We start from the raw sequence: 57,671 nt of genomic DNA on the forward strand, positions 1-57,671 counted from the left end.
GGATCGAGGCGCGTCGCCTGCGCGATGTCCACGCAGTATTGTTCGACCGCGGCAGCGACGTGGATCGACCGGGCCCAGCGGATCATCTGCTGGACCTGCTCGATGTCGATGACTGCCTCGATGAGGTCGATCGGATTATCCGCATCGCGGCCCTGGATCATTGCCAGTTCAGCGACGGCATCGGGATAGCCCATCGAAATCCGCGTCATGAAACGGTCACGCTGCGCCTCCGGCAGGGCATACGTGCCCTCCATCTCGAGCGGATTCTGCGTCGCAACGACAGTGAACGGCGTGCCCAACTGATGGGTTGTCCCATCGACGGTGACCTGGCGCTCTTCCATTGCCTCGAGCAGCGCCGATTGGGTCTTGGGTGAGGCTCGGTTGATCTCATCCCCGATTACAATATTGGCGAACACCGCGCCCGGCTTGAACTCGAAGTCGCCATCGACCTGGTTATAGGCCGCGACGCCGGTGATGTCCGAGGGCAGCAAATCCGGCGTGAATTGAATGCGACGCACTGAACAGTCAACCGATCGGGCCAGCGCTTTGGCCAGCATTGTCTTGCCGACCCCGGGGACGTCTTCAATGAGCAGATGCCCCTCGGCGAGCAACGTCACCAACGCGATCTGGACCGCTTCAGGCTTGCCGTCGATCACCGTTTCGATATTGCGGATGATCGCGCCAGCAGCGTCATGGAACTTTGATGAGTTCTGCGCGGTGGCCATGCAACCCCTCCTGTGCCGATCCTAACCGCTGAACTCGGGCTTGAGAACGGCTAACCTGTGCAAATGACGAGGCTGCTGGTTGTCCATCACTCCCCCACTCCGAATGTTGAGTCGATCACCGCGGCGGTGCTTGCTGGCTGCCGTGACGAAGCCATCGAAGGGGTCGAGGTCGTGGTTCGCCCGGCGCTCGAGGCCAATATTGCCGATGTGCTTGCGGCGGACGGTTATCTGCTTGGTACGACCGCCAATTTTGGCTACATCTCTGGTGCCCTGAAGCACTTCTTCGATACGACCTATAACGCGGTCCGCGAGCCGACCGCGAAGCGACCGTTCTCGTATTGGATCCACGGCGGCTATGACACGACCGGTGCCGAGCGGGCAATGGAGGCCATCACGACCGGCCTCGGCTGGACGCTCAGCGCTGATCCGCTGGTATTCACCGGCGAAGTGACCGATGCCCACCTTGAGCAAGCCACCGAGCTCGGCGGAACGCTTGCGGCAATGTTGATGCCCGTCTGACTGCCGCCTTCAAGGCCCATCGGTGACGCAGCGCCCAGATGGCCTCGAGTGATGTCAGGCCCGTCGCATTCGACGCGCTCGACGCACCAGACGACGACCAGACCGTTTGGCGCTACTGAAGACGGTGCTTGACGAGGCACCCTTGCGTGCAATGACTCGGTACAGAGCAGGGTCCTCATCCTTATAAACTGAGAGGCCAGTGCCTTCCTGCTCTTCGAGCACGGAGAAACCAAACCGTTCACTCAGCGATCGACCGAATGCGGGGCCATTCTGGAAGCGCCGGTAATGCTTGGTGTAGGTCTTGCCCTTCGACTCGTCCTTGTCTGTCCGGAACTCCGCAGCAAGGTAATCGCCGCGCCGAGCACCCTCAGCCAGCGCCAGCATCAAGTTTTCCTGCACGTCTTCGGGGATTGAGTGCAGGAAGAAGCGGAGATAAAACATGATCGCCTTGCCACCGGCTTGTTCTCTCGCGTTGTCGATCGTCTTACGAACACTCGCCACATCCGACACATCGCATGTGGTGAACCAGAGATGATCGCTCAGGCCGGCTTGTTCAGCCTTCTTGGCAGCATGTTTGACTCCCACAGCCGAACGATCGAGCCCAATGGCTCGTCGACCGGCCTTCGCAAATGCGAAGCTGTCACGTCCGTCCCCTGACCCGATGTCCATCACCAGTTGGGGAATATCAGCGCGCGCGTTGACCTTATCGAAGAAAGTTGATCCCGCGGTGAACTCATTGCGGGCGTAGAAATTCGCCCAGTACACAGCTTCGCGGTCCGCCGCTGGAACCAGTCCTGTTCTATCGCGTTTGATTCGCGCCTCGTTCCACGAGAATCCCGCCTGTGGAATCTTCCAGTTCTCACCGTATAGGTGACTAGCAAGCTTGTCCCCGTTAGCTGGGACCGCGACATCATGGCCGGCCATCTGCGCCCCATCGATTCCTTGCCATTCATCGCGGCCAAACTCGTCGTGCCCAGCCCGCCCAAACGGCAATGCGAGGTGGTTGTCATTGTCAAAGTAGATGTGGAAGAGGTCGATCCGCAAACTCGGATCCGTCGAGTCGTGGATGTGCAGAGCGGAGAACCTGCACTCCACATCTAGGCCAGCGTCGATCAGAGCAAAGGCCACGTCGCGAAGCTCCGCCGCAGCAGTCGGGCCATCGGAGTGCTCCGAGAGGTAAGCCGCATCGAAATCGTTATCGTGCCCGATGAAGCCACCCTCGCGCACCTGACCCAGCAAACTTCCGTAAAATACAAAGATGTCGTAGCCGGTGGCTGCCTTCACGACCTTTGCAACATCGTCATACATTCTGATGACGTGGGCTTGCCATTGAGTATCGAGCTTCTTCGATAGCCGCAACCGTCCCGACCGGTCGAACACGAAGCCGTCATCGAATTTTTTGCGCAGATCTTCGACGGTGAACTCGCCATCGGTCCCGCGGCGTTTGAACATCCCTTTGCCTGCGATCGGTATGTGCGTGCCGTCAATTCGGAAACTGACCTGATCGGTGACGCCGACATAGGACCATAGGTCTCGAATCTCGAACAGGAAGCCCTTGGCGTCGCCGTTAGTGTTGACCTTTGACGGATGATCGGCCCAAGTTGTCATGACCACGAGGTCATTGAGGCACATCTCAACACGAACGGGAAAATCATCAGCATCGCCGGCCACCCAACCGGACGCCCGCCGCAATGTCAGCGTCTCGACCATGGCGTTGAGATCAGAGGCCTCATTTGTTGTGCTTTTCATCGCTCTCCAATTTCAATTTGAAAATCACTCGGTATTTGTTCGCCGACAATTGTCCGGTTCGGTTCTGCCGACGGTGCGAATGCGTCACGGAGAGGCATCCAACTCAAAAGCCGATGGGTGAGGAAAGTATGCCTCAAGAAACGTCCCAACGAGCTCGTCAACGAGCGTCTCTCGCTCTTGCGGCACGCCTGCGTCATTGATACAGAACGTCTTGTACTGGCGCGAGGCCAAAACCTTGGCGAGCTGCTCGTCAATGACGGGTTTCCACAGTGCCAGATAGCGTTGCCTGATGTCACCGGGGGCCGCACGGCTCGTAGCAAATCCGAAGTGCGGCGCCATAAACGCGATCGGTCGGATGTCGTTTGCCGATCGGAACTTCTCGCGTTGACACCCATCGAATGCCTTCTGGAAACGCTCTTCCAGTTCGTAAAGCACTGAACGCCGGACCGGATAAGGCACGTGTTTCATCTGCTTGTGTACGACAAATCCGAAATGTTCTTGAAAGAGTTCGATTGCACTTCGGTCCGCGACAAGATATTCCTCAGCGGCGGCGTCAATCAGTTCAGCCGAAATCGAGTGTTCCGCTGGGAAAAATTTCATCATCCCGTTGGCAAAGAAAAAATCATTCCACGAGCACGGCCTGCCGAGGAACATGTCGTCGTTGAAGTAGATGAAATGCTCAGACAGGCCCTCAATGTGATGGAGTTGGGTCTCGATCGAGCTTGAGTTGAACGTGGGAAGCGAGTCTTGATCGCGATAAATGTCGCGGTGAGAGACAATCTCGATCTGTGGGTGCGAGACATCCAGCCACGAGGGCACCTGATCCATAGTGACAAGAAAGATCTTACGGACGAACGGCGCAAACATCTCAATCGAGCGCATCGAATACTTGAGCTCGTCGCGGTTGCGGAACCGTTCGGGCAAGTCAGCCCGACCCTGATGATCCTTCTCTTCGGGAGGAATCCACCGGTTGGCCGCCTTGTGAGCCAGCCATGTCGGATCCTGATCGTCGACCCATGTGTAGACAACATCGATAGCGAAATCCCGAGCAGCGAGGTCCGGAGCCTCGTCGGCGTCACCAAGGAACCGAGGCTGCTGACCGCTCGGCTCGATGATAGTTTCGAATGTGCTCCATCGCGCGTCGGTCAAGACATCGTTGCTTCGTGGCGCTTCGGCGTAATCGCTCCCCTTTAATGCACTTTCCGACGCCTGCCAAAAATCGAACTCGCCCACGGTGTGAGTAGCAAGATTACGACTACGGGCCGGGGTCTCCTCAACCCATAAATCGAATCGATGCAGGTCGTCACGCTCGGCTGCCTTGACTAGCCGAGATGCTGGACGCATCGGAATAGGCCATTGCTGAAAGAAGGCGGTGCACCCATGTGTATCGATCAACTTCGACACCAGAGCGACAACTACAGCACGATCTCTGCCGTGGAAGTGAAAGCGCGGGCGCAATTCAGCGACTTTGCCGCCGGTCGTGTATGAAATTTCGGAGGCCGCCAGCTTCTTGGCGAGCTCATCCAACAGAAGTGCGCGGCGTCCTCCGCTGACAACCTCGATGAGGGCCGGCGATGGTCGACCGAACAGAAAACGATGATGGATGCTCCGCAGCAGCGAGTAAAGTTGCGCGTAAACACCGTGTAAAACATCGCTAGTGGGTCGCTTCACTGCGCCGGCCTCTCAAAACGACTTCTTGCCGGAAAATATGAATCAAGGAACTCTCGCAACTCCTGAGCGGAAACTTCATTCTTGTCCGGTTTTGTGGAGTTGACACAGAAGGCTTGCCGATCACGCTGCGCCAACAGCAAACCCATCGTTCGACGTGCATCGCTCTTCACAAGATCCACGTAGGAGTATTCGATCGACCCAGGCACCGCTCGGCCGGTAGAGAAGGCGTAGTACTGGTAGAACGACGACAGCAACGAGATGTCACACTGGCCTCGTGTTTTACTACTCATGGTGACCCGGATCTCGTCGGGAAACTTCGCCTCGATCTCCTCGAGAATGGTCCGGCGAAGAGCATAGGGCACGTGCATGATCTTCTGAGTCAGCGATGTTCCGAAGCGCTCTTGAAGGACCTTCCGATTGTTCTTCGCAGCGATCGTCACGGGCACGTCCTTGGATACCGGCTCGCCCTGAGGCTCGTTAACCCAACTGGTGAAGAAGTTAGTCAGTCCATTGGCGTGGAAGAAGGTCTGCGGGATTACTTCGGTGCCGAGCATCATGTCGTCATTGAAATACAAGAAGTGCTCTGCCAAACCATCTATATGATGGAGTTGGGTTTCGATGGCATGCGAATTGTATGTGGGTAGCACCGACAGGTCAGTGAAGATGTCCCGGTGATCGACAATCTCCAATCCCGCAACGCCCGTATCGAGCCAAGACGGCCGCTGATCGTCAGTCACGAGAAAGATTTTTCTGACCCAGGGTGCGTACATCTCGATCGATCGCAATGCGTACCGCAATTCGTCACGGCTACGATAGCGCAGCGCGTTCGCGGCTTCCACGTGATAAGGCACATGCGTCTGGGTTGCCATCTTGCGTTGCCAAGCCGCATCAGAACCGTCAACCCAAGTGAAGACGACGTCGATCGGAAATATCACATCGTCGGGACGAGGATGGGTGAACTCGATCCGGGTGCGCACGTCCGGCAGTGGCTCACGGTCGGCCGGGGCGAGACGGGTGAATAACGAATCGCTCGCCAGAACGGCTTCGGAGCCAGGTGGGATTTCTGGCGTCACGCGGTTGCGACGAGTCGCGGTGAGGCGACCATCACGGTTCTTGTCCCACGGTTGGATCTCGCACCCATATCGTTCCCCAAAGATGGCACGGCCTGTCACATCGGCCCGGAACCAGATCATCCGTAGGGCAGATGCTCCAACTGCTCGCCGGACAATCGACCGACGATACCCCGGCTTGCTATCCACTTCGGTAGGGTCGGCATTCCCATAAATGTGGGACACATAGCCCGCCGATGTGGAGGCCAGCCGGCCAATGAGTTCTGCCACCCGTGTCCAATCGTCAGACGCGACAGCAATCGTGGCCATCGTGTCCGACATGCCACGCACGCAGAAATAATCTATGCCTGCGTCATCGAGAGTCTGTGACACCGCGAGCAGGTTCTTGTTACGAGCTTCAAGGGGCGTCTGAGCCGTGTCCGTTAACGCGACAACACGTCGTTTACCGTCGTATGCCATCGCTCGACCTGCGCCGCGATAAAATCTCCTGTGCATAAGTGAAGCGAAGACAAACCCAATCTCACCCAGAGCTGGCACAGCCCGATTGACGCTGACCATTCGCTTGATCGCAAATCGCAAACCCAAGGGCACCCGACGGTCGATGCGATAGCGGGTGTTCGAGCTGAGCGCACGCCGATAAAGGCGAACCACTGCCGACGATTCGGCATCAGCGCTCAACTTCGTCATACTCCCCTGACTTCACACATTCACTCTGAATCGCAGCCCCTGCCTCATCGAGAATACTATCGTCTTTGCCCGGCGAGGCAGGCCATACCTCATGCATGTTGGCCTCACAACGTGTCTGGGCCCGCAGCGCCTAACAGATGAGAACTCGTCGAGAGGCTAGATCGTGTCGCTTGACTCGCTCACGGGTCGAGACCGATCCCCTCAGGAGAATGCGTCAAACCAATCGGTCGGGAAGAAGCTCCCGATACGGCTATGTAGCACTCGAGAACTCTGAATTACACGACTATGCGGGGTCGCTGGAGTGCTTGGATCTGGGTGCCAGAAACATCACACGCTCGTTTTTCTAGCGCCAATTCGACCGCATTAGTCCGGCGGTGGAAGCACCAGAATCGCGCGCACCATGTTGTGATCCGACGGGATGGTACGGCTCACTTTCAGCGAACTCGGGGAAAACTCAACCACGACTTTCCACTCCTTGACCCTGAGCTCGTTGGTGGCGAAGATCCAATCAATGTTGTTACCGGTTTGCTGGCTGGTTTGAGGCTTATTGCGATCGTCGCAGAACGTCCACGGTGAGCCTACGTCGGTATTGCCCTTGAGATCTTTGCTCCACCCGTTACGACTATTGATCCAACCGTTAACGGACCTTTCGGCCCGCGGGATCGCAATCGGGTTGACCTTGGACTCTTGGTTAAGCACATCACCAAATCCGGCAGATTTCATCGCCGGGAGCAGATCCTCCGCATACGACGTGTTTCTCGTGGTGTTGAAGTCTCCCATCACTGCAAGCTGCACGTCGTCCAGTGCGGCCGGGTCGGCCATTTGCTCGACAGTCGAGTCGTCGATCGCCGCGGCCACGTTGGGGAAGGCTTCGACGGGGTGAGCGGACTCACGACCACCCTCCAGCCAGAACGCGATCTGCCTCAGAGCGTCGACCGGTTGCATCCCGGCTCGACTCTAGGACGGATCAGCGCCGTTGGAATGGCGCTGGCGGGTCGGCCGCAGAATGCGCTGCGTCGGTTGGAAAGAGCTGCTTCCTCAGGGACTTCGCTCGAAGCGACTGCGTTCGGGGAAGTAGGACATCAGGAAAGACTCAGCAGCCGAATTCCAGGCTTCGTTTTCCGCGCTCCCGCGCCCATCGTTGACGCAGAACGAGACATATTTCGAAAGTTCGCCCTCTTCGTGATCCGAAAGGAGCTGTCTGAAGACCTTACTGAATCGATGATTCTGCTGGATCAGCATTGTCGCACCACCGTCTGGGACCGCACGCCCCGTCATGAACGCGTAGTGGTGATAGAAAAATCCGGTGACCGCGACGTCTGTGACGTGACGAAAACGGTTGGCACGGGTTCTCTGGAAGTCCTCCGTGTAGACAGCCTCCATCTCCTGCAGAACTGTCCGGTTCATCGACTGCGGGGAGTGGGTGTGCAGACGGACCGGTGACCCACCGAAATCCCGGTTTAGCAGGGCGACCGAGTTTCTCGCACCGTTCAAGTAGTCTGGATCACCCTGCGTCTGAGGCCCATTCACCATCCCGTAGGGCTCCAACCGAAGGCGAGCAATCCCGTTGGCATAGAAGAAATCGGAGGGATCGACACGCCGGGCCAGGAAGAAGTCGTCGTTTGAATAGACGAAGTGTTCCGAGAGGTTCTCGATCTTGTGGATAGTCGTCTCGATGGCGTGCGAGCTGAAGGTCGGTAGGAAGTCATTCTCGAAGAGCTCGCTGTGATCCACCCAGCGGATCCGCGGGTTCTCCAGGTCCAGCCAAGCCGGTGGACGGCAATTGCTGACGATGTGGATGCGGCGCACCCACGGCGCGAACGAATCGAGCGAGCGCAACGCGAACTTCAGGTCGTCGCGGTGGACGAACCGGGCCTTGTCACTCGCGTCGGTAACGGTGGTTGGCGCCCACTGGGCGAACATTTCCTGCCAAGCGGGATCGTTGCCGTCAACCCAGGAGAACACCCAGTCAACATCAAAACTAATATCTTCCGAGGTGGGGCCCCCGATCAGATCATCCAATGCCCACACTCCGTCGATGCCGTCTCGCCCATCGGCCGTCGACTTCCATATTCGCGACGCCACGCCGTTGTTGTCGGGGGATGTCAGGTGGCCTTCCTCTGATTCCACCCACGCCTCGACCGACACGGCGATTGGCGGCTTGCGAGAGCGTAGGTCGTGCAGGATGAGCCGGATGACACCCTCACTCAGCAGTAACTCCTGCGCCGTGCGGGTGGAGCAGTCAAGAAGTTCGTTGGTGCGTCGGTGGCGCAGTTGCACACTGAGCGACTCGGACTGCGCCGTTCGCAAGAGGGCCGAGAGTAGGTCCGATGCACGATCGCGGGTCGTACAGAGACGAACCAATCCGTCGTGCACGTCGTCCAGCCACCAGAAATCAATTTGACGGCCAACCTCGGCGACGAGTTGGGCGGCGTCGAGAGGATGCTCGCGGACCCTCAGATCCTCCTGTGTCGCTGGCAGCATTGACATCCGAGCGGTGATGCTCAAAGGAGCCATGTCACGGATGATCCGACGGACAGCACGAATGTATCGTTTGAAGTCAATCCGCATCAGTGCTCTCATGCTCGACTCCCGTAGTCTCGAACTAGTCGGTCAACGATCTTTCGCGCAGCATCTCCGGTCCCGTAGGGATTGATCCGCTCAGACAGCTGGTCGTACTCTTCGTCGTTCTCCAGCAGCCGCACGGCCTCGGTTTCTATGGCGTGCGCGTCCGTGCCCACAAGGATCGCCGTTCCGGCGGCGACAGCCTCCGGTCGCTCGGTGGACCTCCGCGTGACCAAGACCGGAACGTTCAGTGAAGGCGCCTCCTCCTGCACACCACCCGAGTCCGTGATGATGAGAATTGCGCGGCTCATCAGGTAGACAAAGTCAACGTAGTCCACCGGCTCGATCAACGTGACATTGTCGAGATCTCCGAGAATCTCGATCGCGGGTCTGCGCGCCTGAGGGTTCAGGTGGATAGGAAAAAGTATCTGAACATCTGGGACCCGGTCGACGAGAGCACGCAAAGCGCGATAGACGTTCTCCATACCCTCACCGAAATTTTCCCGGCGGTGGTTAGTGACCAGGACCAGCCGTTTGGTGGGATCCAGCATTTCGAAGCGACAGCTCAGCCGCTCAATGGTCACAGGATCTGTAAGGACAGTGGAGCAGACCCACTGCAGCGCATCGATCACGGTGTTACCCGTAACCTCAATGTCTCGATCCGCGACTCCCTCGGCCAGCAGGTTGTCCCTGGCCCAGGTGGTCGGGGCGAAATGCGTGCTGGCCAGTCGCCCGATGATTCGACGGTTAGCTTCTTCCGGGAACGGAGATTCGATCGACTCTGTCCGCAGCCCCGCCTCCACATGCGCTACTGGCACCTGGTTGTAGTAGGCCGCGAGGGCAGAAATCATTGCAGTCGAGGTGTCGCCGTGGACCAGGACGACATCGGGCTTGACCCGCCCGATCTCTGCGGTGACTGCCTCCAGCGCCCGGGCCGTGAACCCAGCCAGTGACTGGTTTGTCTGCATCAGGTCTAAGTCGGAGTCTGGCGTGATCTGAAGGGTTTCTAGAACTTGATCGAGCATCTGACGGTGCTGGGCGGTCACGGTGACATGGGTGCGTACCTGGTCACCACGGTCCAGCGCCTCTCGAACCACAGGCCCCATCTTGATCGCCTCAGGCCGAGTTCCGAAGACAATCATCATTGTGAACATGAAAAACAGTTCCTCTAGGTCGATACAGGCAGATGGGTTAAACGATAGCGTCTGCCTGACGAAAGCTAAGAAAGGGTGATCCAGCCATCGTTTGATGTCCGACCCGACCGCATCGATAACTGCCGCCCCACGGCGATCTGTGGCGCGCCGATCAGGAATCTACTACGACAGGCTCTACAAAGCAGGGGACAGCGGCGAGTACGCCTACCGCGTAGGCCCCGCTAGCAGCAAGACACCATCCGGAAGTACTACGTGCTGAACAACGACAACAACAATGCCCGACGCATCTACGAGGCATCCCGAGAATTTCAACGTGAGGTCATCGACGCCGAGTCGTGATCTGAACGCGGCTCAGCGCTTGGCGTGGCTCGGCCATGCCTCAGTCTTGTTAGAACCCCAGTTTGCGCAACTGCTTCGGATCGCGCTGCCATTCCTTGGCGACTTTGACGTGCAGATCGAGGTAGATCGGGGTCCCCAGAATGCGTTCGATCGCAGCCCGTGAGTTGGTGCCGATCTCGCGCAGTCGCGCCCCCTTTGCGCCGATAATGATGCCCTTCTGGCTGTCCCGCTCAACATAAATATTGGCGCGTACGTCGATCAGCGGCTTGTCCTCAGGCCGATCGGCACGCGGCACGATCTCGTCGATCACGACGGCAATCGAGTGCGGGAGTTCATCGCGGACGCCTTCTAGCGCCGCTTCACGGATCAGCTCGGCAATCAAGATTGCTTCGGGCTCATCGGTGATCTGACCGTCGGGATAGAGCTGCGGGCCTTCGGGCAGCGTGTCGATCAGAAGTGAAGCGACAAGTTCGACCTGCTCGCCCGACTTTGCCGACACCGGAACAATGTCGCGCCACCGTAGTCCTGCCTCAGCGCCAGCGGTCTGGATATCAACTAGGTGCTCAGCGAGCCGATCAGAACCGACCAGGTCGGTCTTCGTCGCGATGCCAAGCACCGGCTTGGAACGAAGCGCGGCAAGCTCCTTGATCAGGTAGCGATCCCCGGGCCCGATCTTCTCATTCGCCGGCAGACACAGGCCGATCGTGTCGACTTCGGCCCAGGTGGTGCGCACAAGGCCATTGAGCCGCTCGCCCAACAACGTACGTGGCTTGTGTAGCCCGGGAGTATCAACCAAAACGAGTTGCGCGTCGGGCCGGTTGACCAGGCCACGAATGACGTGGCGTGTCGTTTGTGGGCGTGATGAGGTGATCGCGACCTTCTCGCCAACGATCGCGTTGGTCAGCGTGGATTTGCCGGCATTGGGGCGGCCGACGAAGCAGGCGAAGCCGGAGTGGAAGGTGCTCATGAGGTCTGCACCACTTTGACGTCGCCAGTCTCGTCGGCGATGTAGACCGCGATACCAGTGCCCGCGACGTCACGAATCGGCGACAGATCGATGATCGCCTCCCCCGGTTCGGCGGTGACGATCGCCCCGGCTTCAAACCCTTTTGCACCCGATGACAGCGCCGTCGCGACTGCCAGCGCCATCGCGTCGATGCGGACTGACGGGATGTTGACGTCGGCAGCCGCATACGTGCGACCGTCGATATCGCGGACCGCGGCACCCTCGCGCGCGTCGATACGAGCTCGAGTCATGCGGGCGAGCGTGACAAGTTTGTCGTCTTCAGTGCTTAGATCCATGTTCTGAGGTTAGCGACTCATCAGGACCGCCGTGCGAGTCGTATACCCGGCTGACCAAGACCGTATCGATCCGATTGCGTCGCCCGGATTGGGATTCGGCCTCGAAGCGCAATCCTTCGACCTCCACGACGCTTCCGGTGATCGGAACTCGACCAAGATGCTTGGCAATCAATCCGCCGACTGAGTCGACGTCTTCGTCCTCGATCGCGATGCCGAACAGATCGTCCAGATCATCGACCTCATACCGCGAACTGATCCGGAACGAGCCGTCGGACAGCTGCTCAACACCGATCTCCTCGGTGTCGTACTCATCGGTGATCTCGCCGACAATCTCCTCAAGAATGTCCTCGATCGTGACCATTCCGGCGGTGCCACCGAACTCATCGACGACGACCGCAACATGCATCCGCTTGGCCTGCATCTCGCGCAGGAGCATGTCGGCGTGCTGTGTGTCCGGCACATACAGGCATTGCCGGGTCATGCTGTCGATCTTCTCGGTCGATTCGGAATCATGATTGTCGAAGACGCGCTTAGTGACGTCCTTGAGATAGGCCATGCCGATGATGTCATCGAGGTTCTCCCCAATGATGGGGATGCGGGAATAGCCGCTGCGCAAACCAAGCGACATCGCCTGCCGCAGAGTCTTGCTGCCTTCGATGAACACGATGTCGGTACGCGGGACCATGACTTCGCGCGCGATGGTGTCGCCGAGCTCAAACACCGAGTGGATCATCTCGGACTCCTCGGACTCAATCACCGAGCTGGCCGCTGCGAGGTCGACGAGTTCGCGCACCTCGACCTCCGAGGCGAAAGGCCCCTCGCGGAAACCTTCGCCAGGGGTAAGTGCATTGCCGATCATGATCAGGGTCTTCGGCAACGGGCCGAGCAGCTTGGTCAGGAAGCCCACGGGGGCTGCTGATAACAGCGCAACGCGTTCGGAATGTTGACGGCCGAGCGTACGCGGCCCGACGCCGAGCAACACATACGAGACGATGACCATGATCGTGACGGCGATCGTGATTTGCCGCCACAGGGGATCGATGTGGGCGGCGACAATCAGTGTCGCAAGGACAATGGCCGCAGTTTCGGCGATCGTGCGCAGCAGCAGGATCGAGTTGATCGCGGGCGCTGGATCTTCAAGGATTTTAGCCAGCCGCTTGGCACCGCTTCGGCCTTCGCCGGCCAACTCCTCGGCGCGAGCCTTGGAAAACGCTGACAGTGCCGCCTCGATGCTGGCAAGGAAGCCCGCCACGACGGCAAGTACCGCGGCAACGACGACATAGGTCCAGTCCACGGCTATTCGGGGTCCACGCCGGCTTTGGCGCGCCCCCACTCGACCAGCAGCCGGCCCTGCAGCCCGAACATTTCCTCGTGTTCGTCGGGTTCGGCATGGTCATAGCCCAGCAGATGTAGAATGCCGTGAACTGTGAGCAGTTCGATCTCGTCCTCGGCGGAGTGACCCGCCGCTGGTGCCTGTTGGGCTGCGATCTGCGGACACAGGGCAATGTCGCCGAGGTAACCCTCGGTGGCTTCCTCGCCCTCACGTCCGGGGCTCAGCTCGTCCATCGGGAAGGACAGCACATCGGTCGGACCTTTTTTGTGCATCCACTGTTGGTTGAGGACCGCAATCGTGTCAGGTTCGACCAGCCGCAGACAAAGCTCGGTGGCCGGATGTAACCGCATACGGCGCATGACGAACCGGCACAGTCTGGTCAATGCCAGAACATCGGCATCGACGCCAGACTCATTGAGTACGTCGACGTTCACGTTCCACCTCGAACTCTTCGTAAGCAGCCACGATACGACCGACAAGTTTGTGCCGGACAACATCGTGCGCCGTCAGGTGCGAGAAGTGCAGATCCTCGACGCCTTCGAGGACATCTTGGATGACGCGCAGACCACTCTTCTGGCCACTGGGAAGATCGACCTGAGTCACATCGCCGGTCACAACCATTTTGGAGCCGAAGCCCAGCCGGGTCAGGAACATCTTCATCTGTTCCTGCGAGGTGTTCTGCGCTTCGTCGAGGATGACGAAGGCATCGTTCAACGTACGACCCCTCATATAGGCCAACGGCGCCACCTCAATCGTGCCGGCCGCGAGCAGCTTCGGAATCGTCTCCGGGTCGATCATGTCGTGCAAGGCGTCATACAGCGGACGCAAATAAGGATCGATCTTGTCGCTCAGGGTGCCCGGCAGGAAGCCGAGTTTTTCGCCTGCTTCGACCGCCGGCCTGGTCAAGATGATCCGGGTGACCTTCTTGGCGTGGAGCGCCTGAACTGCCTTGGCCATCGCGAGATAGGTCTTGCCGGTGCCAGCCGGACCGATGCCGAACACGATCGTATGTTTGTCGATCGCGTCGACGTAGCGTTTTTGGTTGATCGTCTTGGGGCGGATCGTACGACCGCGGTTGGACAGGATGTTGAGGCTCAGTACATCGGCCGGCCGCTCACGGGTCTCCGCGCGCAGCATCGCGAGGCTGTTTTCGATGGTCTCCTTGTTGAGTCCCTGGCCGGCGCGCACGATCGTGACGAGCTCGTCGAGAAGTCGTTCGACGAGGGCGGCTTCACCCGGCGATCCGGTGACGGTCACAGCATCGCCGCGCACGTGGATCTTGGCTTCGAAGGAGTCCTCGATCAACCGCAGGTATTCATCATTGGGCCCAAACAGCGACACCGCAGCAATGCTCGCCGGTATCGAGAACGTGTGTGGAACGAATTCATCTCTCATATGGTTCCCAGTGTATTGAAGCACTCCGACTTCTGCACACTACCGCTCCTTGGGACGTCATCCCGAATGAACTCCCAAGGCCCCGTTGAGGATGACGTTAGCCCGGCGGCCAGCTGAAGTCGCGGCCGCCGAGTACGTGAGCATGCGCATGAAAGATAATTTGTCCGACTCCAGCACCGTTATTGAACACGAGCCGGTAGGCCTCGCCGACGCCTGCAGCCTCGGCAACGGAACGTGCATCAGCCAGCAGTGCCGCTGCCGCCACGGGGGCGGCGACCGCTAGATCGGCCACTGTCACATGATGCTCACGTGGAATCACCAAAATATGGATCGGCGCCTGTGGATCGATATCACGGAAGGCAATCGTGTGCTCGGACTCAGCCACCACATCGGCCGGAACCGTACCGGCCAAGATCTTGCAGAACAGGCAATCTGAATCTGACATAACTCGACCCTTCGCAGCGCGACTCATTTGAACGCATTCTTGATGCGCCCGAACACACCCTTGTGGTTATCGCCGAAGTCAACCTCTGGATTTTCCTCGTCCCGAATTTCGGCCAATCGGCCCAACAATTCGCGCTGTTCGCTATCAAGTCTGGTTGGTGTTTCGACAACCATTTGAACGAACAAATCGCCACGACCGCCGCCGCGCAGTCGCGGCACGCCAAAGCCCTTGACCGTCAACGTGTCACCCGATTGGGTGCCCGCGGGGACCTCGAGTTTGACCGACCTCGGAACGTTGCTCTCATCCTCAGCCAGATCAGCCTCAAGCGTCGGCAAATCTAGGTTCACGCCGAGCGCCGCTGCAGTCATCGGGATCGTCACATTGCAGGAGAGGTGATCGCCTTTTCGACTGAACACCGGGTGCCGCGACACGTTGATCTCGACATACAGATCACCGGCAGGTCCTCCGCCGGGGCCGACTTCACCCTCACCGGTGAGCTGGATCCGGGTGCCCTGATCGACCCCAGGTGGGATGTTGACCGTAAGCGAACGACGTGACCGTACGCGACCATCGCCGGCACACTCGGGACACGGATTGGGAATCATCGTGCCGAAGCCGTGGCATGCCGGGCAGGGCCGGGAGGTACGGATGTCACCCAGCAGCGAGCGTTGTACGTGTTGGACATCGCCATGGCCATGACAGGTGTTGCACATGACCGGTTCTGAGCCTTCCGAGGCTCCGCTGCCACCACATGTTGTGCACCGAATCGCGGTGTCGACCTTAATGTCGTGAGCGACGCCGAAGGCTGCCTCGTCGAGCTCGATCTTGATCCGCAACAGTGCATCCTGGCCGCGTCCCGTGCGTGAGCGTGGGCCCCGACCGGCATTCTGACCGAAGAAGGCATCCATGATGTCGTCGAAGGAAAAGCCCTGGCCGAAGCCGCTACCACCCGCACCGAGCGGATTACCGCCTCGGTCGTAGGTGGCGCGCTTATTGGGATCGGACAGCACTTCATATGCCGTCGTCACCTCTTTAAACTGTTCCGCGGCATCGGCTGCTCCATTGACGTCGGGATGCAGTTGACGCGCAAGTTTGCGGTATGCCTTCTTGAGGTCATCGGCCTGCGCATTGCGGTCGACGCCCAAAATTTCGTAGTAGTCCTGTGCCATTGAGTTGGTCATTAACTTTCTGCCAGCGTCTGGCCGACATAACGGGCGACAGCGCTGACGGCGGCCATCGTCCCTGGGTAGTCCATGCGTAGCGGTCCAACGGTGCCGAGCGTGGCTAGTGCCTGCTCATCTGCACCGTAGGCGGTCGAGATGACCGAGGTTCCGGCCAATCCTTCATGACCGGTCTCATTGCCGATCCGCACCATGAGTTTGCTCGGGCGCGTCGCCTCGCCCAGGAGTTTGAGTAGGACGACGTGTTCCTCGATTGCTTCCAACATCGGTTTGATCGAATCGTCGAAATCCGAGCCGAAGCGTACGAGATTCGCGGTGCCGCCCACCACGATACGTTCATCAGATCGTTCATTTGAGAACGTCTGCGTCAGCGTCGTCACAATCGAGGTCACGATGGGGCGATCGGCTGGTACGAACGTGCCAATCATCTCGGCCAGTCGCAACGAGGCCTCCGGCAACCGTTGTCCGATCGTCGCGGCCACGATGCGGTTGCGCATGTCGGCGACCAGCGACTCACTCGGCGTGGCCGCGATTTCGATCATGCGCTGTTCGACCCGGCCGCTGCTGGTGATGACCACCAACAGAATCCGGGCACCTTCCAACGGGACGATCTCGATATGGCGGACCGTCGAACGGGTCAGTGACGGATATTGGACAATTGCGACCTGATTGGTCAGTTGGGCCAACACCTTGACGCTGCGTTGGACCACATCATCAACGCTCACCGCGCCGGTCAAGAAGGTTTCGATCGCGCGGCGTTCGGCCGAGGTGAGATTCTTGACGGTCGCCAATTTATCGACAAACAGTCGATAACCCATATCAGTCGGGATACGGCCCGCGCTCGTATGGGGTTGGGCGATTAAGCCCTCGTCCTCAAGCGCCGACATATCGTTGCGGATCGTGGCCGACGAGACACCAAGATTGTGGCGTTCGACCAGCGCCCGAGAACCAACCGGTTCTTGGGTCGCCACATAGTCCTCAACGATCGCTCGGAGGACTTCAAGTTTGCGTTCATCTGCCATGCGTCCCCCTATCTGAGTCGGGTGCTTCGCGCGAGTCGCTTTGGCACTCTCACCTTGCAAGTGCCAGTCTAACTGTGTGAGCAATGTGAAGATCGACGGAGATGCGATTGCGGTCGAAGGCAGCGCAATCACCCTGACCTACCGCCCCCGCGAAATCCTGCTGTCCGATGGCCGCAGGATCGCGCACGAGAGCCAAGGTGGCGAACTCAATTCAGTGTGGGCCACAGATCTGGGCGACTGCTATGTGGAAGTCGTCCATCTTGGCGACGGCCCGACCGGCGGTGAGCTCGTGCTCGTCGTGCCTGGTGAAAACGTCGTCGTTATTGGCGACCTCTATCCCGGTGACAACCTCGCTGACGTGCACCCAAGTTGGGCTGGCGCGCTCGACCTCACAATTGGGCTCACGAATGATTCGACCACGATTCTCACCTCATTGGGGACGGTGACGCGCGACCAACTCGATGCCTCGCACCAGAGGATCCTGGGAATCTTGAATGGCTGATCCTTATGGCAACGATGTCTTAGCCGGCGACTGGAAGGTGCCCAAACGCGGGCGCTCGGTCGAGACGCCAGCTGACCGAGGCCTAGTCGTTGAGGAAGTCACGACCGGATTTTGTGGCGAGATAATGCGCGTCGATCGCAATCTGCATACCGTCGACCTCGAGGATCGGCATTTGACGCGCCGCACCTTTGAACTCGGCCCCGGCTTCCTACTTGAGGGCAAACCGATCATCCTGACCATTCCGGTCAAGGCCAGTCCGAAGGCACCGACCCGCACGGCATCTGGCTCACGCGCCGTCGCGGGCGCCAAGGCTCGCGTCGCGCTGCCGAGCCGGATCTACGTCGAGGGCCGCCATGACGCCGAGCTCGTCGAGAAGGTCTGGGGCGAAGATCTTCGAATCGAGGGCGTTGCGGTCGAATATCTCGGCGGCATCGATGACCTCGCTGCGATTGTCGATGACTTCGCCCCGGGGCCAGGGCGACGACTCGGTGTCCTCGTCGATCACCTTGTGCCTGGCTCCAAAGAGACTCGCATCGCCCAGCAGGTCAGCGGCCGTCCGCACGTTCTCGTCGTCGGCCATCCGTATGTCGATGTGTGGCAGTCGGTCAAACCGGCCCGGCTCGGCATGTCCGCGTGGCCGGTTATCCCGCGCTCAATCGAGTGGAAACACGGCATCTGCGAGTCACTTGGCTGGCCGCATAAGGATCAGGCAGATATCGCCCGTGCGTGGAAGAAGATTCTCAGCACGGTCAATTCATACGCCGACCTTGAGCCAGAGCTTCTTGGCCGGGTCGAGCAACTCATCGACTTTGTGACCGCGAACTAGTGTGACCCCGAACTAGTGTGACCCCGAACTAGCCAGGCACTTCGGCGCCGGCAGTCGCGAGAACTTGGCTCCACAGAGCGTGTCGAACCTCAACGCGCGGATCGACCGCCGTCAAAAGCGCTGTGATCGAGGCGCGCCGAGAGCGACGGGCGAGCTCATCGCCAAAGCGATCAAGGATCACGATCCGGCGTGGTCGAGCGAGTCCGCCCAGTACGTCGCGCACACCGTCGAGAAGCTCTGCGGCAACCCGAGCAGCATCAAGGTTCGCGGTGAGTTCGGTGTCCAGGACAACTGCAGCGACGATCGAATCTCCACCACGGTCCTGGCGGACCTCAAACACATCGGCTCTGATGACGTACGGGTGGTCTTCGATCACTTCGCAGATCTCGGTGAGCGACACCAATTGGCCGGTCACCGATACGACCTCATCGCGCCGGCCTAGGAACTCGATTGCACCATTTTTGTCGTATCGGGCCAGATCGCCCGTTGAGTAGACCCCCGGATGTTGGCGAAAATGCACGTCCACCACATCTGCTGCCGCCGCGCCAGTGACATCGACCGCCATACCAGCCCACGGTCGAGTCAAGATCACTTCACCTACCGCATCGTCGACAACCGGTGCCCCGTCATCATCGACCAATCGCATACCAGCATCAGGCATTTTGTCCGCGTCTACTGGCGCGTCGAAATGGACCACTCCGCCTAGCTGGATTTGGCCCCAGCCGTCAGCCACGTCAACGTGACCGTGGCCGACAACGTCGGTGAACCACTCCATCGTCCTGCGGTCGACCCGCTCGCCCAACGTCGCAATGCGACGCAATGAAGCCACCTTGGGTGCAGCCGGCGGTGTCGGTGTGCGCTCACGCAACATGCGCGCCGCCGATGGAGCCAATAGGACTGTCGACACGCGATAACGTTCAATGAGTTCCCAGGCGCGCGAATAGGATGGCGTGTCCAACGCACCCTCATACATGACCGTCGTCTCGCCCCAGAAAAGTGGCGCATAAATGCCAGAGGTTTGCGTGACGATCCAGGAGGGGTCGCCCGCCACCCAGGAGATACCTTCGCCACAACTTCCGTAACGGTGAACGATCGCCGCCGAGAGCAGTAGGCGTCCTCCCGCATGCGTGACCGAAACCGGTTCGCCGCGCCGGTTGGCCAGCGGTTCGACGATTAGCGGATGATCCGAGGAGAGTTCGGCTGCACCGAGATCATCCGACGTTGTTCCCGGCCGGGCGCCGGCCAACAGTTCGTGATACCAGAGGTCGCCTCGGTACCACGGAACATCGAGCCCAGTGCGCCGCACGACCACCGTGAACTCGACACCGTGGACCGCGGACAGCGCCTCATCAGCACGTGCCTTAAGCGGCAGGATCGCACCCCGACGCCAGGCGCCGTCCTGAGTGAAGACCATTTTGGGGGCAAACGTTTCGATTCGTTGCGCCAATGCCTCGACCGGCAATGGCGTCGGAATCATCGTATAAACAGCCCCGATGCGCGCACAGGCGAGCATCACCGTGACAGTTTCGGGTATCCAACCCAAATGGAGTGCCACCCGATCACCGGCTGTGAGTCCCATGGAGCGAAGTACGTTGGCAAGGCTGACAACATCGTCGTGCAGTTGGGTGTAACTGACGCTGCGCCGATCGCCCGGCTCTCCCTCCCACAACAATGCAGCCTGCTCGCCGCGGTCGTTCAAATGGCGATCAACGCAATTGACCGAAACGTTCAGGGCGCCATCAACGAACCATCGATCAAATGGCGGCTCAGCGCGAAACACTGTCGTCCATGGCTGTGACCACGTAGCGGCATCAGCAATGCCTTCCCAATCACGCAGTCGCTCCGCACCGTGTTGTTCCGCACCGACCTTCTCAACCATGACCGAGCGTCCTGCCTGCGGCACTCGCTGCATGGCTTAAATGACCGACGATCTCCCCCACTTGAGCTTGATCCGCGCCAATTGGCAGACTGGCCGACAAAGCCGCAGCCGCCTCGCCCGCGCCATTGAAGACCGGCACCGCAACTTCTCCTGCGGTCACTGAAGCCGTAGCGGGCATCGTCAGGAACGAAGCAGTCGCCCATGTTGCTCGCTGCTCATCGGCTTCCTTACCCAATGCTTCATCGGCTCGACCGAGAGCAAGGTTCCACTCATCTTGATTGGCCCGCGCCACAAGGACACGGCCTGCGGGCGTCATGAACGCCGGCTCGGTTCGTCGAGCACCACGGTAGAGGCCGCTGTCATCGCCATCCACTCGATCCACATAGACGACCGATCCCCTTACCAATATCGCGACGTGGACGGTAGTCGAGATCTGATTACGAACGGGAACTAGATAGGGCGACAACGCACCCAGGACCGGGAGCCTGGCCAGATAACGCTGGGACAATCTGGTCAGCTCCGGACCGAGGCCATAGCGCGAAGTACGCGCTTCCTGTTCAACGAGTTGCGCGAGCACCAGCGAGCGAAGCAGCCGGTGCACCGTCGGCAATGTAAGTCCTGATGTTTCAGCGAGATCACTCAACGGCCGATAGGCCGGGCCTTCGCTCATCAACTCCAGCAACAACATGGCGTTGCGCACCGTGCCCAGAGTGCCGCGGGCACCACTGTCATCGATCGCTGTCACCCGGCCACTTCCCTCATTGCGCCTTCAGTTGAGAACACATATTCCACCATATAGGAAATATCTATCTAAATCTGCCTATTGCTTTTCACATAGTGGAAAGATAGGGTCACTTTCCGTGATCCAAAACACACATTACCAAGGAGTGTCATGCTGACGCGGTCTTATCAGCACGAGTTGAACTCAAGCCAGGTAGCAATCGGCGAACCACTGCTGGAAATTCGCGACCTTGGTCTGCGCTTCGGCGGCGTCGCTGCGCTCTCGGAGGTGTCCTTCACCGTCAGGCAAGGCACCATCCACGCCGTCATCGGCCCGAATGGCGCCGGTAAATCGAGCCTGCTCAATTGCATCAGCGGTCTCTATGCCCCGAGCGCTGGCTCGATCACGATGCATACCGCCGACGAACAAGGAACGGTCCAGCAGCACCGGCTGATCGGCAAACCGCCGCATCGGATCGCGCGTCTTGGCATCGCTCGGTCGTTCCAGAACATCGAACTCTTCGCCCAATTGACAGTGCTCGACAACCTCATGCTGGGCCGGCACATCCACATGAAGAACCGACTTATCACGTCGATGCTGTGGTTCGGCCCGGCCCGTAGGCAGGAGATCGAACATCGAGCACTGGTCGAGGAGGTCATCCATCTGCTGCAACTTCAAGCATTTCGACACCAGCCGGTTGGCTCGCTCGCATACGGCATCCAGAAACGCGTCGAGCTAGGCCGCGCCTTGTGCCTGCAACCTTCGCTGCTGCTCCTCGATGAACCGATGGCTGGCATGAACAGCGAAGAGAAAGAGGACATGGCCCGCTACATCCTCGACGTCCACGAACTCGCAGGCGTCACGGTCATCTTGATCGAGCACGACATGAATGTGGTGATGGACATCTCGGCACATGTCAGCGTTCTGGATTTTGGTCGCCTTATTGCCGACGGCACGCCAGCAGAGGTCGAAGCCGATCCCGCCGTGATCGAGGCCTATCTAGGTGCGGAGGAAGTCTGATGACGGCTGGTACGACATTCCCGTCGTTGCTGCGTGCTTGCGCCACCGAGCGTGCTGATGAGATCGCCATGCAGGAGAAGCGTTACGGAATCTGGCAACCAATAACCTGGCGCGAATATCAGGATCGCGTAAACGACTTCGCGCACGGCCTTGCTGCCCTCGGCGTTAAACGTGGCGACGTGGTAGCCGTTCTGGGCGATAACCGGCCCGAATGGTTGATCGCTGAACTCGCCGTTCAATCGATCGGTGCCGCCGTGGTGGGTATTTATCCGACCAGCATCAACGAGGAGATCGCCCACATCCTGACGACCGCCAACGTTTCGGTGGTGGTTGCCGAGGATCAGGAGCAGGTGGACAAACTTATCCGCCTGAAGTCGACCGCGACTGGAATCGAAACCGTCATTTTCTACGATCCTCACGGACTGGAACAGTACGACTTACCGTATTTGCGTGAATTTGTCGACGTTGAATCCGAGGGCCGAGTATGGGCCGAATCTCATCCGAACTGGCTGGACGAACAACTGCAATCGGCCAGTGCCGATGATCTTGCCGTGATCTGCACGACATCCGGCACTACATCCCGGCCGAAGCTAGGGCAACTTACCCATCGCAATCTGTTATCGATGGCCGAACACCTAGCCAAAGTCGATCCCATCACCTCGAAAGATCGTTATGTCTCGTTTCTACCGTTCGCCTGGATCGGCGAGCAGATGCTGGCCGTCGCCTGCGGCATGTCATTCGGCCTGACAATCTCGTTCCCCGAGAGCGCCGCAACCCAACGCAGCGACCTGCGCGAGATCGGCCCGGACATCATGTTCAGCCCTCCTCGTATCTGGGAATCAATGCTTTCGGACGTTCAAGTGCGCATCGATGAGGCCGGCTGGCTCAAACGCAAAGTGTTTGGGTGGGGTTATGACGTCGGCGATCGGAGCGCCAATTTAAGGGTCACCGGCAAGAAGCCGGGGCTCATGACCAGACTCCTGACCACCGTCGCCAACCAGGTTGCACTGCGCCCGGTGCGGGACCAACTCGGCCTCGCACGCATCAAACGCGGCTACACCGGTGGCGCGCCGCTCGGTCCGGACGTATTCCGCTTCTTCCATGCGATCGGCGTCAACCTCAAGCAGATCTATGGCCAGACGGAGATCTGTGGCATCGCCGTTCTACATCGTGATGATGCAATCGACTTCAACTCCGTCGGTCAACCAATCCCGGGAACCGAACTACGGTTCAGCGACGTCGGTGAGATCCAGTTGCGTTCATCCTCGGTCTTTGCCGGCTATCTCAACAACCCCACGGCGACCGCTGAGTCGGTCGATGCTGACGGCTGGCTCCTGACCGGGGACGCCGGCTTCCTCGACGACAATGGGCAATTGGTCGTTATCGACCGGCTCAAAGATGTCCTGCGGTCTTCCGACGGCACTCAGTTCTCCAGCGCTTTCCTGGAGAACAAGCTCAAATTCTCTCCGTATGTTGAGGAGGCCGTCGTCTTCGGCACGCCAAACGAGGAGTCTGGGCTCGCCGGAGAGTTGACCGCGCTGGTCACTCTTGATCCGGCGACGGTTGGATCATGGGCCGAACATGAGCATCTGAGCTATACGACCTACACCGATCTGGCATCAAAAGGCCAGGTTTACGACCTCATCGCCGAAGAATTCGACCGAGCCAATGCCGAGCTACCCGAGAGCATCCGGATCCGCCGGTTCACCTTGCTGCATAAGCAATTCGATCCAGATGACGACGAGATCACCCGCACCCGCAAGATTCGTCGCTCCGTAATCGACGAACGATACGGCGAAATCATCACGGCATTGGCCGATGGTGCCAAGTCGGTCGATTTCAGCAGCGTCATTGCCTATCAAGATGGCAGCACCGTGAAACGAGAGTTCGAATTGAAAATCTTCGACCTGACCTGTTATGACCCGCCCGTCGGGCTAAAACGTCGACCAGTTTGGAGTGGTCGACGATGAGCACCTTCGTCAACCTCCTCGTCTACGGCCTTGCCGACGGCGCGATCCTGTCACTTGCAGCCCTCGGCTTCGTACTCATCTACAAGGCAACCGGCGTTATCAACTTCGCCCAGGGCGAATTCCTCCTGGTCGGCGCCTACACGTTCTATGCGGCATTCGTCCTGCTCGGCCTACCTTTCACCTTGGCAATCGTCGTCGGCGCAGTCGTGGCCGTAGTGCTTGCGCTGCTGGTCGAACGCTTCGTCCTGCGGCCGCTAATCGGTGAGAATCCGATCAACGTCATCATGGTGACGATCGGGCTCTCGCTGGTCTTGAAGGCCATGGTGCAAATGTTCTTCGGAACCGCAGTCCGCGAGATGCCAAGCATCCTGCCAACAAAATCGATCGCACTATTCGGTGGTCAGGTCCCGCTCAACCGGCTTCTCGTTATCGCGATCGCGGCAACCGTTCTTACCTTGTTCACCGTCTTCTTTCGCCGCTCCCGTCATGGCATCGCGATGCGCGCCGTTGCCGATGATCAGCAGGCGGCCATGACAATGGGAATCTCTGTGCCGCGCATCTTTGCGATGGCATGGGCACTCGCCGCGATCAGCGCACTGATAGCGGGTGTCTTACTCGCCGATACCGCCGCAGTGGATGGCAATATTGCGGCCTTCGGCCTGCTCGTTTTCCCCGTCGTAATCCTCGGTGGTCTTGATTCCGTGCCGGGCACCATCGTGGGCGGACTGACTATCGGCATCCTCAAGCAGATGGTTTCGGGATACGCCGATCCGGGCCTCGCTGAGGTCGTCCCATACGTAATCCTCGTCGCGATACTCATGGTCAAACCGTATGGCTTATTCGGCGAAATTCGAATCGAGAGGGTCTGAGACCATGGCGACTTCCACAGGCCTGTACCACCGTAATTATCGTGCCGAGCTCGCGCTTCGCCATACCCGAGCCGAATATGCCAGGCTCGCGCTGATCATCGTCGGTCTGATCGCACTCCCTTATCTCGTCAACAACTACTGGCTCGGCATCGTCAACACGATCCTTATCGCCGTGGTCGGGGCCGTCGGGCTCAACATTCTGACCGGGTTCACCGGGCAGATCTCACTCGGTCAAGGCGGCTTTCTCGCCGTTGGCGCCTACTCGTCGGCCATGTTCAGTTCACGCGGCGGCATACCGGTTGTGCTCAGCATCGTCCTAGCCGTATTGCTGACCGCCGCGGTCGGAGCCTTCTTCGGGCTGCCGGCGCTGCGCCTGAAAGGTCTCTATCTGGCCATCGCGACACTTGCCTCGCAAGAGATCATCATCTTCGTAGCACGCCGCTGGGAGTGGCTCACCGAGGGCCAAGGATTCATTTCAGTGCCGCGACTCGAGATCGGAAGCTTCAAGATCGAGCGACTGACCTTCGAATGGCAGTGGTATTGGATCCTCGTCGTGATCGCGGTCATCAGCACGATGGCGGCCCGCAACATCTTCCGCACCGGCTTGGGTCGTGCGTTCATGGCAGTGCGCGATCAGGACATCGCCGCCGAAGCGATCGGCGTCAATCTGACCCGTACCAAGGTCACCGCATTCGCCGTATCAAGCGGCTTCGTCGGATTGGCTGGCGCGTTGACCGCCCACTACACCGAGACTGTCACTTGGGAACGGTTTTCCCTCGACGTATCCATCACCTATCTGGCCATGATCCTTGTCGGCGGACTCGGCAGCATCGCTGGCGCCGTCTATGGTGCCGTCTTCATCAGCATGCTGCCACCGCTGCTGACCGAGTTCAGCGATGCCGCAAAGTCCCAATTGCCGTTCGTTGCCGATCAACTGCCAGCGATCAAGAACGCCGCTTTCGGTCTGATCATCGTCATTTTCCTCATCTTCGAACCACGCGGATTGGACCGAATGTGGCAACGCATGAAGGACTACATCCGGTTCTGGCCATTCCGATATTGATTGCCCGCTCTGGCACACCCGGTGTCTTCGAGCTCAACACAAAACCCTGAAGGAGATGTTCCAATGTCAACCAAATTGCCTTTTAGGCTAGCCGCACTGTGTGCTGGTGCCGTTCTGGCCACGACCGCATGTGGCGCCCCCAGCAGTTCCAAGGCCGATAGCGACGGTCCCATCAAAATTGGCATCATTGCCGATCTGACCGGCGCAACCGGCGATGTCGGCACGCCCTATAACAAGGGCATGCTCGGTTACATCGCCTGGCGCAATAAACAAGGCGGCATCGACGGTCGCAAGATCGAGGCAGAGTCCAACGATTATGCGTACGAGGTTCCCAAGGCCGAACAACTCTACAAGAAGTACGTGGCCAATGGTGCCATCGCAATTCAGGGCTGGGGCACCGGCGACAGCGAAGCATTGCGCGGAAAGGTTGCTTCCGACGAGCTCCCATTTATGTCAGGTTCGCTCGCCGAAGTGCTCGTCGATCCGAAGGAGTCACCGTTCAACTTCGTGAACGTAGCAACCTACTCCGATCAGATGCGCGTCGCGCTCAAGTGGATCGATGAAGACTCCGGCGGCGACGCAGAAGTCGCGGTGTTCCACAGCGATTCACCATTCGGCACCGCGCCAGTTGCTGACGGTCAGGCCTATATCAAGGACAAGGGCTTCAAACTCGGCTACAAGGCATACCCAATGCCGAAGACCGCGAACTACGTTGGTTTGCTCTCGCAGGCAAAGTCTCAGGGTGCCAAATACATCGTGATCCAGAATGTCTCGAGTCCTGCTGCGCAAGTCGCCAAGGACATCAAGGCACAGGGCCTCGACATGAAGATTGTCTGCCTGAACTGGTGCTCAGATGAGTTGTTCATCAAAACCGCTGGCGCTGATGCTGCCGACGGCACGATGATGGTGACGCCGTATGCCCCACCGTCGGCTGATAAGCCGGGCAATGCTGATGTTGCGAAGTACCTCGAAACAAAGGGCAGCACGCTGGAGAAGGAAGGCCTGCATTACCTCCAAGGCTGGTACACGATGCACGCCATGGCCGAAGGTATGGCCGCGACCATCAAGAAGGGTGACGACCTCACCGGAGCCAACCTCAGAACGGCGCTCGAGACAATGGGGCCGATCGACACCGGTGGAGTCATGGGAACGATCGAATATTCCAAGGACTCCCACCGTGGTTCGACCACCTCAGGCGTTTATGAGGTCGCCGACGGCGGCATGAAACTCATCAAGGCAGACGTCACTCCGTAATCTCCCGCGTGTGGTGGCGGCCGCCAATCGGCCGCCCCACGCCTCTCGACCATTTCCCAAACCGGGTAGGAGCCATGGCACTTCCACAGAACGCAATGCGTGAATCCGCACCGACACCGAAACCGGCAGCAATGCTCGCACTCAACAACATCGAGGTCATTTACGACGACGTTATTTTGGTGCTCCGCGGGTTGTCCCTGAACGTTGAACAAGGAAAAATTGTTGCGCTGCTGGGCTCAAACGGAGCAGGTAAGTCGACGACGCTCAAGGCGGTGTCGGGACTACTGCCGTCTGAACACGGCGAGGTTACTGACGGCACGATCATGTTCGACGGGCTGGACATCACCACGATGGATGCAGCCCAACGGGTGCGTCACGGGATGAGTCTCGTCATGGAGGGCCGCCACGTTTTCGAGCACCTGACCGTCGCCGAGAATCTCACCGCGGGTGCTTATTCTTTGCCCCGCGGCGAGACGCACGAGAACGAAGAGCTCGTCTATTCGTTCTTCCCCAAGCTCGCCGATCTCAGAACCCGTGTGGCTGGCTATCTGTCCGGCGGCGAGCAGCAGATGCTCGCGATCGGCCGTGCCTTGATGTCGAAACCTCGGCTCCTGATGCTGGACGAGCCGTCCCTGGGCCTAGCACCGCTCCTGGTCAAAGAGATCTTTGAGCACATCGCGCGGCTCAACTCCGAACTCGGACTGACCGTCCTAGTCATCGAACAGAACGCCCGTCGGGCGCTCGACGTCGCGCATCACGGCTACATCATGGAACAAGGCCGGATCGTGCTCGAAGGTGCCGCCGCGGAGTTGAAGGAGAATCCCGATGTTAAGGAGTTCTACCTAGGCCTCGGCGACGAGGGCACCCGCAAAAGTTATCGCGATGTCAAACACTACAAACGTCGCAAGCGTTGGTTGTAGGAGTACCCATGTCCATCCCCCAGTCTCAGCACCTCGCCTATAACGAAGCATTCGATGCCCGTGTCGCCGCAACCATTCGTGCTGCGTCCCAGATTCCGGCTTTCGCGCGCCGACTCGAACGAGCCGGATTGTCGACCGAGCAGCTAACCACCGCACAAAGCCTTTCCTTGCTGCCGATCCAATCAAAGGACGATCTGCTTGAGGCGCAACTTGCAGATCCTCCATTCGCTGGCATGCTGGCTCCCGGCTCAGACGTCAGCCGAATATTTCAGTCACCCGGTCCGTTATACGAACCTCAGGTCGCGGGTCCCGACCCGTGGCGGTGGGCACCTGCGCTGACAGCGGCCGGGATCGGCGCTGGCGACACCGTGTTGAACTGTTTCGGCTATCACCTCTCACCCGCTGGTGTCATGTTTGACGAAGGTTGTCGAGCGGTGGGCGCCCGGGTTGTCCCCGGCGGTATTGGCTCAGGCGAGCTCCAAGCTAGGGCGATTAACGACCTACCGATCAGCGGCTACACCGGCTTACCCAGCTATCTCAAGTCACTCATTGGACAGTTCGAAACGCTCGGATTGGACCGCGATCGCTGGACGCTGGAACGCGCTGTCGTCACCGCCGAACCGCTGCCCGAGACCTTACGTCGCGAGCTCAATCACTATGTCCCGACGGTCTTGATGGCTTATGGCACCGCCGAAACCGGACTACTCGGCCACGAGGTCTCAGCTGGCACCGGATTGGTCGTCCCTGATGACGTACTGATCCAAATCTGCGACATTTCCACCGGCGAACCAATCACCGAGGGCGAAGGCCAAATTGTCGTCACGTTGTTCCGGCCAGAGTATCCGCTGATCCGATTCGGCACCGGTGATCTGTCCGCCTGGATCGACGGCGCGGATGGCCGGCCGCGACTCGCCGGGGTGCTTGGTCGCATCGGCCAGGCGGTTAAGGTCCGGGGAATGTTCCTGCACCCGCTTCAAGCCCGGCGCGTGATCGGGGCAGTCGTAGGCATCGCTGACTTCCAACTCATCATCGACCGGGTCGAACATCGCGACACGCTGGTCTGCGAGGTAGTCCTCGCCGCAGACCAGGCCGCCGCTGCGACGCTGGAGGATGTCCGACACGCGATCCGACAAGGATTGCGCTTCAGCTGCGATGTGACCGAGATCGATGCTCTGTCGGTCGACGCTGAGGTTATCGTCGACAATCGAAGTTGGGACTGACCGACTGGAACTAGGGCACCAAACGGCGTACGACAGCATCGGCCAACAGCCGGCCCTTGAGCGTCAGCACCAATGGCTCACCGGCGGTGATTGGCTCAATCAAGTTCTCGGCGATGAGTCCGGCAACCGCGCCTCGGACCGACGGCTCGAGTACGTCGGGGTCAAGGCCGGAGCGAAGCCGTGATTCAAGCAGCACGCGTTCGACCCGGCGGGTTGAGTCGTCGAGGATTTCAAAATCCTGAACCGGCGCAGCACCGGAGTTGAGCTGATTGGCATATGCAGCCGGGTGTTTGACGTTCCACCAACGCGTACCGTCAATATGCGAATGGGCGCCGGGACCAAACCCCCACCAGTTGTCACCGACCCAGTACAACTCATTGTGGTGGCAACGTGACGCCGCATCGCGCGACCAGTTGGAGAGTTCGTACCAGCCGAAACCGGCCGCTTCGAAGCGTTCATCGGCCAGCACATATTTATCCGCCATTTCATCGTCATCAGGCATTGCGATCTCGCCGCGCTTCACCTGCCGTGCGAGCGCCGTTCCCGACTCGACGATCAGTGCATAGGCGCTGATGTGGTCCGGTTCCAGCGAGATCGCGTGGTCGATGCTGCGCTGCCAGTCAGCAAGCGACTCCCCAGGCGTCCCATAGATCAAGTCGACGCTGAGTTGCTCGAATCCGGCGGCGCGCGCCCAACTCACCGCAGCGGGGACGCCTTCGGGGCGATGGGTCCGATCCAGCACCTTGAGAACATGCGGCACCGCCGACTGCACACCAAACGAGATCCGGTTGATGCCGCCGGCGCGCAGGATCGCCAACGATTCAGGGGTGACGCTGTCGGGATTGGCTTCAGTCGTGATCTCGATGTCAGGTACGAAACCGAACGAGTCACGCAGCGCGGCCACGATCCGGACGAGGTCGCCGGGCGGCAGCTGGGTCGGCGTTCCACCGCCGAAAAACACCGTCTCAAGTGGCGGCGCATCGTCCAACAGAGCAGCGGCCTGATGGATCTCGGCGATCGCTGTGTCGGCATACGAGGCGCGCGTGGCGCCCTCACCCAGCTCGTCTGCGGTGTAGGTGTTGAAGTCGCAGTAGCCACAGCGCACCGAGCAGAATGGCACATGGACGTACGCGCCGAAGGGTCGCACACCCAGCTGGGCGCGCGACCCTTCGGTTAGGAACTCTTTATGCGTAGAAACTGTCAAGGAGCGCCTTGTTGTTCTGTTCAACGATGTTGCGCTTGACCTTCATACTCGGGGTCAATTCGCCTTCCTCGATCGACAGGTCGTGATTCAGGATCGCGAACTTCTTGATCGTCTCCCACTTGTTGAGGCGAGAGTTGAGCTCGTCGACCTGGCCCTGGATGATGTCGTGAATCTGCTGCGACCCAACAACGTCGGAATAGGACTTACCGGACATACCGTTGGTCTCGGCCCATTCGGCGATGGCATCGGGGTCGAGCGTGATGAGCGCGGAGCAGAAGTTGCGTTCAGCGCCAAGCACGATGATCTGGCTACACAGCGGCGCGATGCCCTTGAACGTGCCTTCGATATGCGGCGGCGCAACATACTTGCCACCGGAGGTCTTGAACAGTTCCTTCTTACGTCCGGTGATGAACAGGAAGCCGTCCTCGTCGATGCGGCCCTCATCGCCGGTATGCATCCAGCCGCCATCGGTGAGGGATGAGGCGCTTTCGCCTTCGAGATTGTGATAGCCCTCCATGACGTGCGGGCCCTTGATGAGGACTTCGCCGTCTTCGGCAATCTTGATCTCACTGCCGGGGAACGCCGTACCAACCGAACCCAGTTTGAAGTTATCTGGCTGGTTAACCGTGGCGCCAGCGGAGGTCTCAGTCATGCCGTAGCCCTCAAGGATCAAGATGCCCGCCGCATGGAACCACTCAGCGATATCAGAGGAGAGTGCGGCTGCGCCGGAGATGAAGAATCTGACGCGGCCGCCGAAGCGGGCCCTGATCTTCGAGAAGACCAACTTGTCAGCAACCGCATATTTCGCCTTGAGCACCGGCGAAATCGGCTTACCGGCGCGGGTTGCGCGCGAATATTCCAAGCCGACTTTTTCGGCCCAGCGGAAGATTTTGAGTTTGACGCCGCCTTCGGCTTCGGTCATGGACACGATGCGCCCGTAGACCTTCTCAAAAATGCGTGGAGCCGCGCCCATGAAAGTCGGCTGGATAATCGGTAGGTTGTCGATGATCTTCGGGACGCGACCATCGATCGCGGTGGCGAAGCCGATCTGAAGTTGCGTCGAGAGCAACACCTTGCCGAAGGAGTGCGCCATCGGCAACCACAGGAATTGCAGGTCGTCGACGCTGAGTGTGCCGCCTGCGTCGATAACCGCACCTTCGTAAACCCAGCTGTCGTGCAATAGCCGCACGCCCTTGGGTCGACCGGTCGTCCCGGAGGTATAGATGAGCGTTGCAAGGCTCGTCGATGTCGTTGCGGCAACACGGTCTTTGATGGCGGTTGGGTGTTCGGCCAGATATGCCTTGCCGAGTTCCTCGAGGTCATCGAAGCTGATAACCCAGTCGCCATCGGTCGTGCCGTCGGTCACGATGACCTTCATGATGGCGGGGAGTTCGCCATGCTTCTCGCGCAGTTTGGCGACTTGTTCGTCGTCCTCGGCAAACACGATCCGGCTACCCGAATCGGCCAAAATATAGGCGACGTCGTTGGCGATCGTCGCCGGGTAAACGGTGGTCGTTGCCGCGCCCGCGCAAATGATCGCCAGATCGGCCAAAATCCATTCGATTCGCGTGCCCGATGCGATTGCAACTCGCTCCTCGGGCTCGATGCCGAGCGAGACGAGTCCGGCGGCGAGGTTAGATACGCGATCGCCAGCCTGACTCCAAGTCAGCGACTGCCATGCTTCGTTCTCATCGGGGAAACGAAAGGCCTCTCTGGCCCCTGATTGCTCCACCCGACCAAAGAACTGGTCACCGATACTTTTAGCACGGTCGTCGATGATGGCGAGCTGAGCTGGAGTCAGCTGAATGTTCATATATTCCTCATTGCTTTCCGAGAGGCTGTGGTGGCGATCACCATAGCCCAGCCTAGGGGCAATCGGCTTAGACGTCGCGAAGTTTGGACAATTTGGCCTTGATTCTGGCCGCCATACGCGGCTCCTCGGCAAGTGTCGCAAGCAGGTCGCGTTCTGTGGTTTGCGCACGAAAAGTGTGCGCGACTGTCAGGTCATGCGGGCGAGACTCGACGACCTCGATCGCGTCGCCCGCGGTGAACTCGCCCATCTCAATAACCCGCAGGTAGGCACCGGGACGTCCTCGCTGGGTGAACCGTTTGACCCAGCGCTCCTGATCAACGAATCCTTGAAACACCGAACACGGTATGCGCGCGGCCGCGACTTCGAGCAGCGTCGTGCCGATCCGCCAGCGTTCGCCAATCCGCGCCGCGTCGACATCGATGCCCCGGGTCGTCAGATTCTCACCGAAGTTGCCTGGCGAAAAATTGCGTCCGGTCTCCTGAGACCAGTAGTCGAGCTCTTCACCGGAGTACGCATAGACCGCTTGATCGGGTCCACCATGATTGACGAGGTCGGCGATCTCATCACCTTCGAGCCCCAGCGGGTGCACGTGCACAGCTTGTGTCGTGGGGCGCTTGTCGATCGCGCTGCGCTTCATGTGTCCCCAAGGGACATCGACGGCAAGACCGACGTTGATCGACTCAACAAAAGGGCTGCTCACGAGACGATCCTATGCCGCGAGTTTCGCCCGGTTCAACGAGCGTTGGGACTGTGGATTTAAGGGTGTTTCCGGCCTGACGCGCCGAATGGATTGTTTGGCGGGAAAGGTGCCGTGATGACCGCGACACTGAACGATGTGAATTCGAACAATGAGAAGAAGCCCAGCCCGTCTGCTGAAGAGGCGGCTGCTGTTGAGCTTGTCCGGAAGGCTAAAGAACAGGGCCTCTCGCTCACTGGCCCTGACGGGCGGGGGTCCCTCCCTGCACGGAGTGCTTGGGGGCGTGAAACTGTTCACCAAGAACGTCCTTGAGACCGCTCTAAACGAGGAACTGACCGAGCATCTGGGTCACGAAAAGAACCGTGTCCCTGACGGCCGTGAATCGGCCAATGTGCGCAACGGGACACGTCCCAAAACGGTGCTGACCGAAGCCACCGGACAGGTTCAGATTGAGGTCCCGAGGGATCGGGATGGGACGTTCACTCCGCAGATCGTGAAGAAACGACAACGCCGGCTAACCGGTGTTGATGAGATGGTCCTGTCGCTTTATGCCAAAGGCCTGACCACGGGTGAGATCAGTGCCCACTTCAACGAAATCTATGGCGCCAGCGTGTCCAAAGAAACCGTTTCGAGGATCACGGACAAGGTGATCCAGGAAATGACTGAATGGGTCAACCGTCCGCTTGCGCCGGTTTATGCGGCGATCTTCATCGACGCCATCGTGGTGAAGATCCGTGACGGCTCCACAGCGGCTACGCCCTGACTGCTGCGGCTCCACTGTCGCGAACCGGCCCATCTATGCCGCGATCGGTGTCAGTTTGGCTGGTGAGAAGGACGTTCTGGGGCTCTGGGCTGGCACCGGCGGTGAGGGCGCGAAGTTCTGGATGAGTGTCCTGACCGACATGAAGAATCGTGGCGAGACGGACACGTTCTTCCTGGTCTGCGACGGGCTCAAAGGACTGCCCGATGTGGTGGGCAACGTCTGGCCGTTGACGACGGTCCAGACCTGCATCATCCATCTAATTCGGAATACGTTCCGTCTGGCGTCGAAGAAAGACTGGGACGCGCTCAAACGAGACGTGAAACCGATCTACTCAGCACCCAACCCCAACGCAGCCCGGGCAGCGCTGGACGACCTGGCCGAGAAATGGGGCAACAATACGGCGCGATCATCCGGCTCTGGGAGAACGCGTGGGAGGAATTCATTCCGTTCCTGGACTATGACGTCGAGATCCGCAAAGTCATCTGCTCCACCAACGCGATCGAATCGCTGAACGCAAGATATCGGCGAGCTGTCCGGGCACGCGGCCATTTCCCGACCGAGCAGGCGGCACTCAAATGTTTGGGGGTACCGCCCACGACGAAGTCGTAGGGGGAGATCTTGTGACTAGGTCTCTATGATCCGACCGGTCGTGGGCAGACCCGATGGACGATGCGCTGGAAGCCGGCTCTTAACGCCTTTGCCATCACCTTCGCCGACCGCTGGCCGGCCGCCGAAACCTACTAAATGAAACCGCCGGAAACACCGTTAATGAAACAGACCCCCAGCGGTAGAAAAACACAAACAGGCTTGCCCTTTTGTGGCGTCGTGCCACGGCTTCCCTATTCTCAGTTTCGGTGGGAGAGTCAGGACATCCGGCTGTTCTGGTCTATGAGGGAGGTCGCAATGAGAGGGCTCAGGGCTTTAAGTGCTGTCAGCAAGTCGCTCTTCAGCACCGTCTTGCGCGTGATAGGTATCGAATCGCACAGCGTCGACCCGAAGGGCGCTGACTACTTATTCAAGCCGCGACCACCCGAGTACCGGCCGTAGCGTCACGGCACACCCAGACACTTGGGGTTTGCCATGCCCGATCTCTAGGTGCAATGGGAGTTTGCGGACTTAGCGACTCTTGCGGGAGTAGTGATCTCGGAAGGCGAATCGAAGCCAGTAGGCGGCAGCCGAGACCAGCGTGAAGCCGATTGCATACAACACGGTTATAACCGGCACGATCGGCAAGATACGAATTTGGTCGGCTTCGCCAGGGCCGGACCAATCAAGGGCGGGATAGGCAACGATCAACACGGCCATGACGACGGCAACAGGCATAGTTGACACCCAGGAGAGGACGGTCAGCAACGGCCCATTATGGATCGCCTGAGCGATGATCACGACGACCAGCAAGGTCGCGGCAGCCAGAACACGGATGTTCTCGTCGTTGATTACCACGGCGTAAGCAGCTCCCACGGTGACTGTGTTGATCAGCAAGAGGCAAACGAAGGTCAGCCTGTCCGACCGTCTGGTCGTCGCTGTGTCAGTCATGACCGCAACCCTCTCCGCTGATCGTCAAAACCCTACCGGTGATTGTGTGCGGGGCTTGTTGCTTTCCACACGACGCCGTTGGGTGTGTTGGGGGTTAGCGGGCTTGGCGGCGGCGATCATTGTCGCTCCACTGCTTGGGCGGCCTTCATTCTCGGTGGCTCGCTGTCTGCGGAGTTGAGCCCACGGGGCCAAGTCTGTTGCGGCCCGGTCGGGTTGGTTGTGCTTAGCGGGGACACGGGATTTGTCGATCCCCTGAATCTCAAAACGTCCGACTTGAACAGTTGGACTCGTGATTGCGTCAGCGGCGCGCGAGATCAATCGAAACTCGCCATCGTTCCCGGTGTGATCGTCCTAGGATGCGCCGGATGGGCTGTGATCGATTCAAGTCGCAACCGAAGAGTCTGCGGCGCAAGGGCATACACCCCGCACTAGGCGTCTTGGGAATTTACAGCCTTGGACAGCGGCTGTCCGGATCGGGCAAGCAGTCGCGTGTCCGGATGTCCTCATCTGCGGTGGATTCGAAGCCGTTGGGCGATTTTTACGTTCGGCCTCGGAGCGCGATCCCACTGCGTGCTGTTGGCTCATTCCAATCAGCAGGTCGGAATTCACGCGAGAGCATTCATGATTTTATCGTTACGCCGTTCGGCCGTTGCCGTCACGGCTGGAGCACTGTTGTTGGCGTTGTCGCCGATGATTCCGTCCTTCGCCGCGACCAAGACGACGGTTACCGGAACTGTGCTCGGTATTGATGGAAATCCTGTTCGGGGTGTTGCGGTCTTGGGTATAAACCTCGGTGACAAAGCTGACGACGGTTTCGTCGAGTTCAGCGCCACGGGTGCCGACGGCACTTTCTCTCGCGCTCGAAACGGTCAACTCTCGGCCGGCCAGTGGGTGTTCATTTTTCAGGATTCCTCCGATGAGTATGCAGCGATGGTGTCCGACCAGACCATTGTCAGTGGAGCGAACACCCTCGAGGTCGAGGACCCGACCACGTTCGACCCGAGTTTGTTGTTCGGTGGCACCGGCTACTTCTTGTCGATATCGCCGGTCGAAAGCGCGGCGATGAAGGCCTCTTGGGGGACTTCGACGCGACCAACCATTTTCATGCGCTTCTTGCCCTCTTTTTGTTTCTCGAGCAGTTTGCGCTTGCGCGAAATATCGCCGCCATAGCACTTGGCGAGGACATCTTTGCGGATCGCACGAATTGTCTCGCGGGCGATCACACGCGAGCCGATTGCGGCTTGGATCGGGACTTCGAACTGCTGGCGCGGAATGAGTTCCTTGAGTTTTGAGGCAAGCGCAACACCGTAGGCATACGAGCTGTCGCGGTGAACGATCGCACTGAATGCGTCGACGATCTCGCCCTGCAGCATGACGTCGACCTTGACTAGATCGGAAGCCTGCTCGCCGGTCGGTTCGTAATCGAGTGAGGCGTAGCCCTTCGTTCGACTCTTCAGCGCGTCGAAGAAGTCGAACATGATCTCGCCCATGGGCAGCGTGTATTTGATCTCCACGCGGTCCTCGGACAGATAATCCATGCCAACGAGTTCGCCACGGCGCACCTGACACAACTCCATGATCGCGCCGATGTAGCCCGACGGGCTAAGCACTGTGGCGCGCACCATCGGCTCAAAGACCTTGGCGATCTTGCCCTCGGGATATTCACTCGGATTGGTGACCGTATGTTCGCTGCCGTCTTCCATTTCGACGCGATAGACGACGTTGGGGGCGGTTGAGATGAGGTCGAGATTGAACTCCCGCTCCAGCCGCTCACGGACAATTTCGAGGTGCAGTAGACCGAGGAACCCGATCCGGAAGCCAAAGCCCAGCGCGCCGGAGGATTCCGGCTCATAGGTGAGCGCCGCATCGTTGAGCTGCAACTTCTCCAGCGCATCACGCAGCGTGCTGAAATCGTCGCCGTCGATCGGATAGAGGCCGGCGAACACCATCGGATTGGGGTGTCGGTAACCGCCCAATGGCGTGGTCGCGCCCTTGATCGCGGACGTGACGGTGTCACCGACACGAGACTGGCGAACTTCCTTCACCCCGGTGATGAGGTAGCCAACTTCACCGACACCGAGGTCCGGGGACTTGACTGGATCAGGTGAAATAACACCGACCTCAAGCATTTCGTGGACCGCGCCGGTCGACATCATCTTGATTCTGTCGCGATGTGAGAGCTTGCCGTCGAAAACGCGGACGTAGGTCACAACCCCGCGGTAGGTGTCATAGACCGAGTCGAAAATCAGCGCACGCGGCGGCGCCGTAGGATCGCCCTTCGGCGGCGGGATCTCATCGACAATCTTGTTGAGCAGTTGTTCAACGCCCTGGCCAGTCTTGGCCGAGACGCGGAGCACTTCATCGGGATCCCCGCCGATGATGTGCGCGATCTCGGCGGCATACTTCTCCGGCTGCGCACCGGGCAAATCAATCTTGTTGAGCACCGGGATGATGTCGAGGTCCGCGTCGATCGCGAGGTAGAGGTTGGCGAGTGTCTGCGCTTCGATCCCCTGCGCCGCATCGACCAAAAGGATCGCGCCTTCGCAGGCCTCTAGGCTTCGACTGACTTCATAGGTGAAGTCCACGTGGCCTGGGGTGTCAATCATGTTGAGGACGTAGGTCTCGCCGGCGTCAGCACCATCAGATTTGGTGAACGGCATCCGCACGGCTTGGCTCTTGATCGTGATGCCACGCTCACGCTCGATGTCCATACGGTCCAGATATTGGGCGCGCATGTCGCGTCCGTCAACCACACCGGTGTGCTGCAACATGCGGTCGGCAAGGGTCGACTTGCCGTGATCGATGTGCGCAATGATGCAGAAATTTCGGATGATTGCAGGGTCGGTCGCTCCGGGCTGAGGCACTGCGTTGGGGCTGGTGGTCATGATGGCTTCATTGTCCCATGGCAACCGGCAATCGCTGCACCTGCTCGCCCCGATCCAACCGGTATGCTGGTCATCACCGACGGCCGATTTGAGGCTGGGGCCAATCCGCTGCTAAAGTGAGCGGTCGCGTGCTTCGGTGCGCAGAACACCATCCACATACTTTCGAAAGAACAGGCTTGCCTCGTGGCAAATATCAAGTCGCAGATCAAGCGCAACCGGCAGAACGACCTTGCCAAGGAGCGCAACAAGTCCGTGCGCTCGGCGCTCAAGACGGCCGTGCGCCGCTTCAATGAAGCTGTGGCTGCCGGCAAGACCGATGATGCCAAGGCGCTCGCCGCCGAGGCCACCAAGAAGATCGACAAGGCCGCCTCCAAGCGCGTCATCCACAAGAACCAGGCTGCCAACCGCAAGTCGGCTATCGCCAAGAAGGCTGCTGCACTCTAAGCGTTGTCAGCTGAAAAGGCGCCCTTTGGGGCGCCTTTTTCTTTTGTCGCGTGCCGGGCTAGCCACCGAGATTTGGCGGATAGATGCCCAGAATCTCGCGGAAACCCTGTCGAAACGGGATGATCGCGGCCAAATCTTGGGGACGGGCTAGCCGTTGCGGGCCGCAGCCACCTGCAAGACCATGCGTTCCAACGCGTATGCCGGATCGGCCCCGCCGCCCTTAACCTCGACATCGGCCCGCGCGATCGCGCTCAACGCCTTGGCGAGGCCACGCTGGTCCCATCCCTGCAACTGCCCGCGCAGGGCGCGAATTTTGAATGGCGGCGCACCGATGTGTTTAGCCAGATCGTTGTCGCGCAAACCGGGCGGAGCACTCGACAACTTGGCCAACGACCGCACGCCCGATGCGAATGCACTCGTGACGAGAACCGCGGCAACTTTATTGGCCTCCGCCCAGCGCAATTGCTCAAGTGCAATCGCAATCCGGCCGCTGATCGCCGCGTCGGCGATCTCATAGCCGCGGACCTCCGCGCGGCCGCCAAAATACTGTTTGACGATGTCAATCGATACCGGCTCGCCGCGTTCGATCGAGCTGACGAGTTGATCGGCGGCACCGGCCAACGCCCGCAGATCCTGACCCACCGCAGCAACTAACAACGTTGCCGCACGGTCATCGGTTGTCGATCCCAGCCGACGGATCTCGTCCTTGATCCAGGCCGCAAAGTCGCGCTCATATTTCGGCGCTTCACTCTTGACCTCAGCAACCGCCACACACTTGCGCAGTTTGTCGAGCAATCCCTTGCCCTTCTGACCACCGCTGTGGATCAGCACTGCGGCCGAATCAGCTGCCGGCGCTTTGGCGTATGCCAGCAGCTCCTCCTGCTGGCTGTCGCCGAGTTCTTGAATATCGGCGATGACGACAGCGCTGGATGAGCTAAAAAGAGATGGGCTTGTCAGCGCGGCTAGTTCACCGGGAGCAACTGTCGATCCCGATACCGTGGCGATTTCACAGTCCGGCTGCTCGGCCGAAATCGCCTCGACCGCCCGCCGGCGAGTGCGCTCGGACAGGAACTCGGCGTTGCCGGTGATGAGCAAGATTTTGCCGAACGGGGAGGCCACCGAACCAGCATACTGAGCCGCTCCGACGGCGCGCGGTCCCGGCGGTTCAGCGGGTGAAGACCTTGAGCCTGCCGCCGTTGACGGTGACCGCGATATCGCCGCTGCGGTCGGTGCGATATGCCGCGACGTCAAGTTTGCGCAGCAGCGTGAGCGCGGCCTGGGCGGGATGACCGTAGTCGTTGTCCTTACCATCGCTGATCGTCGCGATCCGGGCCCCGACCGCCGCAAAGAACTCCTCGGATTGCCGGGCACTGCCGTGATGAGGCATCTTGAGGATGTCTGCGTGCAGGTCGAATCCAGTCTGGAGGATCGCACCTTGTTCTTCTGGCTCGGCATCCCCACTCATCATGATGCGCATGCCGCGGGTCGCAACCAGCAGAGCGACGCTCGCGTTATTGGCGGTCGAACCGTCGCGTTCTTCGGCGCGTAAATGCTCGGTCGATTCGGGACCGAGTACGGAGAAATTCAGGCCGCCGACCGTGAAAGATTCACCCAACACGGCCTCGTGCCGTGGCACCCCACCACCCGGACCGCCAGTTGGTCCGACCAGGATCTGGTCGACCTGCCGGCCACCTTCGACGCCAGCCCAACCACCGATGTGGTCGGCGTGGCCATGGGTGAACACCATCAGTCGTATGTGCCGGACGTCCAGTCGCTGTAAGCAGCGGTCAACCGGGGCCGGTTCGGGGCCCGCGTCCACCACAACCGCGCTGCCGTCACCGGCGTTCAAGATCGTGGCATCGCCCTGCCCCACGTCGCAGGCGATCATGACCCAGCCCGCAGGCGGCCAGCCCGGCGTCGGCGGCCGCCACAGACATATCGCCAATCCGAGTGACAGGCCAACCAAGAGCACCGGACGGGCGCCGATCCAGACGATTCCCGCCGCGGCCCCGATACACAACAGGCCGAGCAACCAGAGCGGGCCTGACCAAGCAACTGCCGCACCCGGAAGCGCGGCCGACCAGTGCGCGACGGCAAGGATCCAGCTGCCACACCAGCCCGCTGGTATTCCAACGATATGGCTTGCCGATGCTGACAGCAGCCCTACCGTTCCCCCAGCAAGTCCGAGAATAGTGGCTGGCGCGACGGCCGGGCCGGCAAGGATGTTGGCGAGCACTGATACGAGCGACACTTGTCCAGAAATCGCTGCGATGACGGGGGTGCAGGCGAGTTGTGCGGCGATCGGCACCGCGATCGCGATGGCCAGCCAGCGCGGCATGCGCCGGGCCATGGCGGCGGTCAGCGGCGGTCCGAGCAGCAGGATGCCCCCAGTCGCACACACTGACAGGACAAAGCCAAGCGCAGTAGCAAGCCATGGGTCGACCAGGACCAGAACGACGATCGCCCATGCCAACGCCCGCACGCCGCCACGCGTGCCGTAGCCGAGTCCGGCAAGTCCCACGCTGCCCATCGCCGCGGCACGCAGAACACTCGGGTCTGGCCGCGCCAACAGGATGAAACCGACGACCGAAAGTGCGCCGAGCAGCCATTGCCCGCGCCGACGGATGCCAAGAGTTCGCCCGATCAGCAGCAGCGTGACCAACACGATCGTCAGGTTGGTCCCGGAAACCGCCAGCAGGTGAGTCAGACTGGTGCGGCGAAAGTCATCCTTCGTTGATTCGTCGAGGCCTTGATCGTCGCCATGAACCAGCGCCGGGATTAACGCCGCCGGCTCGCGGCCGGTTTGACTCACCGATTCGGTCACCGCCGCACGCATCCGCGCGGAAGCACCCCACCACCACGCCTCGTGCCGAGCCGGACCGAGCCGTATGACCGTGAACTCGGCGGCTCGGTTGGTCACGTCGGTCGGAGCGAGTCGACCGAGCGCGGTGAAACGCTCCCCCATTTGCAGCCGCGCTGCGCGTGCACTCGTCGAGGCATTCGCAAAAACGGTGATCGGCACACGATCGGCAAACGACTCATGCCGCGCTCCGATTCGATGTACGACCGCATCGAGCACGACCAGTTGGCTGCCGTGTGCCGCGAAACTGCGAGCATCCCGACTGACCGTCGCGTCGATTGTGACCAAACTGTGGCTGATCGCAAGCCGGTGCACCGAAGAGTTGCTAACTGCTGTCATACGCCAGGCGGTGACAGCCGCCACGGTGCAAATCACGATTGCCAGCATCAGTATCGGCAACTGCTTACCGGGTCGGGCCGACGCAAGCCAGCACAATCCGAGCCCCACCGCGAACAGGCCGAAACCGGTCGTCGCCGACGTACTGACCACAACCCCGGCGGTGGCCCACGCGCATACGGCGGGAATCGCCATACGCAGATCGTGCATTAGGGAGTCACAAGATCGCGAAGATCCTTTAGGGTTGCCGGACCGATTCCTTTCACATCAAGCAAGTCTTCGACCTTCGTGAAGGATCCGTTCTTGGTACGCCAATCAAGGATCGCCTTCGCGGTCACCGGACCGACGCCCGGCAGCCCATCAAGTTGTTCAGTCGTCGCGGTGTTGAGACTGAGTTTTGCACCTGTTGCCGCGCCGGCCGGGCCAGTGGTGTCGCCAAGCGCAGGAGCGATGCCGACCAGAATCTGCTCCCCGTCGACCAACACACGGGCAAGATTGAGGCCCACCGTTGGGGTTTTGCCTTTCAGCCCGCCGGCCGCCTTGATCGCGTCGACGACCCGCGATCCCTTGGGTAGCGTGACTATGCCGGGATGCCCGACCTTCCCCGCGACGTCAATCACCACGTCAGCGGCAGCGACCTTGGCGGGTGCCGCCGACGTCGCAAGCGGCAGCGCCGGCGCCTCGGCCTCAGCGTGCGGCCGGGCCGACAACAGCCACCAGGTCGTAATCACCGCTGCCGCGGTCAGGACCACCCCCACGACCCGGAGGTGTTGACGCTCCAGTCGGTGTGCGGACGGCGCGGGCGTCTCGTCGTTCTCGGTTGTGCGCCCTTCGGCTGTGCGTCCTTCAAATGTTGCGGTGAGTTGCGCAAGTCTGCGCCGAGCCACATCAGCGCGGGTCTCCTCCTCGATCTTCACTCCGCGACTGTATGCAGATCAGCCCCGCCCAGAAAGGCACCATTGCGCGACCTGTGCACAACTTCGACCGGGCGCCCGGCAGTGGATAACTCCGGCCAAGACCGGTCAGGCGTGCGGAGTCAGCGTCACCGCGATCATCCCCGGGCCGACATGAGCTCCGATCGAAGCCCCGACCTCGCTGATCGCGATTGCGTCGATGCCCAACGACTTGGTCAATCGAGTCGCGACCCCAGCGGCAACTGTGGGATTGGCCAAATGTTGGATGCCGATATCGAAGCCGTGCTCAAAACTGCCGGCTCGCTCGACGATTAGCGTCTCAAGCCGTGCCAGCGCCTTGGCCGACGTACGTACCTTCTCCAGCGGTGTGATCAGCCCACCGGCGACGGTCAACAGCGGCTTGACCGCTAGGGCTGAGCCCAGCAGCGCCGCCGCGGCACCAACCCGGCCACCACGGCGGAGATATTCGAGCGTATCGACATAGAACACGGTGAACGAGTTCTGACCGGCTCGGCGAGCGGCGTCGGCAACTGCCTTGATGCTGCCGCCATCAGCGCGAACTGCGGCCGCCCGTAGCGTCGAGAAACCGACCGCGATGCCGACCTGACTGGTGTCAACGCACGTCACCGGAATCGGCGACTTTTTCGCTGCCAACACGGCGGAGTCGAACGTTCCCGAGATCTTGCTGCTGAGATGAACCGAGACGACCCCACTCGCGCCAGCCTTGGCGGCCGCTTGATAGGCCTGCACAAAACGTTCCGGCGTTGGGCGTGAAGTGTTGACGGGGACGTATTCCGCCAGCGCTTTCGACACCGAATTCGCCGAGACGTTGACGCCTTCTTCAAATGATTCGGCACCGATGATGACCTGGAGCGCAACGACGTCGATGGCGTTGGCGCGCACCGCGTCCGCGGACAGCGAAGCCGTCGAATCGGTGACCAGTGCAATCGTCATGCTCAGAGGCTATCCCCTGCGCCAATCAATGGCGGTCAAGTGCCGTTCTCGGATTCAACCTCGCCACGGCAATCCGCGTGCTACTTTTTGGCGTCCGCGCCTGCGCGCAAAGCACCCACACGATCGGAACTCCATGAAGATCCGTACCATTTTCATTGCGATGTCCGCGGCGCTTGTCCTCACGACGGGCTGCTCAGAAAGCACGGGCGACAGTGCAGTCAGCGGCAAGACACTCGCCGCCCAGGTGTCAATGCAACTCGAAAAGCAGGTCGGTCAAGGACGGCACGGTCAACTTCAACATCCTGGTCGACGACGCGCCGAAGTAGTCGTTCAGACGACTACGTTGACCAGTTTGGGTGCGCGCACGATGACCTTACGAATCTCGCGGCCGTCGATGAAACGCACGACCTTCGGCTCCGCGAGCGCCAATGCCTGAAGCTCTTCATCGCCAATCGCGGGCGCCACGTCGATGGTCGCCCGAACTTTGCCCTGCACCTGTATGACGCAGGTGACGGCCGCATCGACGAGATACTCCGGTTCGGCAACGGGGAATGCCGCGAACGTCAACGACTCGGCGTGACCAAGCCGTGCCCACAACTCCTCGGCGAGGTGCGGGGCCAGCGGCGCCAGCATCAACACCAGCGGCTCAAGCGCCGCACGGCTGTGGCAGCTGGTACGGGTCAGATGATTCGTGAGTTCAATCAGTTTGGCGATCGCGGTATTGAAGCGCATCCCGTCAAACTCGGTGCGCACTGCCTCGATTGTCTTGTGCAGGACGTGCAGCGTATCCCCATCGAGCGCTGATTCATCGGCCACAAGTTCGCCGGTGCCTTCGTCAACGACGAGTCGCCATACGCGCTGCAGGAAGCGTTGCGATCCCACAACGGCCCGGGTCTCCCACGGCCGTGAGACGTCAAGCGGCCCCATCGCCATCTCATAGACCCGAAATGTGTCGGCACCATAGGCGTCATACATTTCATCGGGCGTCACAATGTTCTTGAGGCTTTTGCCCATTTTGCCGTATTCACGGCTGACCGGCTGGCCGTTATAGCGGTAGGTCGTGGCACCAGAGTCATCAACATGTTCGCTGACCTCGGCCGCAGGTACGTAGGTGCCGCGCGCGTCAACGAACGCAAACGCCTGGATATAGCCTTGGTTGAACAGCTTCTGGAATGGCTCTTCGCTCGAGACATAGCCCAGATCGAACAGGACTTTGTGCCAGAAGCGGGCATACAGCAGATGCAGCACGGCATGCTCAACGCCGCCGACATAAAGATCCACGCCGCCGGCATCGCCGGACGTGCGCGGTCCGAGCCAGTAGCGCTCGTTCTCTGGATCAGTGACCGCCGTCGCGTTATTCGGATCGGTGTAGCGCAGTTCGTACCACGACGAGCCCGCCCAATTAGGCATCGTGTTGGTCTCACGGCGGTAGGTCTTGGGGCCATCACCGAGGTCGAGCTCGACGTGGACCCAGTCCTGGTTGCGCGCCAGCGGCGGCTCCGGCTCGCTCGTGACATCGCCGGGCTCAAATGTCCGCGGCGAATAGTCGGGCACCTCCGGCAGGTCGACCGGCAGCATGTCGTCGGGCAATGCGATCGGTTGGTTGTCCTCGTCGTAGACGATCGGGAACGGCTCACCCCAATAACGTTGCCGGCTGAACAACCAATCGCGCAGTCGGTATGTCGTCGTGCCGCGGCCGGATCCCCTGCCTTCGAGCCATTCGATGATGGCTGCCTTGGCGGTCGCGACATCTTGACCCTCAAGGGTGATTCCGTCGGCATACTGATTTGTGTTGGAGGAGTTGATCGCCGGCCCGTCACCGGTGAACGCACCGCCGTCGAAACCTTCAGGCGGCTGGACGGTTCTGATGATCGGGAGTTCGAACTTCTCGGCGAACTCGTGGTCGCGATTGTCCTGTGCTGGGACTGCCATGATCGCACCGGTGCCGTAGCCAGTCAGGACGTAGTCGGCGATGAAGATCGGGACTTTCGTGCCATTGACTGGATTGCTCGCGAATGCGCCGGTGAAGACGCCGGTCTTTTCCTTGTTCTCTTGGCGTTCAAGATCGGTCTTAGCCGCGGCTGCCGCACGATAGGCGGCAATCGCTTCAGCGGGAGTCGCCGCGCCGCCGGTCCACAATGAGTTAGTGCCCTCGGGCCACGCTGCCGCCGTGATCGTTTCGACGAGATCATGCTCCGGCGCCAGGACGACGTAGGTCGCACCAAATAATGTGTCTGGACGCGTGGTGAACACATCGACAACCGCGTCCACTCCGGCAACACTGAAACTGACTTCCGCACCTGTCGAGCGGCCGATCCAGTTGCGCTGCATCTGGCGAACCGCTTCGGGCCAGTCAACGCGGTCAAGATCATCGATCAGGCGATCGGAGTAGGCCGTGATCCGCATGTTCCACTGCCGCAAATTGCGCTTGACCACCGGGAAGTTGCCGCGCTCGCTGCGCCCCTCGGAGGTGACTTCTTCGTTGGCGAGGACGGTGCCAAGACCGGGGCACCAGTTGACCGGGGCATTGCTGACATAGGCCAGCCGGTGCTGGTCAAGAACCTCATTGCGTTCGATCTTGGTGAGTTCGGTCCACGTGCGACCGTCTGCGACCGGCCGCTCCCCCGACTCGAACGCAGCAATCAACTCGTCGATCGGTCGGGCTTTGCCCTGATCGGTGTCATACCAGCTGTTGAAGATCTTCAGGAAAATCCACTGCGTCCAGCGCACATAGTCCGGGTCGATCGTCGTGAATGAGCGCCGCTGATCATGGGCCAGACCGAGTCGGCGCAATTGCCGACGCATGTTGGCAATGTTCTCAACCGTGGTCGCGCGCGGGTGACGGCCAGTCTGCACCGCATACAGCTCGGCGGGCAGACCGAACGCGTCGTAGCCAAGCGTGTGCAGGACGTTGGACCCGGTCATTCGTTTGTAACGGCCGACAACATCGGTGGCGATGTAGCCGAGTGGGTGGCCGACATGGAGCCCTGAACCCGAGGGGTACGGGAACATGTCCATGATGAAGAATTTGTCGCCCGGGATCGGACCGGCGAGATCGCCAACCGGGTTGGGCGCTTCAAACGTGCCTTCCGCGTCCCATCGGTCCTGCCAGCGCTGCTCAATGCCAGCCGCGAGTTCGCTGGAATAACGGTATGCAGTGCTGACGGGGTGGGTATTGTCGGTTTCGGGCGCGCTCACAAGCCTGACTTTACCGGAGCCGTGCCGCGTTGCCGACGCCTGCGTCGACGGTCACAATCAAGCCTCAGGTGTTCGTGAGCGCACAGAACGCCTCGACCTTCACCGTTGGTCCGGAAACGATCAGTTCGACCGCGTGGTCGATGAACGTGTCGGCCTTGGCATAGGTGAAATCCGTACCGGGAACCTTGATGCCGACGACCGTGACACCAAACTTCGCGCGCACCCTAGAGTCCTCCAGCGTCCGGCCGCATACTCCGCTCGGCGCCCGGGTGCGCGCGATTGCGAATCCGTCGTCAAATTCGATGTAGTCGATCATCGCGCCGGTCACCATGTGCGCGACCCGCTCGCCCATCGCTGATTCGGGGCGTATGACATGGGTAGCGCCGACTCGCTCAAGGATCCGCGCATGCTTGGAGTTAATGGCCTTGGCCCATACTTCTTTGACCCCGAGCTCAACCAGGCTGAGCACCGTCAGGACGCTTGCTTCAATATCGGTACCGATGCCTACGACCGCACGGTCGAATTGATCCGCGCCGATTTGCTGGAGTGCTTCGCTGTCGGTGGTGTCGGCGGCGACAATGTGGGTGAAATCGCTCGCATACCGTTGCACGATCTCCTGGCTTTCATCGACAGCAAGCACCTCGTGACCCAGTCGTTCGAGCGACTGCGCAACGGATGTACCGAAGCGGCCCATTCCGATCACGATCACCGGGCTGTCGGATGCGTTCACTTTCTTAGCCAATGATCGGCCTCTCCTCGGGCAGGTGGAAGCGGGAAGCCCGCCTGCGCATTGTCAATGCTGATGCCGCCGTGATCGTGCCGACCCGACCGATAAACATCAACATCATGAGTATGCCCTGAGCGCCGCCGGGCATCTGGGCGGTAATCCCGGTACTGAGTCCGACGGTACCGAACGCGGAGGCAACCTCGAACATGACCGACTGCGTGTCGAAATCAGTCATCGCAAGAATCGCCAACGTCGACATAGTGACCAGCATGACCGCGAGCAGCGCGATTGTCATGGCTTGGCGAATCGTGGCGCTGCCAACCGAGCGACGACCGATCCGCACTTCCGGGTCACCCCGCAGTTCGGCAAGAATCACATAGGCCAGCAAGAGAAAAGTCGTAATTTTGATGCCACCGGCCGTGCTGGCGCTACCGCCGCCGATGAACATCATCACGGTGGTGAAACCGAGCGTTTCGGCTCGCGCAGACCCCCAGTCCAAGCTGGCGAGCCCACCGGACCGGGGCATGATTCCGGCTTCGAACCCGCTCACGACTTTGTGTCCAAGGCCTTCCCCGCCGATCGTTCCCGGGTTGTGCCATTCCACCAGCAGGAATACAGCCGCACCGAGGATCGTCAGGCCAACGGAGCCCCAGACCGTCAGTCGGGTGTGGATCGTCCAGCGCGCCGGGTTTCGCCAACCCACGAACAACTCGGCGAGCACCGGGAAACCCACTGCTCCAAAAAAGACAGCCAGAGAAATCGGAATGATGATGAGGCCGTCGCCAGCATATCCAGTGAGGCTGTCACTGTTGAGCGAAAATCCGGCGTTGTTGAACGACATAACGGCGTCGAACACCCCGTGCCAGAGCGCAGTGGGCAGATCGTTGAAATACGCCCCGCGGTACCGGATCGTCAGCACTACTGCGATGACAAACTGGAATGACAGCATCGTGACGGCTACCCGCCGAAACAGCGGCCGGACCTCACCGATGTTCACCACGTGCATGTCGGTCTGCGCGACAAGGCGCGTACGGAGGCCGAGCCGGCCACCGATGAATAAGCCGAGCACCGTCGCGAGGGCAATGATGCCAAGGCCGCCGAGCTCGACCAGCACGAGCATGATCCCCTGGCCAGTCGGCGTCCAGAACGACGACGTGTCGACCGTTGAGAGGCCCGTGACCGTAACCGCCGAGGTTGACGTGAAGAGCGCCGCCATAAAATTTGCAGAACCCGCTCCCGCATGCGCCACTGGTAGCAGCAACAACACGGTGCCCACCAAGATCAGGGCAGCGAAGGTCAGTGGCAACAGCCGTACCGGATGCAGAATCGCGGCGGGCAGTGCAAACCGGAGGCGTCGAGACACGAAACGACGGTACCTTAGCCGGCCGCTCAGTTAACGTCCATCGCGGCTTTGGGGCTTTAGACGTGCATCAATGGTCACCAGTAGGATGAGGACGTGAACTCGGCATCCGAATCTGTCCATATCGCGATCGTCACCTATAACCGTTCGGCTTTGCTAAAAGGGCTGTTAAAAAGTGCCGCAGCGATGACGACCCAGGCCGATCGTATCCATGTGATCAACAACGCGAGCACCGATGACACTACTGAGATCGTCGACGCGGCCATGGCTGATTTCAAGCCCGGCCAGCTCGTTCATCATCCCCAGGCGACGAACACCGGCGGCGCTGGCGGCTTCTCCGAAGGCACCCGCGTCGCGCTCGCCGACGGCGCGGACTGGGTCTGGCTCATGGACGACGACGTTGAGATTCTCCCTGAGGCGCTGGCACGCTTCGATCCATGGATGAAACAGTTCCACTGCATCCACGGTCGCCGTTACGACGTAGACGGCAGCCCGTTTTACTGGCAGGCAAAGTTCAACAATTTCCTCGCGGTGCCGCTCCCGTACGGCCGCAACAACTTCAACGCTCAAGGCGTCGCGATCACCAACTCGGGCACTTTCGAGGGCATGCTGATCCACGCCGACGTGGTGCGTCAGATCGGCCTGCCCGATCCACGCTTCTTCATCTCTTGGGATGACGCCGTTTATGCATGGCTGGCTTCACAGTTCACGAAGGTCGCTTATGTCGACGAATACGTGCTGCAAAAGAAACGCGATCAGAAACAGATCAGCCTTGCTGGCATCCGCCATTTCAACGACTCGAGTCCGCTGGCTCGCTACCACGTGATGCGCAACCGCGCGTACGTAGCCAAATATTTCGACGCACATGGACAGCTCAATCGAGTTGGCTTCGCGCTGGGAACCTTCCTTACCTTCGCAAAGGAAATCTTCCGGCTGCTCGCCGTCGATCACCGGCTCAAGGGCGTCGACGATCTCACCCGCGGTATGCGCGACAGCCGTAAGTTGCGGGCCGACAAGACGTGGCATCCGATGGATCCCGCCGACGTCCCCGCGCGGAAGGATTCGTAATGAATGCAGACATCATCATCGTTGGATCGGGATTTTTCGGCCTGACAATTGCCGAACGTTGTGCCAATGAGCTGGGCCTTAAGGTTCAGGTCATTGACCGCCGCCACCACATCGGCGGCAACGCCTACAGCGAAGTCGAGCCCGAGACTGGCATTGAGGTCCACCGCTACGGTGCACATTTGTTTCACACGTCCAATCAGCGAGTGTGGGATTACGTCAACCAGTTCACCTCGTTTACTTCCTACCAGCATCGCGTCTACACCACTTATCGCGATGAGGTCTTCCCGATGCCGATCAACCTCGGCACGATCAACCAGTTCCAACGCGCCGCGTACTCCCCCGACGCCGCTCGTGCGTGGGTCGCTGAGCAGGCCGGACTGCAGACCGAAGCCACCAATTTCGAAGAAAAAGCGATCTCGTTGATCGGCCGACCGCTCTACGAAGCCTTCATCAAGGGCTACACCGCCAAGCAATGGCAGACCGATCCGCGCGAACTCGCCGCTGAGATCATCGCTCGACTCCCCGTCCGCTACACCTATAACAACCGTTATTTCTCCGACACCTATGAGGGCCTGCCAACGGACGGTTACACGGCCTGGTTGGAGCGGATGGCCGCCCACGACAACATCACAGTCACTCTCAATGCGGATTTTTTTGATGAGTCGCAGCCGTTTAATAAGGCGGCCTGTGTCGGGCAAACTCCGATTGTGTTCACCGGCCCGATCGATCGTTACTTCGACTATGCCCAAGGCAATCTGGCGTGGCGCACGCTCGACTTCGAGGAAGAAGTGCTTCCGATCGGCGATTTTCAAGGCACACCCGTCATGAACTATGCCGATACCGACGTCGCTTACACCCGGATCCATGAGTTCCGGCATTTTCACCCCGAACGAAACTACCCCGCTGACAAGACCGTCATTATGCGCGAGTTCTCGCGCTTCGCCGAACACGACGCCGACGGCAACGGGGATGAGCCCTACTACCCGGTCAACACCGCTCAGGATCGTGAACGGCTGCTGGCATACCGCGAACTTGCCAAAGCAGAAAAGGGCGTCTTATTCGGCGGGCGTCTGGGCACCTACCAATATCTCGACATGCACATGGCGATCGGCGCAGCGCTGTCGATGTTCGACAATCAGATCACCCCCCTACTTCAAGGCCAACGCACCAGCGGCCGCTAACCTGTCTGAATATGAGAACCTTCATCTCATGGGTCCTCGGACATGCGCGCCGTTCACGGGTTTTCCCAACGAGCATGCTCAATCGCGCGGCCGATGTCGACCGTCTGAATGCGCCCATCGGCGCGGCGGCCATCGTATGGTTCCCGACCGCCTTGGACAGCCTCTACCAGCTCCGCGGGTGGTACCACGCGCTCGCCGAACTGAACCGGGTGCAGCCGGTCGCCATCGTTTGTCGGGATTCTCGAGTCAGCAAACAGATTCGGGCCGAATCAACGCTCGACGCATTTTCACTATCGACCTCAGCTCAATTGGACAGCATTCTGTCCCAAAGCACGGTGAAAATCGCCCTATACGTCAACCTAGATCCGCTGGATTTCGATTGCCTACGATTCCGCACACTCATGCACATCTACATCGGTCATGGCGACAGCGACAAACAGGTTTTCTCTTCTAATCAGGTCAAGGCATTCGATCGCTATTTCGTCGCTGGTGAAGCTGCGATCGAACGGCTTGCGACGGAGCTAAGGTTCTACGACGCCCGGTCACACGCCGTCGCGATCGGCCAACCACAACTCGACGGTTTGGAACTAAACTGGGACGAGCCTGCTGGCGAGACAGGCCCGATCAAAGTCGTTTATGCGCCGACCTGGGAAGGCGCCCACCCCTCGACTTCCTACAGTTCTGTGATCAGCCACGGCGAAGCGATCGTCGAGTCACTGCTGCGTGCTGGTCATGATGTCCTCTATCGACCCCACCCGTTCACCGGGCACGAAAGTCAGGCTTTCGCCGCGGCCGATCGGCAGCTGCGCAGGATCGTCGAACGCGCCGGGCAGGTGGTCGATACGTCGCCCGATCTCGGTCTGGCGTTCGAGGGCGCCTCGGCACTGATCACTGATGTCTCTGCGGTGGCGAGTTATTGGCTTCCCTCTGGCCGCGCTCTCTTGGTCACCGTTCCCACCACAACTGATGCTGCCTCCGATACGCTTGCGGCACGACTTCCACGGCTCTACGCCACCGATGCCAGTCGTACGGCGGATCTGATTGCTGAGTTGATCGCAGGCCCACCTGACTACTCAGCCGAGATCACTGCCCACCTCAACGATGTGACGCCCGGTGCCGCGACGGAGGCCTTCGTTGCCGCGGTCGGCCATGCCAGCCGCCAGCGCGACGCAGCATGGAACCAAGGAGAGCAGCCATGACCGAGCCGGCCCAATTCCCCGACAACCGACTCCCCGACAACCGCGACTTGGTCAAGGGCCACAAATCGGTTGGCATCCCCGAGGGCAAATCCGTTGAGGTCGAGCCTCCCGTCTCTTTTCTCGGTCGCTTCGCCTTCAACGATTCCGCGCGAGTCGGCGCCTTCACCTACTTCCATAGCGGGCTGGCTGTCTCGGTCACCTCGATCGGCCGCTACTGCTCGATCGCGGGCAAGTTCAGACTCGGCGATCATGAGCACCCGTTGCATTGGTTAAGCACCAATGTGTTCCAGTACAACGACGAACGCTTCGCATTTCACCCAGCTGGGGTCAGCAGCCGGGTGTCCGAAGAGCAGTGCGATTTCCGTGGTCAGCCGCCGGTCATCGGCAACGACGTCTGGATCGGCTCTGGCGTCACAATTTTGCGAGGAGTCACGATCGGTGACGGCGCCGTCATCGCTTCGTCGGCGGTCGTAACCAAGGACGTTCCGCCCTACACGATTGTGGGCGGAGTGCCAGCCAAAGTGATCTCGCAGCGCTTCGATCCCGATATCGTTGCCGAACTGTTGGACCTTCGTTGGTGGCAATTTTCGCCACAACAACTCGATGGAGTGCCGTTCACCGACATTCGTGCGGCAATCGATGAGGTCAAACGTCGCATCGATGATGGAATGCAACCGTACGAACCGGCGTGGCTGTCGCTGCCATTTCCACCGCCACCACCCCCACCGAAGCCAGCACCAGAGCCAGCCCCGCCACCACCGACCTGGGGACAACGGGTACGACGAAAGTTGCGGCCACGCACCCGCCTACGGCGATTCTTGGCGGGCTAACACCGACCTTTTAGTCGTCGTCCGGTTCCTCGGAGTCATCGGCCTCTTGGTCAAGCAGCGGATCGACATTCGCCGAGATCCGGAACCGGTTGGCGATGGTTGCGGCGTGCGCAACCGATTCACGGGTCACTCGCTCGGTCTCGGTAATAAAGACGCGTAACGGTCCTTGCGGCAGATCGCCTAACACATACTTGCCTTGTGCGATCCGTTCGGCACGCATTGTGTCCGCACCGAGTGCATCCCGGAGCACTGCGTCGAGATTGCCCAGATCACCGTCAAGCAGATAACTCGAACGTTGCGTGGGGAAGGTGTCCAGAAACTGGTCTTTCGCCATGCTGACCGGGTTCGACACGATGACCGGTCGTTCGGTGTAGAGATAGTCGGTCACGACGCTGGAGATGTCGGAAATCATGACATCGGACTGGTCGAACGCGTCATACAGTGTCACTGGCGAGCGCGGATCAACAAAAATGTGGTCACCATCGTTGAGCATGTCGGCGATCGCAATCCGCGCCGCATTCATACCCGGCCGCTGGACACCGCTGTTGGGGTGCGGTTTGAAAATAATCCGAACATTTGGATACTCGGTCAGAATATGGCGAATGATTTGTGGACCCATGCGCTCCAACGACGAGTAGTTCGACTCCTCGTAGTAGCCCTCGAAGGTCGGTGCGTAGAGCACTGTGGGGCGATCGGCGCCGCGCGGACCAACGAGGAGTTGCGCCATCTGGGGACGACCAACGATTCGGTAATTATTGTCCGCAATCGTGATCCCCGCCGACTTGTAGCGGTCGATCGCGGCCTGACCGGCGACCCATACCTCGTCATAGACGCGCGAGACCGGATTGGCACTCGTCGATTTGTCACTGTCACCATGGTTGAGGAAGACGTGCTTAACCGCAGCCTCGCGCAACAGATGGACGTTCTTGCCGGCGTTGGCAAGGTAATAGACCAGATTGACCCGATCAGCGGTAAGTTCCTCGACATGGCGCGTCTTCGGTGCATAGACGACCGTAAGCGTCGTCTCTTGGACCGGCGCCAGGTTGCTGGACTCACGCACGAGAACGAATCCTGGCGATGGCACCTGCTCGATAACCGGGATCCATTGATTAAGGATGTATTTGGACTGGCCAGCGCCGGCTGACAGATAGGTGACATGTGTCGGCGCGAGGTCATCGAGGAACCGCTGAAGTTCGCTCATGAGTTTCTCGCCGGTTTCGTCCGAACCGAGGCGTCGCACGGCGATAACTGTGGCCAGCGCAGTCGCAAAGCTCAGCACCCAGCCGAACGCAACGATCAACCAGACGAGGTTGGGGCGGCCCGCGTGTCCGGTGACCACCACCGCGCCGACTGCGCCGATTAGCACGACAACCTGGGGTACAGACTGAATCATCCCACGCAGATAGAGTCGGGCCATTGTTGGAAGCGGCTCGGCTTGAGTTCCTTGCGGGACATAACGCACTGCTACCTGCTGGCTGCCCAGCCAGCGAGCCGACAGCCGGTCAATGAACTGGGCGCCGTAGGAGCCGAATCCCATGATGATCACCGCAGCGGCCGTATGTCCGTGTCCGCAGCGTGCCTCAACTGCGGCAAAGAGAACGACGTAGATCAGTCCACGCAATGCACTATCGACCCGCAATCGGTGCAGGACAATCGAGTCACGAGCCATGCCGCGGGCGGCCAGCCCGTCGACAATCAAGGACAGCACTAAGGCCGCCAACCCGACCCAAGTCCAACCGAATATCAGCGCGAGAATAAGCGCTAAAACCGTCGAGATAATCAGCCAGAAATAGTTCGCAGCGACGAAGCCCACAATCAGCCCATTGGTGTTCGTGGGATTCAGCACCGCAAGCGCGAACTCGAGCGACTTGCCCAGCCGAAGCCGCTTGCCGGTGCTGCTATCGCCGGCAGCGAGCGTGCGTGACTTCAGATCGAACATTGAACTCCTTGAAGGAAACGGCACAATAGCGCGCCGCCAAATCTTATCCGTGGACGCCGCAGAATCAGCCAGCCGGGCCGTTCCTTAGCCCGCCAGTTCAGCGGACCTTGAATTTTTTGTATGTTTTGGTCTGGGTGAAGTATCCGTAACGGCTGTAGGTGACCTTGAGACTGACGTAATGCTTACGGTCCGCCGACTTCAATTTGTAGGTCGGAGTGCAACGGATCCTGCTGCAGTAGTCTCTGGAACCAGAACTGTTGGTCGTAGTGCTGCCGCTGGTGCCACGGATGTTCTTGCCGTCGCGTGTCCATACCCAAGACATCTTGGAATATGTCGCCGACGCACCATACTGGTCACCGATCCACTTGTTGAACTTCGACTTCAAGGTCGTGCCGACTTTGCGCGAACCATAAACGTGGAGCGCGTACTTCTTGCGGAAGTCCTTCGGGCTCAGCTTGACGTTTGTCTTCGCAATAGGCGATCCCGACTTATCCTTCAAACAGGAATCACCCGATGGCCGCGCCGCGACGACCTGATGATTGGTGAGCTTGACCGCGGCAGCATAACCCGCAAAGCCGTCACCTCTGTTATAGACAAAACGCAGCCAGTACCAGCCGTCGGCGAGACCACTGAGCTGGTAGCCACCCGAGCCAGTTGTCTGTGTCATCGCCATGACGTCACGTTTATAGTCGGAGCCTTCGCTCCAGCAGCTGCGCGCGGTTACGTCGACGGATTTCAGCGGCGTGCCAGCTGAGTCCTTGACAACACCGGAGACCTTGCCACCCGTCCCCAGGTTGACCGTCTGTGCGGTGGTTTGGATGTTGGCGCTGACCGACATGTTTTTGGCGTAGGCGTAAACCGGCGAACCGTTGCTCGTACAAGTGGCGCCCATCGGCGCGGCTGGCGCACTGCAGCCGGCCCATAGCGAGGTGTAGTTGTCGCGTCCGGTGTAAGAGGCCTGCACACGATAGGTGCCCGGTCGAACTTTGATCGTGTAGTTGCCATTTGGGTTGACGGGGACGTCTGACTCTTCGACGAGGTTGCCGTGGTCACCGGCCTTGGATTTTTTGCCCTTGGAGTCAGTGCGGTAGGTCGTGGAGTAGGCAGTGACGACCAAGTCCTTGCGCGCGCTGGCAGGGATTCCCGAGACATTACCGGTGATCGTTCCACGTGCTGTCGGCGTCTTGGTCTGTCGCACGTCGGAGGAGTCTGACACTTTGTTGCCCGAAGCATCGACCACATAGACACGCATGAAGTAGTTGACGTTGGAGCTGAGCCCAGTAACTTTCTTGCTGGTTGCGCTCGTTCGAGTAACCGTCTTGGCGCCTGACATCGAAGTGTTTTTGGCGTACTGGACGACGTACTGGTCGCCAGAACGAATGTTGCCCGGTGCGGCCGGTGGGGTCCAACCGAGTGTGATGTAGTAAGAATTTTGGACGATCATTTTCAGGTCGGTAGGTCCGTTGACCGCCAAATTGGACGTTTTAACCTTGATCGCTTTGGAATAGGGGCCAACCCGAACGGCCGGCGCATCGCCTTCCTTGGGCAGGAGCGATGCGACGCTGATGTAGTAATACGTATTCTTTTTGAGCCGGTCCGCCTTGCCATTGGAATCGGAACCGATGTCGTTGACCCGGGTATCTTTACTGTTAGAGACCGCTTCGGCTCGGATCCGCCACGCTGGCGTGCCAAGCGTCTTATCGTTGAATGACCATTCGCTGTCGATGAACGTGCCACCAACGTTCGTGGTCTTGATCGCATCAACCGAGCCATACTGATATTTTGGCGTCGAATTGACCGGGGTACTGGCCTTACTCTTCACACCGTCTGCGGCAATTGCGTAGACGCGGAAATAATATTTGGTGTTGCGAGTCAGTCCGTTGATATAGGCGACTGGCTCGGCTGGTTTGTCCTTGCGCTCATAGGTCTTGGCCCCCGAGAACGAACTCTTCGTGGCGTACTGAACTTGGTAACGAGTCGCGCCAGTCACCTTGGACCACGACACCTGAACGGTGTCCATCCCCAGCGATTCGGTTTTCGGCTTCTGCGGGACGCCCGTAACTGCGGCCCCCGCAGCCACCGGTGAGAGAAGTGCAGCAAGGACGGCGACCGTCACCAGCAGGACCAAGGCCAGCCCGCGCGAGGCGCGGGGCATCACTTTGATGGCTTGCATGTGGTGCTCCCCTGATTCATTTCGTTCCAACCGGCCATAAACTTCGCGAAGAAGCGACGGGCATCGTCCTTGTATTCCGATGACGCGCGTCGCGAATCGATCAACAGCATGTGCTCATCGCTGTAGCGCAGACCCGACGTTGACATGTTGGCGGTGCCGAACAGCGTCCGGCCCTCGTTGTTGCGTCGC

General features: G+C 59.8%; 47 protein-coding genes and 1 pseudogene (2 of these 48 cut by a window edge). 16 read left to right on the forward strand and 32 right to left on the reverse strand.

The window, feature by feature from the left end; all coding sequences use genetic code 11:
- Positions 1 to 725, reverse strand: partial view of an AAA family ATPase gene (locus AC2YB9_RS12465; RefSeq protein ID WP_487265663.1) — the 5' portion only. 250 nt of this gene lie to the left of the window's left edge; 725 of the gene's 975 nt are visible here — the first part of the coding sequence; the start codon lies at positions 723 to 725; the stop codon falls past the left edge of the window.
- Positions 726 to 788: 63 nt separating this feature from the next.
- Here AC2YB9_RS12465 and AC2YB9_RS12470 point away from each other — a divergent pair, with 63 nt between their 5' ends.
- A complete protein-coding gene (locus tag AC2YB9_RS12470) occupies positions 789 to 1,244 on the forward strand; it encodes a flavodoxin family protein (protein ID WP_487265664.1) in 456 nt (151 codons plus the stop codon).
- A 54-nt stretch (positions 1,245 to 1,298) separates the two neighbouring features.
- On the opposite strand, the gene AC2YB9_RS12475 is transcribed toward AC2YB9_RS12470, so the two are convergent.
- The 14 genes from AC2YB9_RS12475 to hrcA form a co-directional block, all read right to left on the reverse strand.
- Positions 1,299 to 2,993, reverse strand: a complete 1,695-nt coding sequence (locus AC2YB9_RS12475) for an SAM-dependent methyltransferase (RefSeq protein WP_487265665.1) — start codon at positions 2,991 to 2,993, stop codon at positions 1,299 to 1,301.
- An 84-nt stretch (positions 2,994 to 3,077) separates the two neighbouring features.
- Positions 3,078 to 4,664 (reverse strand): stealth family protein, encoded by a 1,587-nt coding sequence (locus AC2YB9_RS12480; RefSeq protein WP_487265666.1) that lies wholly within the window; start codon positions 4,662 to 4,664, stop codon positions 3,078 to 3,080.
- A complete protein-coding gene (locus AC2YB9_RS12485) occupies positions 4,661 to 6,421 on the reverse strand; it encodes a stealth family protein (protein ID WP_487265667.1) in 1,761 nt (586 codons plus the stop codon). The genes AC2YB9_RS12480 and AC2YB9_RS12485 overlap by 4 nt, the downstream gene beginning before the upstream one ends.
- Positions 6,422 to 6,784: 363 nt before the next feature.
- On the reverse strand, positions 6,785 to 7,279 hold the full coding sequence (locus tag AC2YB9_RS12490; RefSeq protein ID WP_487265668.1) for an endonuclease/exonuclease/phosphatase family protein: 495 nt from the start codon (positions 7,277 to 7,279) through the stop codon (positions 6,785 to 6,787).
- A 180-nt stretch (positions 7,280 to 7,459) separates the two neighbouring features.
- Positions 7,460 to 9,004 carry a stealth conserved region 3 domain-containing protein gene (locus AC2YB9_RS12495; RefSeq protein ID WP_487265669.1) on the reverse strand — a complete coding sequence of 515 codons (1,545 nt, stop codon included), beginning with the start codon at positions 9,002 to 9,004 and terminating at the stop codon, positions 7,460 to 7,462.
- Positions 9,001 to 10,140 carry a non-hydrolyzing UDP-N-acetylglucosamine 2-epimerase gene (gene wecB, locus AC2YB9_RS12500; protein WP_487265670.1) on the reverse strand — a complete coding sequence of 380 codons (1,140 nt, stop codon included), beginning with the start codon at positions 10,138 to 10,140 and terminating at the stop codon, positions 9,001 to 9,003. The genes AC2YB9_RS12495 and wecB overlap by 4 nt, the downstream gene beginning before the upstream one ends.
- Before the next feature lie 388 nt (positions 10,141 to 10,528).
- The gene (gene era, locus AC2YB9_RS12505; RefSeq protein ID WP_487265671.1) at positions 10,529 to 11,446 is read right to left on the reverse strand and encodes a GTPase Era; all 918 of its coding nucleotides are present in this window, start codon (positions 11,444 to 11,446) and stop codon (positions 10,529 to 10,531) included.
- Positions 11,443 to 11,781, reverse strand: coding sequence for a cytidine deaminase (locus AC2YB9_RS12510; RefSeq protein ID WP_487265672.1), 339 nt, complete (start codon positions 11,779 to 11,781; stop codon positions 11,443 to 11,445). Before AC2YB9_RS12510 ends, era begins: the two co-directional genes overlap by 4 nt.
- Positions 11,765 to 13,075, reverse strand: coding sequence for a hemolysin family protein (locus tag AC2YB9_RS12515; protein ID WP_487265673.1), 1,311 nt, complete (start codon positions 13,073 to 13,075; stop codon positions 11,765 to 11,767). The genes AC2YB9_RS12510 and AC2YB9_RS12515 overlap by 17 nt, the downstream gene beginning before the upstream one ends.
- A gap of 2 nt (positions 13,076 to 13,077) precedes the next feature.
- On the reverse strand, positions 13,078 to 13,548 hold the full coding sequence (gene ybeY, locus AC2YB9_RS12520; RefSeq protein ID WP_487265674.1) for an rRNA maturation RNase YbeY: 471 nt from the start codon (positions 13,546 to 13,548) through the stop codon (positions 13,078 to 13,080).
- Positions 13,526 to 14,509, reverse strand: a complete 984-nt coding sequence (locus AC2YB9_RS12525) for a PhoH family protein (protein ID WP_487265675.1) — start codon at positions 14,507 to 14,509, stop codon at positions 13,526 to 13,528. Before AC2YB9_RS12525 ends, ybeY begins: the two co-directional genes overlap by 23 nt.
- Positions 14,510 to 14,606: 97 nt before the next feature.
- Positions 14,607 to 14,954 (reverse strand): HIT domain-containing protein, encoded by a 348-nt coding sequence (locus AC2YB9_RS12530; protein ID WP_487265676.1) that lies wholly within the window; start codon positions 14,952 to 14,954, stop codon positions 14,607 to 14,609.
- 23 nt (positions 14,955 to 14,977) lie between these two features.
- Positions 14,978 to 16,123, reverse strand: coding sequence for a molecular chaperone DnaJ (gene dnaJ, locus AC2YB9_RS12535; RefSeq protein WP_487268613.1), 1,146 nt, complete (start codon positions 16,121 to 16,123; stop codon positions 14,978 to 14,980).
- 11 nt (positions 16,124 to 16,134) lie between these two features.
- Complete coding sequence (gene hrcA, locus AC2YB9_RS12540) at positions 16,135 to 17,157, reverse strand: heat-inducible transcriptional repressor HrcA (RefSeq protein ID WP_487265677.1); 1,023 nt, start codon at positions 17,155 to 17,157, stop codon at positions 16,135 to 16,137.
- A gap of 76 nt (positions 17,158 to 17,233) precedes the next feature.
- Here hrcA and AC2YB9_RS12545 point away from each other — a divergent pair, with 76 nt between their 5' ends.
- Positions 17,234 to 17,659 carry a hypothetical protein gene (locus tag AC2YB9_RS12545; RefSeq protein WP_487265678.1) on the forward strand — a complete coding sequence of 142 codons (426 nt, stop codon included), beginning with the start codon at positions 17,234 to 17,236 and terminating at the stop codon, positions 17,657 to 17,659.
- Positions 17,652 to 18,485 carry a DUF3097 domain-containing protein gene (locus tag AC2YB9_RS12550; RefSeq protein ID WP_487265679.1) on the forward strand — a complete coding sequence of 278 codons (834 nt, stop codon included), beginning with the start codon at positions 17,652 to 17,654 and terminating at the stop codon, positions 18,483 to 18,485. Before AC2YB9_RS12545 ends, AC2YB9_RS12550 begins: the two co-directional genes overlap by 8 nt.
- A gap of 28 nt (positions 18,486 to 18,513) precedes the next feature.
- On the opposite strand, the gene AC2YB9_RS12555 is transcribed toward AC2YB9_RS12550, so the two are convergent.
- Both AC2YB9_RS12555 and AC2YB9_RS12560 read right to left on the reverse strand, forming a co-directional pair.
- On the reverse strand, positions 18,514 to 20,364 hold the full coding sequence (locus tag AC2YB9_RS12555; protein ID WP_487265680.1) for an AMP-binding protein: 1,851 nt from the start codon (positions 20,362 to 20,364) through the stop codon (positions 18,514 to 18,516).
- Positions 20,357 to 21,109 carry an IclR family transcriptional regulator gene (locus AC2YB9_RS12560; protein WP_487265681.1) on the reverse strand — a complete coding sequence of 251 codons (753 nt, stop codon included), beginning with the start codon at positions 21,107 to 21,109 and terminating at the stop codon, positions 20,357 to 20,359. The genes AC2YB9_RS12555 and AC2YB9_RS12560 overlap by 8 nt, the downstream gene beginning before the upstream one ends.
- Before the next feature lie 147 nt (positions 21,110 to 21,256).
- On the opposite strand from AC2YB9_RS12560, the gene AC2YB9_RS12565 reads away from it, so the two are divergent.
- The 7 genes from AC2YB9_RS12565 (at position 21,257) to AC2YB9_RS12595 (ending at position 29,401) form a co-directional block, all read left to right on the forward strand.
- Positions 21,257 to 22,105 carry an ABC transporter ATP-binding protein gene (locus AC2YB9_RS12565; protein WP_487265682.1) on the forward strand — a complete coding sequence of 283 codons (849 nt, stop codon included), beginning with the start codon at positions 21,257 to 21,259 and terminating at the stop codon, positions 22,103 to 22,105.
- Complete coding sequence (locus tag AC2YB9_RS12570) at positions 22,105 to 24,075, forward strand: AMP-binding protein (protein ID WP_487265683.1); 1,971 nt, start codon at positions 22,105 to 22,107, stop codon at positions 24,073 to 24,075. Before AC2YB9_RS12565 ends, AC2YB9_RS12570 begins: the two co-directional genes overlap by 1 nt.
- Positions 24,072 to 24,944 (forward strand): branched-chain amino acid ABC transporter permease, encoded by an 873-nt coding sequence (locus AC2YB9_RS12575; RefSeq protein ID WP_487265684.1) that lies wholly within the window; start codon positions 24,072 to 24,074, stop codon positions 24,942 to 24,944. The genes AC2YB9_RS12570 and AC2YB9_RS12575 overlap by 4 nt, the downstream gene beginning before the upstream one ends.
- Before the next feature lie 4 nt (positions 24,945 to 24,948).
- The gene (locus tag AC2YB9_RS12580; RefSeq protein WP_487265685.1) at positions 24,949 to 26,007 is read left to right on the forward strand and encodes a branched-chain amino acid ABC transporter permease; all 1,059 of its coding nucleotides are present in this window, start codon (positions 24,949 to 24,951) and stop codon (positions 26,005 to 26,007) included.
- 63 nt (positions 26,008 to 26,070) lie between these two features.
- Complete coding sequence (locus AC2YB9_RS12585) at positions 26,071 to 27,261, forward strand: ABC transporter substrate-binding protein (protein ID WP_487265686.1); 1,191 nt, start codon at positions 26,071 to 26,073, stop codon at positions 27,259 to 27,261.
- 74 nt (positions 27,262 to 27,335) lie between these two features.
- The gene (locus tag AC2YB9_RS12590; RefSeq protein ID WP_487265687.1) at positions 27,336 to 28,181 is read left to right on the forward strand and encodes an ABC transporter ATP-binding protein; all 846 of its coding nucleotides are present in this window, start codon (positions 27,336 to 27,338) and stop codon (positions 28,179 to 28,181) included.
- Positions 28,182 to 28,189: 8 nt separating this feature from the next.
- A complete protein-coding gene (locus tag AC2YB9_RS12595) occupies positions 28,190 to 29,401 on the forward strand; it encodes a phenylacetate--CoA ligase family protein (RefSeq protein WP_487265688.1) in 1,212 nt (403 codons plus the stop codon).
- Positions 29,402 to 29,411: 10 nt separating this feature from the next.
- Here AC2YB9_RS12595 and hemW read toward each other — a convergent pair whose 3' ends face one another.
- The 3 genes from hemW to AC2YB9_RS12610 form a co-directional block, all read right to left on the reverse strand.
- Positions 29,412 to 30,605 (reverse strand): radical SAM family heme chaperone HemW, encoded by a 1,194-nt coding sequence (gene hemW, locus AC2YB9_RS12600; protein WP_487265689.1) that lies wholly within the window; start codon positions 30,603 to 30,605, stop codon positions 29,412 to 29,414.
- The gene (locus AC2YB9_RS12605) at positions 30,586 to 32,418 is read right to left on the reverse strand and encodes an AMP-dependent synthetase/ligase (RefSeq protein ID WP_487265690.1); all 1,833 of its coding nucleotides are present in this window, start codon (positions 32,416 to 32,418) and stop codon (positions 30,586 to 30,588) included. The genes hemW and AC2YB9_RS12605 overlap by 20 nt, the downstream gene beginning before the upstream one ends.
- Before the next feature lie 67 nt (positions 32,419 to 32,485).
- Positions 32,486 to 33,118: an MOSC domain-containing protein gene (locus AC2YB9_RS12610; protein ID WP_487265691.1), complete on the reverse strand. Its 633-nt coding sequence runs from the start codon at positions 33,116 to 33,118 to the stop codon at positions 32,486 to 32,488.
- A 114-nt stretch (positions 33,119 to 33,232) separates the two neighbouring features.
- Between AC2YB9_RS12610 and AC2YB9_RS12615 the strand changes: the two are divergent.
- Positions 33,233 to 34,622: pseudogene (locus AC2YB9_RS12615) on the forward strand (IS256 family transposase).
- A gap of 372 nt (positions 34,623 to 34,994) precedes the next feature.
- Here AC2YB9_RS12615 and AC2YB9_RS12620 read toward each other — a convergent pair.
- Both AC2YB9_RS12620 and lepA read right to left on the reverse strand, forming a co-directional pair.
- Positions 34,995 to 35,414: a hypothetical protein gene (locus AC2YB9_RS12620; protein WP_487265692.1), complete on the reverse strand. Its 420-nt coding sequence runs from the start codon at positions 35,412 to 35,414 to the stop codon at positions 34,995 to 34,997.
- 1,025 nt (positions 35,415 to 36,439) lie between these two features.
- Positions 36,440 to 38,299 (reverse strand): translation elongation factor 4, encoded by a 1,860-nt coding sequence (gene lepA / locus AC2YB9_RS12625; protein WP_487265693.1) that lies wholly within the window; start codon positions 38,297 to 38,299, stop codon positions 36,440 to 36,442.
- A 183-nt stretch (positions 38,300 to 38,482) separates the two neighbouring features.
- Here lepA and rpsT point away from each other — a divergent pair, with 183 nt between their 5' ends.
- Entirely contained in the window at positions 38,483 to 38,743 is a 261-nt protein-coding gene (gene rpsT, locus AC2YB9_RS12630) for a 30S ribosomal protein S20 (RefSeq protein WP_487265694.1), read from the forward strand.
- A gap of 147 nt (positions 38,744 to 38,890) precedes the next feature.
- On the opposite strand, the gene holA is transcribed toward rpsT, so the two are convergent.
- The 7 genes from holA to AC2YB9_RS12665 all read right to left on the reverse strand — a co-directional run bounded on the left by holA (position 38,891) and on the right by AC2YB9_RS12665 (position 49,095).
- Positions 38,891 to 39,862, reverse strand: a complete 972-nt coding sequence (gene holA / locus AC2YB9_RS12635; protein WP_487265696.1) for a DNA polymerase III subunit delta — start codon at positions 39,860 to 39,862, stop codon at positions 38,891 to 38,893.
- A gap of 46 nt (positions 39,863 to 39,908) precedes the next feature.
- A complete protein-coding gene (locus AC2YB9_RS12640) occupies positions 39,909 to 42,134 on the reverse strand; it encodes a ComEC/Rec2 family competence protein (RefSeq protein ID WP_487265697.1) in 2,226 nt (741 codons plus the stop codon).
- 14 nt (positions 42,135 to 42,148) lie between these two features.
- Positions 42,149 to 42,856: a ComEA family DNA-binding protein gene (locus tag AC2YB9_RS12645; RefSeq protein ID WP_487265698.1), complete on the reverse strand. Its 708-nt coding sequence runs from the start codon at positions 42,854 to 42,856 to the stop codon at positions 42,149 to 42,151.
- A gap of 105 nt (positions 42,857 to 42,961) precedes the next feature.
- Positions 42,962 to 43,807: a DegV family protein gene (locus AC2YB9_RS12650; protein ID WP_487265699.1), complete on the reverse strand. Its 846-nt coding sequence runs from the start codon at positions 43,805 to 43,807 to the stop codon at positions 42,962 to 42,964.
- A 330-nt stretch (positions 43,808 to 44,137) separates the two neighbouring features.
- Positions 44,138 to 47,005: a leucine--tRNA ligase gene (leuS, locus tag AC2YB9_RS12655; protein WP_487265700.1), complete on the reverse strand. Its 2,868-nt coding sequence runs from the start codon at positions 47,003 to 47,005 to the stop codon at positions 44,138 to 44,140.
- 64 nt (positions 47,006 to 47,069) lie between these two features.
- On the reverse strand, positions 47,070 to 47,735 hold the full coding sequence (locus tag AC2YB9_RS12660) for a potassium channel family protein (protein ID WP_487265701.1): 666 nt from the start codon (positions 47,733 to 47,735) through the stop codon (positions 47,070 to 47,072).
- Positions 47,736 to 47,739: 4 nt separating this feature from the next.
- A complete protein-coding gene (locus tag AC2YB9_RS12665) occupies positions 47,740 to 49,095 on the reverse strand; it encodes a TrkH family potassium uptake protein (RefSeq protein WP_487265702.1) in 1,356 nt (451 codons plus the stop codon).
- Between the two features lie 93 nt (positions 49,096 to 49,188).
- On the opposite strand from AC2YB9_RS12665, the gene AC2YB9_RS12670 reads away from it, so the two are divergent.
- Genes AC2YB9_RS12670 through AC2YB9_RS12685 form a run of 4 tightly spaced genes read left to right on the forward strand, consistent with a single transcriptional unit; the run spans position 49,189 to position 53,370 of the window.
- On the forward strand, positions 49,189 to 50,160 hold the full coding sequence (locus AC2YB9_RS12670; RefSeq protein WP_487265703.1) for a glycosyltransferase: 972 nt from the start codon (positions 49,189 to 49,191) through the stop codon (positions 50,158 to 50,160).
- Complete coding sequence (gene glf / locus AC2YB9_RS12675) at positions 50,160 to 51,341, forward strand: UDP-galactopyranose mutase (protein ID WP_487265704.1); 1,182 nt, start codon at positions 50,160 to 50,162, stop codon at positions 51,339 to 51,341. Before AC2YB9_RS12670 ends, glf begins: the two co-directional genes overlap by 1 nt.
- 11 nt (positions 51,342 to 51,352) lie before the next feature.
- On the forward strand, positions 51,353 to 52,540 hold the full coding sequence (locus tag AC2YB9_RS12680; RefSeq protein WP_487265705.1) for a CDP-glycerol glycerophosphotransferase family protein: 1,188 nt from the start codon (positions 51,353 to 51,355) through the stop codon (positions 52,538 to 52,540).
- Positions 52,537 to 53,370 (forward strand): CatB-related O-acetyltransferase, encoded by an 834-nt coding sequence (locus AC2YB9_RS12685; protein ID WP_487265706.1) that lies wholly within the window; start codon positions 52,537 to 52,539, stop codon positions 53,368 to 53,370. The genes AC2YB9_RS12680 and AC2YB9_RS12685 overlap by 4 nt, the downstream gene beginning before the upstream one ends.
- A gap of 10 nt (positions 53,371 to 53,380) precedes the next feature.
- Here AC2YB9_RS12685 and AC2YB9_RS12690 read toward each other — a convergent pair whose 3' ends face one another.
- The 3 genes from AC2YB9_RS12690 to AC2YB9_RS12700 all read right to left on the reverse strand — a co-directional run.
- On the reverse strand, positions 53,381 to 55,309 hold the full coding sequence (locus AC2YB9_RS12690; protein WP_487265707.1) for a CDP-glycerol glycerophosphotransferase family protein: 1,929 nt from the start codon (positions 55,307 to 55,309) through the stop codon (positions 53,381 to 53,383).
- Between the two features lie 97 nt (positions 55,310 to 55,406).
- Positions 55,407 to 57,482 (reverse strand): fibronectin type III domain-containing protein, encoded by a 2,076-nt coding sequence (locus AC2YB9_RS12695; protein ID WP_487265708.1) that lies wholly within the window; start codon positions 57,480 to 57,482, stop codon positions 55,407 to 55,409.
- A protein-coding gene (locus AC2YB9_RS12700) for a phospholipase D-like domain-containing protein (RefSeq protein ID WP_487265709.1) crosses the window boundary here: on the reverse strand, positions 57,464 to 57,671 show its end. Its footprint extends 1,238 nt past the window's final position; 208 of the gene's 1,446 nt are visible here — the last part of the coding sequence; its start codon lies off the right edge, out of view; its stop codon occupies positions 57,464 to 57,466. The genes AC2YB9_RS12695 and AC2YB9_RS12700 overlap by 19 nt, the downstream gene beginning before the upstream one ends.

The organism is Aeromicrobium changchenzhani (assembly GCF_057586615.1).

What these genes read in the sequence shown, in the direction of transcription:
- AC2YB9_RS12470 (WP_487265664.1), top strand. Translation starts at nt 789, where the DNA reads ATGACGAGGCTGCTGGTTGTCCATCACTCCCCCACTCCGAATGTTGAG.
- AC2YB9_RS12475 (WP_487265665.1), bottom strand. Translation starts at nt 2,993, where the DNA reads ATGAAAAGCACAACAAATGAGGCCTCTGATCTCAACGCCATGGTCGAG.
- AC2YB9_RS12485 (WP_487265667.1), bottom strand. Translation starts at nt 6,421, where the DNA reads ATGACGAAGTTGAGCGCTGATGCCGAATCGTCGGCAGTGGTTCGCCTT.
- AC2YB9_RS12495 (WP_487265669.1), bottom strand. Translation starts at nt 9,004, where the DNA reads ATGAGAGCACTGATGCGGATTGACTTCAAACGATACATTCGTGCTGTC.
- wecB (WP_487265670.1), bottom strand. Translation starts at nt 10,140, where the DNA reads ATGTTCACAATGATGATTGTCTTCGGAACTCGGCCTGAGGCGATCAAG.
- era (WP_487265671.1), bottom strand. Translation starts at nt 11,446, where the DNA reads ATGAGCACCTTCCACTCCGGCTTCGCCTGCTTCGTCGGCCGCCCCAAT.
- AC2YB9_RS12510 (WP_487265672.1), bottom strand. Translation starts at nt 11,781, where the DNA reads ATGGATCTAAGCACTGAAGACGACAAACTTGTCACGCTCGCCCGCATG.
- AC2YB9_RS12525 (WP_487265675.1), bottom strand. Translation starts at nt 14,509, where the DNA reads ATGAGAGATGAATTCGTTCCACACACGTTCTCGATACCGGCGAGCATT.
- AC2YB9_RS12530 (WP_487265676.1), bottom strand. Translation starts at nt 14,954, where the DNA reads ATGTCAGATTCAGATTGCCTGTTCTGCAAGATCTTGGCCGGTACGGTT.
- dnaJ (WP_487268613.1), bottom strand. Translation starts at nt 16,123, where the DNA reads ATGGCACAGGACTACTACGAAATTTTGGGCGTCGACCGCAATGCGCAG.
- hrcA (WP_487265677.1), bottom strand. Translation starts at nt 17,157, where the DNA reads ATGGCAGATGAACGCAAACTTGAAGTCCTCCGAGCGATCGTTGAGGAC.
- AC2YB9_RS12550 (WP_487265679.1), top strand. Translation starts at nt 17,652, where the DNA reads ATGGCTGATCCTTATGGCAACGATGTCTTAGCCGGCGACTGGAAGGTG.
- AC2YB9_RS12555 (WP_487265680.1), bottom strand. Translation starts at nt 20,364, where the DNA reads ATGGTTGAGAAGGTCGGTGCGGAACAACACGGTGCGGAGCGACTGCGT.
- AC2YB9_RS12565 (WP_487265682.1), top strand. Translation starts at nt 21,257, where the DNA reads ATGCTGACGCGGTCTTATCAGCACGAGTTGAACTCAAGCCAGGTAGCA.
- AC2YB9_RS12570 (WP_487265683.1), top strand. Translation starts at nt 22,105, where the DNA reads ATGACGGCTGGTACGACATTCCCGTCGTTGCTGCGTGCTTGCGCCACC.
- AC2YB9_RS12575 (WP_487265684.1), top strand. Translation starts at nt 24,072, where the DNA reads ATGAGCACCTTCGTCAACCTCCTCGTCTACGGCCTTGCCGACGGCGCG.
- AC2YB9_RS12580 (WP_487265685.1), top strand. Translation starts at nt 24,949, where the DNA reads ATGGCGACTTCCACAGGCCTGTACCACCGTAATTATCGTGCCGAGCTC.
- AC2YB9_RS12585 (WP_487265686.1), top strand. Translation starts at nt 26,071, where the DNA reads ATGTCAACCAAATTGCCTTTTAGGCTAGCCGCACTGTGTGCTGGTGCC.
- AC2YB9_RS12590 (WP_487265687.1), top strand. Translation starts at nt 27,336, where the DNA reads ATGGCACTTCCACAGAACGCAATGCGTGAATCCGCACCGACACCGAAA.
- AC2YB9_RS12595 (WP_487265688.1), top strand. Translation starts at nt 28,190, where the DNA reads ATGTCCATCCCCCAGTCTCAGCACCTCGCCTATAACGAAGCATTCGAT.
- AC2YB9_RS12605 (WP_487265690.1), bottom strand. Translation starts at nt 32,418, where the DNA reads ATGAACATTCAGCTGACTCCAGCTCAGCTCGCCATCATCGACGACCGT.
- AC2YB9_RS12620 (WP_487265692.1), bottom strand. Translation starts at nt 35,414, where the DNA reads ATGACTGACACAGCGACGACCAGACGGTCGGACAGGCTGACCTTCGTT.
- lepA (WP_487265693.1), bottom strand. Translation starts at nt 38,299, where the DNA reads ATGACCACCAGCCCCAACGCAGTGCCTCAGCCCGGAGCGACCGACCCT.
- AC2YB9_RS12640 (WP_487265697.1), bottom strand. Translation starts at nt 42,134, where the DNA reads ATGGCGATTCCCGCCGTATGCGCGTGGGCCACCGCCGGGGTTGTGGTC.
- AC2YB9_RS12650 (WP_487265699.1), bottom strand. Translation starts at nt 43,807, where the DNA reads ATGACGATTGCACTGGTCACCGATTCGACGGCTTCGCTGTCCGCGGAC.
- glf (WP_487265704.1), top strand. Translation starts at nt 50,160, where the DNA reads ATGAATGCAGACATCATCATCGTTGGATCGGGATTTTTCGGCCTGACA.
- AC2YB9_RS12680 (WP_487265705.1), top strand. Translation starts at nt 51,353, where the DNA reads ATGAGAACCTTCATCTCATGGGTCCTCGGACATGCGCGCCGTTCACGG.
- AC2YB9_RS12685 (WP_487265706.1), top strand. Translation starts at nt 52,537, where the DNA reads ATGACCGAGCCGGCCCAATTCCCCGACAACCGACTCCCCGACAACCGC.
- AC2YB9_RS12690 (WP_487265707.1), bottom strand. Translation starts at nt 55,309, where the DNA reads ATGTTCGATCTGAAGTCACGCACGCTCGCTGCCGGCGATAGCAGCACC.
- AC2YB9_RS12695 (WP_487265708.1), bottom strand. Translation starts at nt 57,482, where the DNA reads ATGCAAGCCATCAAAGTGATGCCCCGCGCCTCGCGCGGGCTGGCCTTG.